Below are 54,071 nucleotides of genomic sequence, written 5' to 3' on the forward strand. Positions count from 1 at the left end.
AACTGCTGGTGCAGAAAATGCAGCAAAAAATCACCGACGACGTGAAGGTGACTCCGCGCGAAGTGAAGAAATTCTTCGAAAGCATTCCCAAAGATAGCCTTCCGTACATGCCCGCCGAAGTTGAAATTGGGCAAATCGTGCGGTTCGCCAAAGCCACCCGGGAACAGAAAGATGTACTGCGTCAGCGCCTGTTAGACATCAAGAAACGCGTGCAGGCCGGTGAAGATTTTGCGGCTCTGGCGAAAGAGTTTTCGGAAGACGTAGGCTCGGCCGAGAAAGGCGGAGACCTGGGTTTTGCCAAACGCGGCATGATGGTGGCCCCATTTGAAGGAGCCGCCCTGAAACTGAAACCCAACGAACTATCGGACATTGTGGAGTCAGAGTTCGGTTTTCACCTCATTCAGCTAATCGAGACTCGCGGGGCCGAGTACCACGCCCGCCATATTCTGCTCCGCCCCGATTACAACCGTCTGGATGTAAACGAGCCGACCCGGTTTCTGGATAGTCTGCGGACCCTGATTGTGGCCGATACGCTCAAATTCGCGAAGGCTGCCAAAGATTTCTCAGAAGACAAAGGTACAGCCGATGCGGGCGGTCTCCTGCGCGACCCCCAATCGGGTAGCTCGCGGCTTTCAATGGACGGCACCATGGAATACGCTTTGTATTCGATGCTCGACACTATGCAGGTCGGTTCCGTGTCGAAGCCCCTGCCTTACCGGACAGAAGATGGCAAAAGCGCTATGCGGATCTTGTACTTCAAGACCAAAAACCCACCGCATACGGCTAATTACACGCTCGATTTTGAGAAACTACAGAACATTGTGACGGCCAATAAAAAGAACCGCGCCATTGATGAGTGGTTCCGAAAATCGGTCAGTGAGGTCTTTATCACTGTCGATCCGGAATTTAACGAATGTCGGGTTTTTGGTACCTCCCAAAACAGTGCGTCGGCCACAGGAGGAAATTAACGTAAAATCGAGTTGACAGTTTACAGTTTTCGGTTTTCAGTTGTTTCTTAGCAGAAGCAAGGCGAAAAACCTTACGAACTGTAAACTGCAAACTGTAAACTATTCAACCGTGCCCTATACATCTGATGTCGCGGCTGCCGAAGCCCTCAATGATTCCTACAAAAAACTCAAAGCCGAAATCTCTAAAGTGGTCATTGGGCAGGACGATACCGTTCGGCTGCTGTTGACCGCCATCTTCTGTCAGGGGCACTGTCTGCTGGTGGGGGTTCCGGGCCTGGCCAAAACCCTGCTGATTCAAACCATTGCCAGCGCGCTGGACCTTGATTTTAACCGGATTCAGTTTACACCCGACCTCATGCCGTCTGACATCCTGGGCTCCGAAACCCTCGATCAGGAGCGCAACTTCAAGTTTATCAAAGGACCGGTGTTCGCCAACATTATTCTGGCCGACGAAATCAACCGGACTCCGCCCAAAACCCAGTCGGCCCTGCTCGAAGCCATGCAGGAATACGCCGTCACGATTGCGGGGCAGAAGTACAACCTGAGTCGGCCATTTTTCGTACTGGCTACGCAAAACCCCATTGAGCAGGAAGGTACCTACCCCCTGCCCGAAGCCCAGCTCGACCGGTTTATGTTCAATATCTGGCTCGACTACCCCTCGTACCAGTCGGAGCTTGATATTGTAAAAAACACCACCACCGACACCCGGCCGGTGGTTCAGAAAGTCATTTCGGGCGAACAGATCACCGAATTCCAGCATCTGGTACGCCGGGTTCCCGTGGTCGACAATGTGATTGAGTACGCCGTAAAGCTGGTCCACAAAACCCGACCGAATACTGAGTTAGCCTCACCCGACGCCAATAACTACCTCGAGTGGGGTGCAGGTCCGCGGGCATCGCAGGCTCTTATTCTGGCGGCCAAGTGCAATGCCCTGCTTAACGGCAAATACTCGCCTGATATTGAAGACGTACGGGCGGTAGCTCTCCCGATTCTACGGCACCGGGTTGTTCGGAACTTCAAAGCCGAAGCCGAAAATATCTCCGTTGATGAGCTTGTAAAGCGCCTTTTATAAGGTTATTCGGACTTCTTATCCTGTGACAAAACAAAACGGGCCTCGTCAGTAGTTGATGCTGACGAGGCCCGTTTATACGTTTGCTACGGGCCACTTGCATTCGGGTCGTAGGTTTACCATCATTCAATTTTGTTTATTATGCAGTCTATTCTCACACGCGCTCTTATTGCCGGCTTCCTTCTGGGTGGGCTGGCCTGTTCGCGCAACCCCGTCACGGGCAAGCGTGAAGTTATCCTGATGTCGAAAGAGCAGGAAATTGCCATTGGTCAGCAATCACACCCCTCTGTTGTGGCCAGCATGGGTCTTTATGAAGACAAGAAACTTCAGGATTTCATCAACGAAAAGGGCAAAGCTATGGCCGCTATTTCGCACCGGCCCGACCTGCCTTATCAATTCTACATCGTCGATTCGCCAGTTGTCAATGCGTTTGCCGTACCGGGTGGCTATGTGTATTTCACGCGTGGCATCATGGCTCACTTCAACAACGAAGCTGAGTTTGCGGGGGTATTAGGGCACGAGATTGGGCACATTACCGCCCGGCACTCAGCCCGCCAGCAAACCAGCCAATTGCTCGGTACACTCGGCGCTATTGGGGTTGCCATTGCTGTTCCACAATTAGGTGAATCGGTCATGCAAGGCGCGCAGGTTTTGTTTTTGAAGTACAGCCGCGACCACGAGTCGGAGTCTGACAAAATTGGGGTAGAGTACTCCAGTAAAATTGGCTACAATGCCGTTGAAATGGCCAATTTCTTTGGTACGATCAAGCGCATTCAGGATAATGCTGGCCAAGCCGTACCCACCTTTTTGTCGACACACCCTGATCCCGGCAACCGTTTGACCCGTGTGCAGGGTCTGGCCAAAGAGTTTCAGGCCGCCAACCCGCGCCAGTATGCGGTTGAGCGCGACCGGTATCTACGCATGATCGACGGGATTGTATACGGCGAAGACCCCAAGCAGGGTTTTGTGGAGAATAATATGTTTTACCATCCAGTACTGAAGTTCCAGTTTCCGGTGCCACAGGGCTGGAAACACCAGAACTCGCCTGAGCAGTTTCAGATGGGGGCAGCCGACGGTAAATCGGCCATGATTCTGATGCTGGCCAAAGGCAACTCCCTCGATGAGGCCGCCCAGACGATGGTGAAAGAACTGAACCTGAAAGTGCTCGAAAACGGCCGGACAACCATTAATGGCAATCCGGCTCTCGTGATAATCTCGCAGCAGCAGCCGCAGCAACAACAACAGGGGCAACCGCAACAGCAGCAGTCGGCGCAAAACACCCTGCAACTGGCAACTTGGCTTATTCAGTACAATGGAGGCATTTACGCCCTGCACGGTCTTTCGTCGGCAGCTGATTTCAACAGCCGCCTGAACTCGTTCCGTAGTGTGGCCGAAAACTTCCGCGCCCTCACCGACCGCGAGAAGCTGAACCGTCAGCCCGAACGTGTACAGGTGGTGCAAGCCCCGCGCGATGGCTCCTTCCGGGATGTAATGTCGGCCCTGAATATGCCTTCAAACCGACTGGAAGAGCTGGGCACCCTCAACAGTATGCGCGCCGACGACCGCGTCAATCGGGGCATGCTGGTAAAGGTTATTCAGCGATAGAACCTCGATTATCTACATATCTTGTGGTTGATAGAACTCCTAAACAGGATGTTCTGTCAACCACAAGTATTTTAAGGTGAGTTATGAAAAATGGCTGGCCGGCGCGGCAAATACCTGTCAAATAGGTATTGGTGTAAGCTTAGTCCATGATTTATAGTACTGAATCAAGCAATTGAATTAGCCAATTGAACGCGGATGACGCAGATCGGGCAGATGCACGCAGATTCCCTGTCTCAATCCGCGAAAATGGGCGCAATCGGTGTTATCCGCGTGCCAATTTCTTAGTCCTGAGCAAATGTCCAGTACTTAATCATAATTCGCATTATGTTGAGCCTTTTCCGACCTAGTCCGATTTCCGGCCGTAGAATCGCTCCAGATCCTGCGGGGAATCCAGGTCAATCAGGCCCTGTTCAAACGGCACTTCGGCACAGTCGTCGCGGTGTTTGACGATAATCCAGCGCGCGCCTTTATCACCAGTCAGGCCCAGCAACTCGTCAATATATTTGGTGGCAAATAAAGCCGGTACACCCAGCGGCCCCTCTTCGCCGTACCTGGAGGCCACAATGCCTTTCTCACCGTCGGCAAACATCTCGACCAAACGTACCAGCAGCCCGAGTGATACATGGGGCTGATCGGTCAATAATACGAGTACCCCGTCGAGCTTCTTCTGGGTCATGTAGAGCCCGGCGAGGCCCATTTTCAATGACGAGGAAAGCCCCTCTGCATGCCGGGGGTTATCGATAAGCGTAACCGGAAGCCCCTCCAGTTCATCGGCAATAGCGTGCCGATTGGCCCCCAGGACCACCGTTACTGGGCCTTTGTCGAGGGCCAGGGCCATCTCCGTGATCCGGCGGACCAGCGTTTTCCCTTCGTGAACAAGTAATTGCTTCGGCTGCCCCAACCGCGACGAGGAGCCAGCCGCCAGAATAACAGTTCCTATTGTCATGATGTATGGTTTCTGATTATAGGTTTTTGTGGTGAGTGGGTTGATGAACTCATTCTGATTGCATTTGCACAACCATAAACCCTGCGCTAGACAATTCCTTCGGGATACCCAACCTCGTACAAAAACAACCCACTGGCCGGAGCGGCCCGCCCGGCAGCCCGGCGGTCGCGCGCGAGAATGATCTGTTCAAACTCTTCCGTAGTCATGCGCCCCTGCCCTACCTCAAGTAAGGTGCCCACAATGGCCCGTACCATGCCCCACAAAAACCGGTTGGCCCGGATATGAAACGTCAGGTCATCGCCTGTTTCGGGAAGCCACTCTGCCCGGTCGATGGTACAGTGAAAATGTTTCACAGCCGCCTTAGCCCGGCTAAAACTTTGATAATCGGTATGTTGTAACAGCACGCAGGCCGCCTGATTCATGGCTTCCATATCGAGCGGATACCGGAAATAGTACGACTGCATGTGCCGAAAGGCATCCTTCTGGCGGGTAATCCGGTACTGATAATACCGCGAAATAGCCGAGAAACGGGCATGGTCGTCGGGTTGTACCGGAAAAATCCGACGAATCGCAATGTCGGGCGGCAGCATGGCATTGAGCGAGTACGTAATCTGCTCAAGATCATCTAACGGTTCGGGCAGATCGAAATGGGCGTACTGCTCATGAGCGTGTACACCGGCATCCGTACGACCGCTCCCCAAAATACTCACCGGTTGCCGTAACCGTCGACTCAAGGCCCCTTCAATTTCAGATTGTACACTGTGGCCATTGGCCTGAATCTGCCAACCGTGGTATTGGGTTCCACAATAGGCAAGTTCCATGAAATAACGCTGGCTCATTTACGTCTCATAAAAGCATGTCCGCTACAGTAACCTGTAGCGGACGTTTTAATGGTAGTGATACGTATTAGTTATCGAAAGCACCCAACACGTACCACACAATATCAAGGCAGGCTCTTTACGCTACGCCATAATAGTACCCAGCGCGTTGTCGTACAGAGCCTTGGCATCCGCTACAGACATGAGCGTCTGATCGTCGATCACAAACGCGCCCTCCGTTACAGCCCCGATCTGTACACAGGGAACCCCGCTATCAGCCACGGCCGATTCGAAAGCCTCTTTCTGAGCGGCTGACACCGACACGACAACCCGGCCCTGTGCTTCGCCAAACAGAACCGCATCGAGCCGGAATGCCTCCGAACCGCCCACGGTAGCCGTCTGAATATCAAACCCAAGGTTACCCGCCATTGCCGATTCCGCCAGGGCCACGAACAAACCACCGTCTGACAAATCGTGTGCCGACTGCACCAGTTTTTGGCGAATCAGTTTGTTCAGCGCCTGCTGCATAGCCAGTTCGGCTTCCATATCAAAGGCTGGCGCTGGCGAGGCCTTCACACCCCGGTACGAATACAGATATTCCGACGAAGCAATGTCGTTGCTCGACTGACCAAAGAGGTAAATAGCATCGCCCGGTTGCCGGAAATTGAGCGTCATGCGGTTGTTCGTGTCTTCCATCAGACCGAGCATGCCGATGGTTGGCGTTGGGAACACCGGCCCATCGTCTGACGATTGGTTGTAGAAACTCACGTTACCACCCGTCACCGGCGTACTGAACTGGCGGCAGGCTTCGCCCATGCCTTTCACAGCCTCCACAAAGTGCCAATACACCTCAGGCACGTACGGATTACCAAAGTTGAGGTTATTAGTGACCGCCAGTGGCTCACCTCCCGAGCATACAATGTTGCGGGCAGCCTCGGCCACGGCAATTTGCGCGCCCACATACGGGTTCGCATTTACGTAGCGGCTGTTGCAGTCCACCGTGATCACAATCGACTTATCGGTCGATTTACCGTCGGGTGTTTTCACCCGCACCACGGCTGCGTCGGAGGGGGCGTTGGTACCCCGGTTGGCCGTGCCCACCATCGAGTCGTACTGCTCATAAATCCACCGACGCGAGCACACATTGGGGTGCGTCAGCAGGTGCTTGGCCACTGCCCCGATTTCGGTCGGCGTCACATCAGCCACCGTAGCGGCATCAAACTTGGCAAACTCCTGAATGTAGGCTGGTTCGCGATATTCGCGGTGATACTGCGGAGCCCCACCACCCAGCACGAGGTCATGCGCGGGTACATCGGCAACAAGCTGACCATTCCGGTAGAAATGCAGCCGCTGCGTGTCGGTTACTTCGCCGATCTGCGCACAGTGGAGGTCCCACTTCTCAAAAATCCCGTTGATAATATCTTCTTTGCCCTTCTCAACCACCACGAGCATCCGCTCCTGCGACTCCGACAGCAGAATCTCGAACGGCTCCATGTTAGCCTGCCGGGTTGGTACTTTGTCGAGGTCGATAATCATGCCATGTTCGCCTTTAGCACTCATCTCCGACGTCGAGCAGATAATACCGGCCGCGCCCATGTCCTGAATCCCGATTACATACCCCGACGCAATGATTTCGAGGGTCGCTTCGAGCAGGAGTTTTTCCATGAACGGGTCGCCTACCTGCACTGCGGGCAGTTTTTCGGTCGAAGCCGCGCTGATGTCTTCTGATGCAAACGTGGCTCCGTGAATCCCATCTTTACCCGTTGCCGAGCCGACAATGAACACAGGGTTACCCACGCCATACGAGGTGGCTTTGGCTACCTTTCCCACCTCGACAATCCCCGCCGAGAAAGCATTTACGAGCGGGTTAGTGTTGTAGCACTCATCAAAATATACCTCACCCCCAACCGTCGGAATCCCGAAAGCGTTGCCGTAATCGCCAATCCCTTTGACAACACCGCGCAATAGCCGCCGGGTCTTGGGCAGGTTGAGATCGCCGAAACGAAGCGAGTTGAGCTGAGCAATGGGGCGGGCACCCATCGTAAAGATGTCACGGTTGATACCACCTACACCGGTGGCTGCTCCCTGATACGGCTCCAGAGCCGAAGGGTGGTTATGCGATTCAATTTTGAACGAACACGCCAGGCCGTCGCCAATGTCCACCAGACCGGCATTTTCTTCGCCTGCCTTGGCCAGCATCCGCTCTGAGTCACGGGGGAGCGTCTTAAGCCAGACAATTGAGTTTTTGTACGAGCAGTGCTCCGACCACATGACGGAGAAGATGCTCAGCTCCGTAAAATTGGGTTGGCGACCCAGAATACTCTGGATACGCTCAAACTCTTCAGGGAGCAAACCCAGCTTGCGGGCGGTTTCAACAGTGGGCAATGCAGCAGCGGAGGCTTGTTCAGCAGGATTCTGATCGATGATTTCCACGAAGAAAAGAAAATTTTGCCGGTAGGCGAACGAACGTTTACCCGTTAAAAACGAAGCATTTACCTCTTTTTAAGGGCTTACAACAGGGCAAAAATACGCTTTTTTACGGGGAAACGTCCCGTTTTTTTCTGGCCTACCTCTTGACAAACCTTAAAAATCGCTATACCTTTGCACCATCAAACCACTTAGAGAGATGGCAGAGTGGTCGATTGCGACGGTCTTGAAAACCGTTGACTGTAACAGGTCCGGGGGTTCGAATCCCTCTCTCTCTACGAAAGCTTCTGACGCTTACCAAGCCTGCTCCCCAAAAGCAGGCTTTTTTTATGTTCTAGCGGCATATTTGCCTCAAGCATAAGGCTTCCTGTTACGCTCCAAAAGGTGGGGTTTGAGGTGGCACCAAATCGCTCACGGTGGCACCAAAAAAAACCTTGAAAGTATTCTTTCATGCGTTCTTTTGTTCACCTGTTCATCCCGTATAATTGCGCCCCGTTTCCCTGATTACACCGTCAGGGAATTGATACCCACAATTATACGTGCAATGCTTAATCGCAGAATGGAAAAGCTTTTCTGGGCTCATGCGTCCAAAAAGAATCCGGATTACATCACCTTGTACTTTAGAATTACCTTGGACGGCTCCCGCGCAGAGTTGGGTTCCACAGGTATCAAAATCCACCACAAACATTGGAATGCCGAAGCACAGCGGGTTACCGCCCGATCGGCCGAAGCCCAGCAGTATAACCACACGCTGGACATCTGGAGGGAAAAAGCCCAGGCCATTTACAATGAGCTACTGCTGAAAAAAGTCCCGTTTACAGCAAACAACATCAAAACCTTGTTTAGGCAGCAAGGTCGTGGCTTCACCTTTCTCTATTGCTTTGAGTTGTATCTGAAACAACTCTCCAGAGATCCCGATATCACGTTTGGCACGTGGAAAACGTATGACGTAGTTCGAAAGAAGATCGAAGCCTATCTGAAGGAAACCAACCAGCTGGAGCTACCGATCGAAAACTTCACTAAAGGCATCTTGGAGAAATACCGCACGTGGATGCGGATCGACCAGCAGCGTGCTCCCAACACCATCCGAAAGCATACAGCCACGATCAAGCAGGTTCACACCTGGGCTTATCTCAATGATTACTCTATGAAGGATTGTTTACAAGGTTATCGAGTGCCCAGCGTCAAAGCAGGAACGCCTATTTCACTGAATACCGAGGAGCTACTCACCCTGCTCACTCATGACTTCAGCAACTTTCCTGTGCTGGGAGAGGTGCGTGATCAGTTCCTTATCTCGTGCTTTTCAGGCCTGGCTTACGCTGACCTGAAAACACTACGGTCTGAACACCTTGTAATCCGGAGCGTGCAAACTCACGAAGATGAAGTGCCATCCAACCTGACCTGGCTGCTGAAGGATCGCATCAAAACCGACATCACGGCCAGACAGCCACTCCATCCTGTGGTTCGAATGATACTCGACAAGTACGAGGGTAGACCTGAGGAAATGCACGTCAGGCCCAACCAAAAGACCAACCTGTACCTGAAATTGATCGCGATGCACTGCGGCATCAATAAGCCGCTTACCACCCATGTAGGGCGTAAAACATTCGCCAACTTGTGCCTAAATGGAGGGCTGTATTCAGATGCCTTTGCGGTTGTTTGTCCAGCTGTCGGCCAATTCAAGAACACTAAATTTTCTACCGAGTCGACTATAGCGATGATGGGTAGAACTTCGGCCAAAGGATTGGAGGTTTACGCAACTCCAGGCGAACAAAGCATTATGCTTGAGCTAAAAACACGCCAGGCTTAATCCGCCTTCAATCCAAGTGCCTTACCAACCGCTTCGACATTCCGTTCAACCAGACACATCTCCCGAAGCGCGCTCAGCTCCGCTCTTGACCAGTTCGGCTTCTCGTCGATCTGGTCAAGAAAGCAGAGAACAGAAGCATGTAAGCCTTGTGCCGACATCCGAATCTCTTGCTGCTGCAGAGCCAGGTTCTCGAGCTGATTGATGATTTCGTTCATATCCATAATTTCCTAAAATTGACTATCAAATTAAAGCCTATCTGTATAGGGTTCAAAAAAATGCTCAGGTTTGTAGAAGTAATTTCGGCTCTATTTTACTGATAATCACATTATTTTAACCTCACTAAAAAAAGTTGCACCCTTTTTCGTTACATATCCCCAATAAAACCCTACAAAACAGACAATTACAAAACGATACACTGCTTTTTTTCGCATTTTTCAGTGAGTTAACCCCGCCCTTTGGCATTTTGGAAATTTCCAAAAATGAAAATACCGAATAGATGAAAGGCAGGGAACTCCCCTGCCTTTTCCAACACCAACCTATTTAAAAATCCCAGCACCTGTTACCTACTCGCCCCAGTCAATCTCGAAGTCGTCATTGGCCCTAGCCATGCCAGTACGCAATCGACGAATGATGTAGTAGTCGACCGTATCAGAAAGGTGGGTCGCCCGCTCCTGATCCACGTCTTCCTTCTCGCTGCCCTTATCCTTCTCATAGTTGGTTTCGATGGGGCTATTCTCGATCGAGATGACGGTTGCCTTGGCCTTAACCCCATCTACCCTTAGCTTGAACATCCCTTCGTCCTTCTCCCCTAACACCCTGTTGATGTCTAAGTGCTTGTCCTTGTGTGGTGGGTTGAAGTTGAGTGGAGCGGTCACTACATCCCAGCCCTCCTTCTCCAGTACGTCAGCTACCTGCTCATACATGCTCTTGTCAGAGCCTGCGCTTTTGTTCTTACCGTTACGGTCACCCGTTAAAATGATGCGCTTTTTACGATGCCCCGAAAAACGGTCGACTATAGCAAAGCCCAGCGATTCCGCCATGGTGTCGCCTTTTTCGGCCTCCTTCACATAGACGTTATCCACCAGCCGTGCCCAGGTATCATCTTCCTGGAACATGGTCGCAGAGGTGAAGTGAGCATTGAAGTCACAGCTGGCTACCAGGTAGTGATTAGGGTTATAGAATGGCTCCCCATACAGCTGCAGGATCTCGTCATCGTCGTGGTCTTCCAGTACGTGCAGCTCCCTGCTCCAGGCTGGGTAGAACGTCTTCGGTAATTTGGAGATCCGCTTTCCATCGACTTCCACCTCGAACTCCATTTTGGTGAGCACTTTTTTGAGGCCGTCGATATAATCGAGTGGTAAAAACGCCTGGTTATCCCGAGTCCGCACTTCCATGTAGAAGTAGTTTTTCGGGTCTTTCCGGGAAAGCTCCTCGATTTCATACATCCACTGACCGTCCGGTGTCCAGGGAGGTGACGAAAAAACGGCGAACGTGTGATGTAACGCAGAATCGAACTTGCCCACGTTGGCACGAAGTGTGGGTAAAACGATCTTTAGCCAGGCCTTCTTAAAATTCAGCCCTTCGTCGACCACATACAAATCGTAGTTCGAGCCCCGGTTTTCATCCGAGGCCAACTTGAACGATTCGAACTCGATGCAGAAGCCATTTGGAAAGGTGATACAGTTCTCCCAGTTGTCAGGAGCCTCGTAAGGACGGTCGAAGTGATCTGGCGGTTCCCGCCACAAAACGTAGTCGCCCTGGCAGGTAGTCCAGTTGTACTCATTGCATTGCCACCTGCGCCACCCGGCCTTCAGACCCGATGTCAGCTTCGACTTCGCCTTTTTGATGGTCTTTACCCCAAAGCCGCACTTGGCTCTGGGCAGCTCCTCGCTGGCAATCTTCAGGAAGTCGGCCAGGGTAATCGACTTCCCGCTACCACGACCGCCCACCATGCCCACCATCTTGAAATGTTGGGAGGTAACTGCTTCCAGAAAAATGCCCTGTTTTTCATTGACGAGCAACTCCAGCTCGTCTTCGCTATTGGACGACTTCATGCCCTATTTCCTGAATTGATCGTTGTTCTGCATTGCCCTGAAGGTTCAGGTTTTTCACTTTGATGACCACTTTCTGCGGCTTCTTCGCATGCTCAGAATCGACCACCTTCTGATTGTCGTAGGCACCATCGATTTTTGCTGCTTTGTCGAGCAGCTTCTCAAAAGCTCCGTAATCCCCGCCTGCTTTCGCTTCATAAGCCGCTTTACGGAACGCTTCGGCATACATGTACTTTATGCCGTCTTTGTCACGAGCGGCCCGTAATTCGGCAAAAACGGCGTAAGCCATGGCCAGAATCTCTCGGCCGCGCCGATCTTGAATGTGTCGACCGTTTTTGAGCATCGAGAGCACGTCGCTGTCCGAATAGCCATCGCGTAGCCAGGCACGCACAGCGTCGATTTTCTCATAGGTCTCATGCTGGGTTGGCGTCAGCTCCACCGAGTCGTCGAGCAGGTAACGCTGGTACACACTCAGCTCCTCGGTGATCTTAGCCAGGTACTTGTTGTGCTGTCTCATTCCCGTAAAAGTGTCGATTTTTAGGACTCTTCATTTTTACCGGCCTGGGTGTAGCGCCGGTCGGCCAATTCGGCCTCGTAGGCTTCCCGGAGGCCGATCAACCTATCCAATTCGCTCTGCCATTCGTCCGACTTTTTATGGTCGGGCCGCTCGGCGAGCTTATCGGTGTACTTGCTGATGTTTGTCCGGATGCGCTGCAGCTCCACCTTGATCTCGGCATCGCTCAGGCCTCCAGTGATGTTCGTGGGCTTCGGCTCAGGCATCTTCCGGCGCTGCTGGCCGGTCTCGATCTCGTAGCGCACATCCTTCCACTCCTCCCGGATCGCCAGGATCTCGTCGACGGCTCGTTTCCGGCCCACTACGTCATCGTCGTCGAAATCAGCCAGCGCATTCGACAAAAGAGCGGCCTTACGATGCAGCTCATCAGCCCGCATCATAAGCCGCTCCTTCACAGCCCCTGTTGGGTTGTTTACTACTCGCTTTTTTTTTCAGCCCCTTCGTCGGTAACCTGAGCAGCTTCAGCCGTCGTAGTTTCCTCCGACTTTACGTCCTGATCAGTCTTCACTTCAGGCTTTTCTTCTGCTTCTGCCGCTTTTGCCGGTTGCTTAGGCGCTTCGGCCACTTTCGCCGGTTTCTTGGGCGCTTCGGCGGTTTTCGCTTTAGCGGCTTTCAGAGCCTCCAGGCGCGCTTCAGCTGCGGCAATCTCGTCGTCATCGTCAGATTCAGGAGCTGCCGCGACTGGCGGGTTCATTGCATCATCATAATCACGCTGGGCCTTTTCCAGTGCCGCTTTCGTGTCGTCATTCTGGAATGAGTTGTGATTGAGTTGGGCCAGATCAAGCGCCCCTTTGAGTCGGATGATATCCATAGTAAGTTTGGAAATGCGGCCGGCACTCGGCCTTGGTTTCAGAATTATGTTCGGTAATTACTCAGCTTTGGGCTTTGATACCGGCTTTTCGACCGGCTTCTCCTCGATCACCTGCACGTAAAGGCCAGGGTATTGCGATTCGATCTCTTCAGCCTGCTCAATCGTCAGGTCGGTCGCCCGGATCGTTGTGGTGCCGGTCGAGAAGATCATCGTCGGATCACACAGTAACTTGATTCGCTTTGACATCGTGGTAAAAGAAAGGCTCCCGCCCCATGGGAGCAGGAGCCTGGTTAATCAATCAGTACTCGCAATGCTTAGGCAGCACCGCCCGGAATACCGGCAATGATCACGTTTGCCGCCAGTGGCAGGTAACCGTGCATGTAGCCGTCCTGCTTACTCTTCAGCGTCCACTCCCGGCGATCCGAACCCTTCGCGCCAGTCGTGTGCATTACTTCGAACTGCTGACCGATCGCCACCGTGCCTACTACCACCCGCGTGCCGTCTGCCTGAATCACAACTGCCACAACCTCCTGGTTGAGCAGCTTCTCCACGGCCGCAACCTGTTCTTTGGTGTAACCCGCAATTTTCACCTCAATACTCTGCTCCCAGCTTTGGTAGCCCACAGACCCTTTCATCGACTGGTCGAGCTTGAGCGAGTTGTCGCTTACGTCGACTTCAACGAATGCACCGGCCGGAACAGCAGGTGGGCCAACCTGAGCAGCAGCTAATGTAGGCGGAGCAGTAATCTCGCCGTCCACAACCTGACTCTCCAGTGGCCAGTCGGCAGTAATCTGATCAACCCCGATGAGGAACAATCTACGCCCCCCCCCTGGGTTGGCTACACCCTGCTTCGGGCGCTTGATCGGGCTCAGGGCACCGAAGGCCAATCCCCCTTCGGCCGAAAACAACGAATACCCGGTAACGTACTGTAAGCCGTATGAAACGGCCGGAATCGTGGCAATACCTGCCAGCTCGTTGCCGGTTGCCATGGCAACCAGTGCGCCCATCAATACCAGGGCTAAAGCGGCACTAATTCGAAAGAAACTCTTCATGGTAGCTGTCTGAAAAAAACCTGTTGACTGAACTGATTAAAAGCCCTCCCCATCCGAGGAGGGTGTTGATAGTGCCGCTTAGACCTTATCGTTTAGGAACACCAGATCCGGCGATGCGTAGTCGAAACCGATCGCCACCCGGATACTCAATTCCCAATGCTTCACCTGCTTCACGATGTTGATCGAGTACACGCCAGGCGCTTCGTTCGCAATGAACTTCAGGTTCTCCTTCGGCGTGATCACCATCGTATCCTTACCCACCAGACCCGGATCGATCACAAACGTGATGTTCGATTGCTCGTCGAGCGTCGTCGGCCGGTCGCCAGGCCCAACGTGCTGCGGGTATGCCGTCCGTCGTCCCTTGCAGTAGCGGTCGTAGTTGCGCTGGCTCAGGTAGAAATTGAGCGGCACGTTCAGCATGTCTTCACGAGCCGTAACCAGTGTATCGGCCAGGCCGAGCACCTGATCGTAGCAGTTGGCGTCGGTGATCGTGGCCGCAGCCGTAAACACGTTGGCAGCTTTGATATCGCCACCTACAGCCCGACCAGTCGTGAGCTTCTTAATAAAGCCATCCGCAATGTTCTGGGCACCCACCGGCGTAGTGTTGTACACCCCTTTCCACGCCGTTTTGGTGCGGGCAAACTGGAAGTGAGCCGCAATGATCCGGCGCACAAAGAACAGTTCGAACGGATTCTCGCGCACTTCAGCCTCCGTGCGGGTTGGCTCCATCACCCAGCCCAGGTACGTGCGGTAGGCCTTCTTGATGTCGTCGAAGGTGATCTTTAGATCGATATCACCCTCGGTAAACTCGGCCTTCCGCGAGCGTACCTCCATCGCCTTGCGGCCGTCAAACGTGTCGCTGGCTGCTTTGAACGCATCGACGAACTCGGCCGATACCAGCAGACCCTTGTCTCGGATGATCTCGGTCGAGAAGTCATTCCGCAGAGCGGCCACACCATCCATCACTGAGTTGATGATCACGATGTTGCCACCCATGTCTTCAACCGTCCGCATCAGGTCGGTACCGAAGTTTGAGAAATCAATTGTTTCCACTTGTAAGAAAATTTAGCTGTCTGAAATTTTGAATTTGGGGCAAGCCTGGTCGGTAGCTTAGTCGTAGCCTGGTCGCGACTTAGTCGCTTAGGCCCGGCGCTTGCGGAACTGCTCGAGCGCAGAGCTCGTCGCGGCCGACAAGGCTGGCTCGTCGCCAGCTGCCGTGTTGCGGGTTGTTGCGTCCGCTGCAGGCAGTTTGGTGCCCGCTTTGGCCTGCTTATCGTACCAGGCTTTGTACTGGTCGCGCTCGCTCTGCAGGGTCTTCACCTGATTCTCCAGGGCCGTCACCTTTTGCTCGGCCGTCGTGGCCCGCGTCGTCATAGCTGCCAGATCGGTTGCGCCAGGAGCCTCCGTGCCCTCCGGTGCTACTACAGCGGCCACAGAGCCGACAGTCGTTGTTTCGGCGGCTGTTACCGTCTCGGTCGTTTCGCCCAGGGTGTTCAGCTGCTGGTGAATCACGGCCGCTTCCTGCTCCGCCTTGTTCACCTCGTCCTGGCTGGCGTTCTCCAGAAAATGCTTTGCCATCGTCGGGAACATCCTGGCCAGGAAGCTGCCCGTCACTGTGTTTTTTGCCATTGTGTATTATGAAAGTTGAATTACTCGCTTGTAAGCCGCGTTCATGTCGCCCACTCGGTCGACCATGCCCAGGCGCTTGGCTTTGTCGTAGCCGTACAGCTTGCCCGTATAGATCTCGTCGGAGGTGAGCTTGGCACCCCGGCCGGTACGTACTGCGGCCTTAAACTGCTTGTTGCAGGCATCGAGCAACGCCTGCACTTCGGCCTCGGTCTCGGCATCGAGCGGCTCCAGGCCGTTCATCTTCGCCTTATCCACGCTGCCGGTCGAGCGGAAGATCTTCCAGTCGATGCCCGCTTCCTCGTACATCCGGGCATAGTTGTAGTAGAAGCTAATCGTCCCGATCGAGCCGACTGCTGCCACCGGCCCCTGCCGCATGATGATCTCGTTGCACTGGCTGGCGATGTAGTAGCCCGCACTGGCGCAGAAGTTGGCCAGGGCCACAATGGGCTTCTTGGTCTGAAACTGCTGCACTGCTGCCGCAAACTCGTCGAGGCTGTCCACGGTGCCCCCGCCTGTGTTGAAGTCGAAGATCACGCCCTTTTTGGCTGGATTCTCGGCGATCGAGGCCAGCAGCGACATCATAAAGGTGTTGCTGAAGTAGTTATCCCACGTCCAGCCCCGCGCCATGGTACCAACCACCGGGATCACCACCACATCCTTATCCGGCCCAATACTCAGCAGGTCGGCATAATACGCTTCATAGCTGAAGCCCGAAGCCGCCTGTACCTGGTCTGATACGGGTGGGCAACCCTGCAAAACCGGCTTCATACCACCCGCCCGCAGCGCCTGCAGTATAGCGTTTTGGTACTGTGGCGAAATGGCCCATAAACCGTGAAAATCCGAAAACATGGTCTGTCTGAGTAGTTGACGCTACGAAAATCAGCCCACATCTCAGCCCCTAAAAGGACTACAAAAAAACCCGGCTTCAATTCGGAGCCGGGTTTCGTACCCACCATAACTTAACTTGTATCGCACCGCAGCTGCGGATAGTCGGCGAACCGCTTAACCTAATCTCTCCACCACCGCCCACCGAACAACCGGCAGGCCGCATACATACACCAATTGCGGAACCACTTCTTCGGCTCTACCGCCTGCAGCCGTTCATAAAACTCCCGATCGGCAAAGTACCGGGCTCGCGTTTCGCCCAGCTCGGCCTCGAACAGCCGATGGTCGTACCAATAGTCGTGCAGCATGCAGGCCCGGTTGTGCCGCCCAATCGGCGGAAAAAATGACCAGGTAACTTCGGGCGCACTGGCAAAATCAGTCACGTATCCGGCCGGAACCTGAATCGGCCCCACGATCGTGAAGTAGTTTATAGGTTTCACCAACCGCCAGCGGTCGCCCTTGGGGTCGTCTTCCAGGTATTGAACAACAATTGGCTCCATGTTACCACCGGTTACAATTGTCCGCGAGCGTCCATGGTCGCGATCTCACTCGCCAGCAGCGCGTACAGGATCTGCGCGAATGGCGTGTTATCATCGATCACCATCCGCTGCCGCAGCTGACCTATCGTAATCGCCTGGAAGTAGTCCACCTGCGAGATTGCACCCTCCGTGCCTTTGGGCACAATCTGGCCCGTAGCCGGAATGATGTAGGCATCGCGGGTTTCGCGAGTTACGATCCGGTCTCGGTACCGATCCTGAAGGGCTCCCCGCTGCTCGGCCCCGATCGTCGCATCGGCCGCAATCAACTCCAGCATCGGCACACCGGCCTCGTTGACATAGCTGATGCACACCTGCTGCACCATGTTGAGGTCTTTCATGACCACGAAGTTTTCCAAACGAGCGGCACGCTTGAAGCCCGTAAACGGCTCTGGCGAGATAGCAATCTGAATAGGGTTTTCCATTATGGAATGGTTTAAGTAGCAGATAATAAGATAGACTTGCGTGTGCCGCCATCATTGGCCCATAGCCTTAGCTCGCCCGATGAGGAGTCCTTATAGATAACCGCTTTATTAAGGCCGATCTCGGCCGATGTAGGCCAGCCAGCCTTGGTGCGCCAGCCTTGGGAGATAGATCCCTCTACCTGCAGGCGGTCAGTATTGTTGTTGGTACTGGTACCCATCAGGATAGCTCCAGTACCGACGATCCGCATCAATTCAGCCGAGGTGGCTGGTGAGGAGCCGCACATGAACACGTGCGCGTCCACCGTGGTCGGCACCTGATACACCATCTGGCTGCTGATCATACCTATTCCGAAGAACTGGTGGTCGTTGTCCGCAGCCTGGTAAAACACGAGTTTACGCTTGGCCTGCGTGCCTATCGTCCGAATCACGGCCGTCAGGCCATTCACGTGCACGTCGCCAACGTAGGTAGTCACGTAGTCTCGAAACTTCAGCTTATTGTCGGTATCAACGCCCAGGTACTGGATCACCTGCCCCGGCCGGTGAAACGCCATGTAGGTCGGCCCGCCATTACTGCCATTGATCAGGAGTCCCTCATAAGCAGCTGGATCGAGCGCACTCATGGCATTACCGTTCGGGGTAAATGTGTTGGCAATGGTGCGCCCCCACGAGTTCAGCGCCCCACGAATACTGGCTCCTCCTTCAGCCTGGAGCTTCGCGCCAGTACCATCGTCGGTAGCCCGCCCGAAAATCGTAGTGCCAGTTCGGTAGGCTGCGTCGGTGTTGGCCCCGGCCACGCCCCCGCCCACCTTGAACCAGGTGCCGAGGTTAGTATTCACGGCCAGCGTTACCCAATCCACCACGAGCTTCAGCAGTGTGCGCACCACACCGGCTTTATTGTCACGTTGGGTATTGTCAGGCAGGTTAGAGTCGATTAGCCCCTTTATTTCGGTAGGATCTGCGGCCATGTCTATGAGTCGAATGAAAGATCGAATGAATAATCAAATGCAGCGTCGGGGAAGAGCGCAGCCGGGTCGGCTGTCTCAAGTGGCAAAAACGGCAGGTCGTTTCGCCCCGCCAGGGAGAGTCGTAACGTCGAGGTCGAGGTCGTCAGCCCCATCCGCAGGCCATTGCCCGGCACACCGGCCAGCCAGGCCTGCGCATTGTAGTCACGGAAGATCACCAGCCACCGCTCGTGCCGCTGCTCATACAGATACCGTAGCAGCGGCTCGCCTGGTTTGGGTAGTGTGAGCTCAATACGTGATTCGTACACCACCCCGGCCCGGTTGCCGGTCGTGGCCGATACCTCGGCCGTTGCCGATCGGGTTGGTGGTACCAGGTGCGTCAGCAGTGCCCCCACGTTTACCACCAATGCCGATGATGGTACCGTGAGTGGTATGCCGGGTGTCGGCTTCATGAGCAGCTCCAGCACGTCACGTTCACGCAGTAGCCACAGCTCCCGCACAAAGCCAGAGTTGGCATCACCTGCCCGAAACCGATACTGCTGCTGCGTCACCGTCATACGTCAAAAGTAGGCCGCTTGGCCCCCGCGCAAAAGGACGTAAATACGGCCCCTACAAACACAGAAAACCGCGCCAGCCGAACGCCAACGCGGTTTTTAGAGCCAAACAGCCCGGACTTTTTACGCACAGCCCGGACATTTCGGGTAAAAGCCGGACTTTTTACGCAAAAGCCGGACTTTTTACGCAGATATTTTTTTCGTTTTCCCGCCCATTTCGGGCCAGGTAGTCGCGGTAGATTTTCCGGATCGTCTCGAAATCCACATCCACATCCGGCTCGATGCCGTACCGCTCCAGAAACTGCCGGATGTACGGCCCGTAGTTGCCGCCCGCCATCTCATGCACCTTGCGCACTTCGCAGATCAACGAGCGCCGGAAGATCTCCTCCAGCTGGTTGCCCAGTGCGTGCATTTTGTCGGGTGGTACCTCGAAGGATTTCTCCCTACAGTAGTAGCTTATCGAGATCGTGTTGCCGCCCGCCCGAACCGGTGCGATCGGGAACGGATACGACCGGCTCACCAGGTGTATCAGTTTTCCCAGCTCGCTCCACTTCTCCACGTGTATCTCGCCATTTTGCCCCTTAAACTCCCCTTCCAAAAACTTCTTCAAATACTTCGGCACTTGCAGCGTCAGCCGTTTTTTCATGTGTAGTAGAATGTTTTTTCATGTCACGATTAGGGCGAAGAATCAGGGAAGTGCCGCTCCGGTCTATACGGAGCGGCTTGTGCCCGAAGGTAACGAAAAGTGTAAAGATGCACAATCGTTATTTCGTCGAACCGAACGTCGAGATGCCCGCAATCAGTGCATCCAACCGCCCGGCCTGGTTGGTGCCGTACACGGCTCCTTCCACACCCTGCACCGCACCCCGTACCTGATACACGGCCCCTTCCACGGCATTGATGCTGCCCTTCAGCGCCCGCACCTCACCGGCCATAGCATCTACGCTCCGGGTGGTGCGCGTTGCCGAGTCGTCGAGAGCACGCTCGGTGCGGTCGCGCAGATCCACCAGCATGTTACTCGTGTCGCGGTTCAGCAGGTCGAGGGCTTGCGTCACATCGATACTCAGCGAGTCGAGTGCTTTGCTCGTGTCGCGGTTGAGTGTCTTCAGCTCCTTCACCACATCGTCGCTCAAGGCATCGAGCGACTTGGTCGTCGCCTTCGACAGATCGTCCAGGCTCTTCGATGTCATCTTGCCCAGAGCCTCCATGCCGCGCAGGCTGTTGGTGCTCGCTTTCTGCACCGCCAGCTCCAGCTGGTCGGCCAATGCCTGGTCGCTCGTCTCGATCCGGTTGCCCAGCCGATCCAGCTCCCGCAGGCTGTCGGTACCCATCCGGTCAAAGCCCTCCACCAGTTTCAGCGTCAGGTTCGTCACGGCGAGCGCATTGGTCAGCCTGGCCGAGTTCACGGCCGACGAGGTTTTTGTCGCATTGGCCTCCAGTGCCCTCGTCAGCTCATCGCTGATCTTCGTCGCACTGGCCCGGATCTCCTCCACCAGTTTCTCCGAGTCGCTGCCCTGCTGGTTGGTGCTCCGCATGAGCGCCAGTGCCAACGATCGCGCCAGCCCGGTCATCGAGTCGGTGATGGTCTGGTCGAGTTTCGCCAGCCCGGTGCTCGTGGTGTCTTCCACCTGCTCCAGTGCCCGCGCCGTGTTCAGCGCCATCAGGGCAATTGCCTGCCGCTGCGACATAAAGCCATCGTTCAGCGCCCGCAGCAAACTCGACTCCAGATTGGCGATCGCCATGCCCGTGTCTGACTGCTTAATGGCGTCGCGGATCTCGCCGAGCAGCTTGAGCTGCTCTTGCCCCTGCTTCTTGGCCTCCTCCCCGGCCGCTTTAGCGTCGGCCATGCCCTCCACGTCGCCCTCACCGCCTGCGCTATAATCGCCCGCACCGCTGGCGTCAAAGCTGGCCGCTTCCTGCTCGGCCGCTGCTTGAGCCGCTTCCTCTTCCGCTTTCTTAGCCGCTTTTTTCGCTTTGGAGCCAAACAAATACATCTGCCCGTAAGCGAGTGGCTCCAGCAGTCCGCCTGCCTGAAATGCTCGTCGGCCGGCCGCGTCCCGGTAAACCGGCTGACGGCTGCGGCCTGGCGTCCGGGCGTTGGAAAACATCCGGCTGATGATGGGCCAGTTGGCCTGCGTCTGCTCCTTGCTGATGATGGCCTCGTCGCCCTCCATCTCGCCCACTTCCTGCCCGCTGTCGCGCCGGATCAGGGCAATGCCCCCTTTCCCGTAGCTGCTGCCGTGCGCTGGCCCTTGCGCCAGAAAACCGCCCTGTTTGAAGGCCGGTGCTGGCTGGCGTTTAATCATCGCTACCTGCACCCCGGTCATGACGGCCGTTGCCGCAGCAAACACGATGTTGAGCGGAAACGGCCCCGAGGCCAGCGCCTTCAGCGTAGCCAGGGCACCGGCAATAAGTGCGCTGGCGATATCGGCCTTCTTCTGGGCTTCCCACGCTTTCCGCTTGGCATCCGCTTCCTTCTGCTTGGCTTTCGCATTCTCCGATTCGATCGACCGGTTCAGCTCCTTCTGGTTCTGGATACGAGCCTGCTTCTCGGCTTCTACCTTCTTCAGCTTTTCGCGCTTCTCGCGCTCGGCTTCGTCGATCTTCTTTTCGGCCTCTTCCTTCGCCAGCCGGATCTTCTCCTGAGCATCCTTTTTGGCATTGGCGAGTATCTCCTTAGCCGCTTTCTCGTCGCCTTTCTGGATCGCTTCGATCGCCTTCAGTTCGGCTTCCTGCTGGTCTTTCGCCAGCTCGATCTTTGTCTTCGCGGTATCCTTAGCCAGGTCGGTTTGAGCCTTGGCGGTATCCTTCGCCTGGTCGATCTTGAGTTGAGCCTCATCCTGGGCCATCTTCTTCTCCTTCTCGAACCGATCCTGCGCTTCGGCCAGCATCTTCTTACGGGTTTCGGAGTCGACGTCCGTCCGCTTCTTGATGGCCTCAATCTCAGCATCGCGAGCCGCTTCGGCCGCATCAATCTTGCCGTCTTTCTCGTTCTGAGCGGCTTTGATAGCGGCTTTTTCCGCTTTCTGAGCCGCTTCTATGCTTTGCTTGGCTTCCAGCTCGGCCGCGTCGATCGCTTCCTGAGCGGCCTGTTTGGCGGCTTCCTTCTTACCCTCGGCGTTCTCCTTATAGCCAGCAAGCTGCTCGTTCAGCTTCGCTTTCTCTTCCGAGCTGCTCAGTTGCCGGTACTGCTGCTCCAGGCTGGAGATGTTCGATTCCGCTGCCGACTTGATCGCCTGGATCTTGTCGTTGCTTTCCTGCGTCACCCGTTGCTTCTCGGCTTCGGCCGCATCCTGAGCGGCTTTCTCGGCCGCGAGCCGATCGTTCAGCAGCGCCACTTTCTCGTCGCGCTCTTTGCGGGCTGCGGCAATGGCCCGCTCGGCTTTCTGCTGCTCCAGCTGGTTGAGGAACTGCACCGCTGCGGTCGCCATTTGGGCCACGGCCGCGTACTTCTCCTGGTTCTCGCCGAGTCGCTTTTGCCAGGCCTGCTGCTCACCCTGCACAATCTTGCTCGCATACTCCGTAAAGGCACTCAGGTCGCCCTTCAGCAACGCCGAGAACGCATTGCCCGCATTGCTCCAGGCAGCTTTCTTCTTTTCCTGCAGATCCCGGTTGATCTTATCAACCTCGTCGGCATGCTTCTTCTCCTGCACCAGCCGCTCATTATGGTACCGCGCTTCGATGGCCGTTATGGCCCGGTCGAGCTGTTCCTGGTCGGCAATCTCCCGTCTGGCCTTCGCTACCTCCGCAGCCTCCTCCGCCTTTAGCCGGGAGAGGGTCAGCTCGTACTGTTTGTCCGACCGCTCCTTGTGTACCTGGGCGAGCTTGGTCGCGTTGTTTTTGGCCATCATTTCGCGCCAGTCGAACAGGGCGTTCTCGGCCTGCTGCTCCTGGGCAATGATGTTCTTTTCAACCTCCAGCCGTTTCTGGGCTACCTCCTCATCCTTCTTCTTTTTCTTCTCGGCAAACTCGGCATGAACCCTGGCAATGTCCTCCTGTAGCTTCTTATCGAGGTTGGCAATTTGCTGGTCTTTGATCTTCTGATCCTGAATGCCGCGCCCGATCTCCTCGGCATCGAGGTCGCGCTTGGCCATGAGTTTGGCAAACTCACGCTGCATCTCGTCTTTGATGCTGGCGATGTGGGCATCGGCTTCGAGTTTAGCAAGATCCTCCAGCGCCTTCTGGTTGGCTTTCTGTACCTCGTCGAGGTGCTTTTGGTGGTCTTTTTCCTCCTTCTTCCGCTGCTTCTCGGCCTCTTTGGCGCGTTTGTCGGCGGCTTTCTTCTGCTCCTCGGTCATGCCCTCCTGCCGCTTTTTCTCGGTGTCCTTGGCGGCAAAGACAGCCTCAACGGCGGTCTTGTTCGGCGTGTCGACCATGGCTTCCTGCCATCCCTTTTTCATCTTATCGAAGTTAGCCTTGGCGGCATCGCCCACGCTACCAAACGCTTTCTTCGACTGTTCAAAGCTGCTTACAGCTCCCCCAAAATCACCCGCCAGAACCTTCACCAGTGCCTTACCGGCGTAGATCACCCCGGTCATGATCTGGTAAAACTCCATCATGGCCGAAATGCCTATCTGGATTGGTACCAGCAATGCACGCAGTACCAACCCGATACCCTTCATGGCCAGCCCCAGCGCATTGCTCCCCGATATCGTCTGCGGGAACACCGACCGGATCATGCTCAAGAATGAACTCACCAGGCCGCCAACGGCATCAAACAGATCGTCGAACACGGCAATCACCGGATCGGAGGCCTCTACGATCTTGCCCAGCCACTGGGTTGCCATGCCAAACACACTCAGGGTGCCCACAAATACCGGCCGCAGTTTGTCGCCCACAGCCACTTTCAGGCTGTCAAATGAATCGCCCACGTTGCTAAGTTGCCCCTCCAGCGTCTTCATCATTTCGGCGTTCTGCCCGGCCACGCCCTTCATCTCGCCAAACTTCGTCAGTGCGCCCTGGATAGCCTCCGGTGTGTTCTTTACCACCTGGTTCATGCCCTTAAACGAAAGGGTTACCTGGTCGCCTGATTTGCTGGCTCTGATACCGAACTCCTTCAGTCGTTCAAACTCGCCGGTCTGCGCATCGAGCGCAGCCTCCACCAGCTCGTCGAACTTCTTGCCCTGACTCGCAGCCAGGTCGGCCATGGCCATCATCTCCTTCTGGCTCGGCTTCATCCCTCGGTTGACGAGCTTGACGTAACCATCCGTCAGCTCATCCACGGAGAAGGCAGTACTTGCAGCCATTTTCTTGATGGCCTCCATGCTTTGCTTGGCGGCTTTCTCGCTGCCCAGCGCATTGGTCAAGACCTTCTCGTACCGCTCAAATTTGCCAGTGGTCTCGAAAATAGCCCGCCCGATCCCGATGATGTAGCCCACGATCTCCAGGGCGAAGAATGCGGCAAACGCCTTCGACATAATGCCGATCCCGTTGCCGATCCGCTGCCATCGCGTTGGTTCGCCCATGGCCGTGCTCTCTTTGTTGATGGCCTTCACCTGCTTATCAACATCCGACAGCCGCGCCTTTGCCTCGTTGAGTCGATTGGTCGCTTTTACGAAATCTTCCGTGCCTGGTACCAAACCCTTCAGGTCGCGGTTGAGCTGCTTCACCAGCGTGCTCAACTGGCCATAGGTCAGCTTCGAGAGGTCAACCTCCTTGCGGGTTTTGCCCAGCTCGGTATTCACACCGGCCAGCTCGGCCTTGTACTTTTTCCACTCCTCCGACCCCTTGCCGGTACCAGTCGTTTCGATTTCCTTCAGGGTCTGCTTTAGCGACTTCGCTTTGGTCTCCAGCTGGGTGATTTCGTTGCTGAAGTCGCGGGTGTTGCCCTTTAGGGTGAGGGTGGCTTCTTCATTAAGATTGATAGCCATTAGCTTTCAGAAAAAAGGAGTTTAAAGCCTCGTACAGCCGTCAGGTTGGCGGCATCGAATAAGTCGCGGAAGAGGTACGGCAATACGTCCTGCAGCAGCGGGTCAGAGTAAATACCCCGGTAGCCCCGCTTCACGTTGGGGTTGCGCGCCCGGTTCATCTTAATACCCCAGGCAATGCGCTCGATCGTGGCCGTTTCGCTCGCAGGCCGAATCAGGTTCTTCGTTGGGTAGCCTGGCACGATCGGGAACTTGTTCACGCCGGTCAGCTCCACAAAGCGTTCCATTGCTGCCAGTGGTGGGGTTCGCGGGTAGTTCAGATCCCGCATGTCGGAAATCCGTACCAGCGCCGACATGCGCAGCCTGGCCTGCACAAAACCGTCGCCCTCCTCGGCCGCGAAGGTTCGAAACGAACTGAGCATTTCGGAGGTCAGTACCAGCCCGGCCTCGGCAATGCGGGACTTGAAGAGTTCTTCTGCCTTGAGTATGTAGCCGTCGAGCACCTTAGCGGCATCGCGGTTGGTCGAGAGCCAGATCGCCCGCGCATCGCCCCGAACGCCCCCGCTGTAGCTACTGTTAGTTTTTGCCATGCTACGAACCTAACAGGCCGATTCAGGGCAAGGAAGGACTTCTATACTTCATAATTTCTCTATCCCGCAAAAGAAAAGTAACAAAAACGCAACCTTTTTCTTTTATAATTGGTAACATATTTGTTACCTTTGGATCATAATTAATATTTTTCACCCCATGAAATATGAATGCTGCCGAAGTAATACGGTTGCTGGAAGACAAGGGATGGTCAGAAGTCCGACAAAAAGGAAGCCATCGAATTTTCAAGCACCCTGAAAAACAAAGCATTATCTCAGTCCCAATACATGGGAGTAAGGATATTGCCACCGGAACATTGAAAAGTATCCTGAAGACGGCGGGGTTAAAATAACCCCGCCCGCTTCAGGCGGGTGTGAAATATTAACCAAGAGTCCATTTTACCTCTTATTCAAACTTTCTAATTCCTTTCTGAAATGGCGGATCACAAACACACGTTAACCATCGTGTTCGAGCGAGATGATGGAGAACTGTGGGGTCGCGTTGAAACCCCTGAATTTCTTCACACAACCGTAGGCACCTCCGTCGAGGAGGTAGCGCAGAATTTGCGTGATTTGGTCGAAGATTTTTTAGAGAACGAAGGCAAAGACGCACCTGAATGGTCAGGTGTGAAGATCGAAGATATCAGCTTCAATTATGAGTATGACTTAACAGCTCTCTTTGAGGTTTTTAGCTCGGTCAAAATTGGCTCTATTGCCGATGCTGCAGGCATTAATCAATCATTAATGCGGCAGTATGCCAGTGGTAAAAAGAATCCATCTGAACGCCAAGCCAAGAAAATTGAAGAAGCTGTTCGCCAATTAGGCCAACGTCTGACGCAAGTTGTCATAGCCTAGCAATGTTTCGGTTGACTCTAAGTTCAAAACTAACCTTGGGATACAATTTAGTCCCTATCGGCCTTGGCTACTGACAATCAAGTCAGAATGGCTGTCCTTGTTACCATTTCGAAAATTTATGACTCTGTCGATCATGGGCAAGAGTCTAATAATGGACAAGTGGAACTTAGAGTATCTAGCAGAACAGTGTGATTTTTTAGTTCACAATCTTAAACAGCAGAAAATTTGGCATAACCCCTCAATATCTTCAGAAGGCACCTAACTAAGGCTGTCTCTTCAAAAAATGAGTGCCCCTATTTTCATGTCACTCATATTCCCCGACCATAGGGTTATGGTCGGGGATTTTTTTTAATAATTCCATGTCAGGCACTCGACCTTGGTGCGAGCCTCCTTGCGTCGGCCGTCAACGGCGAGTGTTTTTTCAATATCCTCACTCTTCCAGCCATACCGCTCGCGGTACTCCAGCAGCTGCGGCTCCGGGTAGCTGCTCAGTAGAAACTTACCCTGCATATTGGCGCAGGCATCCAGGAGCCGGGTAAAGTCTTCGGCTGTGTAGCCCTTGTACATGCCCTGGTCAGAACTCACATACGGTGGATCGAGGTAGAAGAATGTATCCGGGCCATCGTAGGCTTTCATCACCTTCAGCACGTCGTAACTCTCAATCGTTACGAACTTCAGCCGCTGTTGGTACGCATCCCGCAGCAGCTGCTTTTTGTTGAAGAGCTTGAGCGCACACTTGCCAAACCGATCGTAGCCGAAACCCCCACCGATCACGCTCGAAAAACTCATGTTCGACTGCACCCACACCGCCCAGGCCATGCGTAGAACATCGTTGATTTCTTCCGCTCCAGACTCGTACTCGGTATCGGTTTCGGTGTGCTGTGCCCGGCTGTGGAAGGTCTCGTCGATAAGCGACTGCAGCTGCTCCAGATCGTACTTCAGCACCTTGTAAAAGGTAATCAGCCGGTTGTTGATGTCGTTTACCACCTCGGCCTTTGAGGGTGGTTTGCCCCAGAATACGGCACCGCCCCCAAAGAAAGGTTCGACGTAGGTATGGTGCTCGGGGAGTTTTGGCAGGATGTGTTTCAACATCATCTGCTTACCCCCATAGTACGTTATGGGGGTTTTAAGAAGGGGAATAACTTTCATTGTCGTTGAGTAATCAGAAAACCAATTAGTCAAATCTCCCCTACGTTGCTCCCCCCTAAAAGGACAATTATTTGTACCCCCCTTTGTATCTTGCGGCTATTCTCCGCAGCAGCCAGCGGTCAAAAAACGGCTTAGTTCTTATGGAAGCATCTCGTTTCAACGAAGGTATGGCCCTCGGTCAGGCTCTATTTGTGCAGCTTGATCGTCGAGGCTCCAAGTATCGCAGCCGCTTTGTTCCGGCCTACATACGCCAACATCTCTGGCTCCCCTGGTACCTAACCAGGGTGGGCGATGAGATGCAGTTGTACATCATTCAGCCGCCCAACGAGCAACACGCCAAAGTGCACTTTGTGCGGTGGTTGCCGCCCGACTCATGAGAGAACACTTTATTGTTGAAAATAAAGAAGCCGCTTCGCCCTCCGAAGCGGCTTTTATTTTGGAGCCTAAATCCGGCCTGAGAGCCGAAGTGCTGCGCTTTCGGTCGTTGCGTCAGATGGATGAATACCAGCCAGACGGCTCAGTAGCTCAGGTTCGAAACTTGCCCATTTTGCTTGTGTCGAACACGCCAGGCATTACTGAGTCCAAACGTTTAGGTATTCTCAAACGAATGGCCAGCTGGTACTATTACACTCAACTTATGCCGAAACCAACAGACACCCAGCCGCCTTCCGAATCGGCAGGCTGACATCGATCTGCACCACGAAATAGTTCATGCCGTTGATGTGTACTTTCTGGCCCCAATCGAGCAAGGCCAAATCCGTCTCGGTCAGCATAATGGGCACCTTGGCGTAAAACTGCTCGTCGAGCATCGCTTCCCTGCCGCGCCAGTGGTGGTACCAAAGTCCGTCGTTTACCCCATCGCCATTCCAGTACAACGAGTGCCCGCCCATGGATGGCCCCGCTATCGGTACCCCACCGGCCACGCCCTGCCAGAACAACAGTCGCGGGCTCCACCCATTAGCACCCTGCCCAAATTGCGCCGTATTTCCCGGCTGTGCCGCTTTCGGTAGGCCGGTGGCGGTATCGGTCAATAGCGTCGATATTTTGCTTTTAAGGGCCGCAATACTGCCGGTGCCGGGCGTAAGGTAGTCGGCCAGTAACGGCGGTTTGTCTTTCATCAGGGCATCGCCCCCATCCAGATCGTAGCCCAGCTGCAAACGTCGGTTCTGCTCCGGCGTCTTGATCAGCCGCCCTGCCACCTTCTTGCTCCAGTCGATCACGGGTGCCTGACGAATGTTGTCGTCGAAGAATCCGAGCGTCATTTTCCGATACACCGAGTCCAGCTCCAGCCGAATGTTGAACAACTTTCGCAGCTCCAGCACCAGCTCCACCGGCGTCAGATCTGGCACGTGCCGGTTCACCACCACCGAGCTGGCTCCGTCGAGTGCCCGCGTGTTGTAGAGCACCAGATTGCTGTACACCGGGTGTTCCAGAAAGTCGCCAGCAATGATCGTGTTGGTAGCCTGCGCGATTTTCTTCAGCAACCACTTCAGCGTTACCATGGGCACCAATGGCCGGGCTGGCGTGTTCACCGCTCCAGAGAAGTCGTTAACCCAGCCAGTGTAGCTCACGGCCCCACCGTTGGTGGTGTAATAGTCCGGATTCATTACGGTCGGAAACACCACAGCCTTCATGCCGTCCTGGTCGATACCTGCGGCCGGCACTACGCCCGGTACCTCTATCGTGCCCAGGTCAACCTTCGAGAGCAGCTCACTCTGCCAGTCGCCAAAGAACTCACCGAGCGTTTCCACGATCACCCCGGCGTAACCAGCCGGACTGGCTTCGGTCAGTACGTACTGAGCCTCTCTGATCAGGTGCCCGTTTGAGTACTGCTCCAGTCGGTGCCGCCCCAAAATGCCCCCTGCCTGCGGTTGCTCCCAGAATCCAAACAGATACTGGTTTCGTCGAGTGAGCGGAAAGTTGGGCAGGCTGGCGGTCAGGCCTACCAGCTTGCTGTAATCAAAGTGCGGATTCTGCAGGGCTAAATCGAGGGTTGCGTTTGCGGCCAGGTCGGCCGTCCGCCCATCGATGCGAATATCTAAACTCATTATCGGTCTTCGTATTTGATGAATGTTCGATCTCCAGAGGCCATCGGGTAGGTAGTGGCCTCACCAACGAGCAACGCCAGCAGCTCAAACCCGTCGCGGTTGATGGTAATATCCCGACTCCAGAGCAATGCCCCGTTGCGGTAAAACTTCACCCGCTTCAGAGCACCCGGATCGCCAAATACGTACACCAGCCAGTTCAGGTCGCCCACCGGGAAGTTTAGATCGTTCGACTTAGCTGGGTAGATAAACGCACCCGCCGTGCCCTGCAACGATTCGGTATTGCCCATGTCGGCAGGCCCGCCCAGGCCATCATTATGAAAAATGGCCATCTGCAGCGGATGGCTAAACCGCACGTGCCACTGGCCCGCTGGTACCGTCCAGGCGTAGTTCTCAGAAAACGAGCAGCTGCCATGCTCATTGGCGTAAGCCTGGGTGTCCGTTGCCCGGTACTCGGCTTCGGCCAGGGCGTTGGCATCCCCTGCATTCTCACCCCCATAGCGCCCTGCCGGTATCAGGATCGTGGCCGCTCCGCCCTCCATGCCCCCGGTGCAGTTCGATCGACGATAGGTGCCCAGCCTGCTGATCTCGGCCGACGCAAACGGCGTAGTTCCGGGCACGGTACCCGGTATCGGCGTTGGGCTGATGTAGTGCTCATCCCCTGCTACGTTGGGTTTCTCGGTTATGGGCTTCACATCTTCGTTCGTGTCGGTGTAGTACTGCCGCAGCCGGATCGGTGCGCCCAGACCTGTGCGAAACCCGAAACCATCGAGCACGTGCCGGAAGCCCATACCGCGCCAGGCTGTCGGCCGCGCAGGTTCAACAGGAGCCGGGCCGAGTGCGCTATAATTCTGGTCGGTTTTGGTGCGGGTAAACACGAGCGTGCGCGACAGCAGATCCGCATCGTCGTCGTGCACGACCAGTTCATTCGTTGCCAGCTGGAGCGGCACGTGGCCCTTATTTGTAATCAGGAAGATGCCCTTGGCGTAGAGCAGCTCATTCAGGTACCGAGTCCAGACCACGCCCTGACGGGAAAACCAGCCGGTCGAGACCGTCAGGGTCTGGTCGCCCTGCACATCCACCACCCGCAGTCCGGCAAAATCAATAGCGGTGGCCCCGTACTCGTCGCGCTCGGCCACGGTGCGTTTGGCGGTCGCTGTCTCCTCCGATTGCCCCAGCAACCGCATGGTATCCCAGCCGCCGAGCGAGTTGCTCAGGAGCAAATAACGCTCCCATGGGCGCTCGTTCGGGTCGACCTCAAAGATGCGCACCTCGCTCAGCCGGAAGTTGCTTTCGTTAGCCAGCCAGATCCGGTAATCGAGCAGATCCGGCTCGCTCCCCAATCCCAGCTGTACAAACCCCACCGGGCAGCACACCACCGAGTTGAGGCCCGGCCGGTCGAGCGTCAACAGCGTGCGTGTTTCGCTGGTACCATCCGCCCGGTTCAGTTGCGCCCGGAGCCGCAGCTGGGTAGGCAGCGGTGTGAAGTTGAGCAGAAAGTACAGATACTCCTCGTCGACGTCCGACCGGCCCACCTGCTTCCGGTTTGGTTGCCAGGTCAGAAACTGGCGTGTGTCGCGCAGATGCCGGTCAAAGAAACGCTCCCCCCACCCCGCGAAATCTTCGTGGCTCAAACCGCCCTTAAACACCCACTCCTTCGGCCGGGTCAGGTTGATGTCCACGGCCGGTTCGCCACCCGTTACGGTTTCCTGCAGGCAGTAGGGCATCGTCAGGCTCGGCAGCAGGCTTAACCGGCTCTGGCGAGCAGCGGGCTTGGTAGCTTCGAGGAATCCGTCGAGCACCTCGTCGATCCGAAACTGCGCGCCATCGTAGCGGGTGCTGCCTCCAATCGTAACAGGTGGTCGCTCACGCCCTACCAGCGTAGTCAGCTCCTCAAATTCGGTGCTCTGGGCAAAGGTTGGTACCAGTATCTTCAGCGCATAGCGCAGGTCGGCCCGGCTCGTGAGCGATGTGTCGGCCGCGTCGATGGTTACCTCCAGTCGGTTTCGCGAAAACCGCAGCGGCTGGTGTACCAGATTGGTGGCAAGTGCGTCAATCATTATCGAAAACAGTGTTTAGTAGCTGTGAGAGCATGTTGGAGCTTGCGGCCGTAGTTCGGATCACTACTGAAGCGCCGGATCAGGTGCCTGCGAAACCGCTCGGCCGAGGTGAGTGTGTACTTCCGGATCACCTGCTGCTCGTACTGGCCATAGTCGGCCAGGCAGGCCGAGTCGCTCTCAAAAACCACGTAGCCGCTCGGCCGCACCGCGATGTAATTCTTGCGGCTGTTGCGCTTGAAAGCAAAGAGATTGTGTGCCCGAACAATGCCCACCTTGGGATTCCAGTATCCGGTCTCCACGGCCGAGATGGCCGCAGCCAGATGGGGATACTGGTAGCCCTGTTGGGCAATTAGATGGGTATAATGCGCAATCCGGTCGGTGCGCTGTGCTAGGCTAAGGTGAGCCAGCAGCAGGAAAACTAAAAGCCGCATATCCGTTTTTAGGCGAATCTGCGGCTAAGTGTATTGTTAAAAAAGGACAGTTACCCTCACAGAGCAACCTTGATTAATGCTTCAATGATTCACGGTCAAAATATGCTTCACTAATTACAGAAAGTATAATTAAGCCAATAAAATAGGCGCATTGTCTATTAATCAGACTAAAAAAATGGTCAGAGTCTACTATATCGGTACTTTTCATATTAACGTCTTGAGAGTTTTTCAAATGAAAGAACCTATTCCTCACCGTAATGATGAAACTTGAAAATTGTGGAAATTTGACAACGAGCTTCGATCCATCAATACAGCTTTGTTCATCGAATATCGATTTATCACATATTTTCTTAATTGTTTCATATATCTTACTGGCATTATATTCATTGTTCGCTGTTATGTTTATATCAATCGTTAAACTGTTGTAGTCTTTTTCTGAAGCTAAGACATGAGCAATGAAAGTGTTAAAAACTTTTAATTCACCTTGATCTTTATCTCCTGCAAATAGTTTCTTGAGCTCGTTAAAAGATTTTGCAAAATCCTTAGTCCTAGAAGCATATATAACAGGAAATGAATAAGATACATATTCTAAAACACGATATAAATGTAAAAAGGCTAGAGTGTGGTTGTCCTTGTGAAAATGGTAATAAAAATTACACAGTTCATTATTGAGCGACTCGAAGAAGTCTTTGTTCCTTCGAATCAGTCTTTTGTTCTCTAGGACACGCGACAAGTCTTCCATAGTAAGTCCATCTGACAAATAATCCAATATATTATGTATATCAGATTTACATTTTGTTCTTACTATCCTTATCACATCTAGAATCCCACTTTTTAAGTCTTCTGAAACCTCGTTGCTTGAAATCAAACCTTCTGCCTGATAAGACGACTGAGACTCAAGCTTCAAAAAGTCGACCCCTTGCACAAAAGTTACCTTTCTATATGTCTGGGTGAGTTTCAGGGTTCCGGTTATACCTCTAAGAATCAAATAAAAAGCTGGACTATTCTGAATTTTCAGCCCGGGGAATTGTAAATATATTCTCTCATCTTCAGAATGCTCAAAAAATTCAAATGGCGGCTGCATTAATCATCGGTGCTAGTTAGTTCAAAAAAGATTTCTTCAACATCAGTTACATCCAAATCTCTATATCTTTTCAAATTGTACACAAACTCCTTTGAAAGCTCTCTCCGAAACTTTCCCAAATTGATTTTTGAAGGGTTTAAGGCTCTAAATGCAAGCTCAAACTTCTGTAGTTGAGCCTCTAATTCTCCAGAAGAGAATCCACGTAATATGTCATATGAGTTATTGAATCCTACACAAAAACCAATGAAGTTATTGACAGTTTGAAACCACTTTAAGCAAATTGAGCTGTCTGCATGTCTGTCAACAAATTGAATAATGTCGTAAAATTCAATCTGATTTTTTGAAATGTCATTCTCTAATATTCTTCCCACAAGAATCTCATCCATCTTTTCCTCGATGATCTTAGAGTTCTCATTATTCACATTGTTGGTTAGAAAGGCCATATACCCTTTGGCAATATCACCATAGCTGAAAGACTCTTTGAGCGGAGTGGCAGCCTTATCTTTTTCTGTCTGAACTTTTATGGAAAGACCACTAAAGTAAAATAGCTCTTTCGTCAATATCTCTATCTGATGTCTTGGAGTCATACCCTTTTGACCATTGTTGAGGGTAATCATCCTATAGAGCAATTTATCTTTGTTTCCAGCAATAATGATATTGAAAAAAATCTTTTTCGTGTAATCAAATTCTGGACTTTCAGATGCTCTTTTGAGCGTGTTGAGCCTTTGTATACCATCCAAAATAAAACCGTTGTCAATATTTTCATTTACATATCTGCTCAGTTGACCAATATCTCGAATCTCTCCCTCCTTCTTAACAAAAGCAAGCGTCAGTGGGGGCATTAGACAACCAGAGAGAATATCTTTTTCAAGTCTTTTGTAAAATTTTGTATTCAAAAGCTTTCTCTGTTCATCAAGCTTATTAATCAATGGATATATACGCTCAAGCGTATACGCATAATCGGTTTGCCCCAAACCAACTATACTAGAGATCACATTATCAAATTCGAGATTATAGATTTCCATTCCTTTCTCAGTCGACATACTCATTATCAAATTCCATTAAGCTAAGTACAGTTCATTAGAACTTTACTTTCGAAAACAAAAGCATGGAATTTACACCATGTAGTCATTTGAATTCTAAAGGCAGTAAGTTTGTCCACTATCTTTGAACAAGCCCAATTCTCAATCATTCTGAGCTCAATGTTAAGAAAAAATCTCGTTCGCAATGAGCGAGATCTTGCACTTTACCTCGTAGCCCATTGCCGTGTCGAGCGTCATCATCTGAATGGGCTCCAGCATGGCACTCGAATAGTCGAAGTCGACAAAGGCCGTTTCGCGGTGGTCTTGCCGAAATTGGCGCAGGATCGAGAGTGCCAGCTCCTCAGCCTGGTCAAAGGCCGCATCCACGTTTTCCTCGCTATCGTTCACAGCCTGGCACAGTACGTAGAAGATCACGTTGAACTCCGCCACCTGATTGTCGGCCCCGTTGTCGATCGGCCGGTACCGAGGCCGCATCAGAAACACGGCCGGGTATATTTCCTCCGTCATCGACTCGGTAACCAGGCGCTCCATCTTGGCCGCGTCCGACTGGCCCACGTACACCACCCCATCCAGCCCCTCGGCAATTGGCCGGAAATACTCCCAAAGTAAAGTCGTTGCGATCATTAGCTGTCTGTTTTTTCGGAATCCTGCCGCGCCAGCTGGTCGGCCCGGTGCTCTTCCAGAAAGAGTAATACCTCATGCAGGTTGGCGTCCTGCGTCTGCTTTAGGTTGCCGAAGATGTGCTTTTCGGCCAGCAGGTGCGCGTTCTTGATGAAGCCCTGCCCGGCGTACCGCTCGCCCTCCTCGACGGGTTCCGCCGTCGCGTCCGGATCAAACAGTTCATACCCACTCAGTACGTTTTTGATGTTGCTGGCCACGTACAACAGCACGGCCGAGCGGGTACTGAAGTCGAGCTTGGCAACCTCCGCCACCCGCTCCCGCACCACAAACTCGTTGTAGGGCTCGCGGTGGTCGCCGTTCCAGTCGGGCCGCAGCGTATAACCGCGCCCACGTCGCGGTCGGCAGGCAGTTGCCACCAGGTAGTTCAGCCGCTCGTAGCCTGGTACTGTTTGTTGGATAAAGGCCTGCATGTGGATGTACAGGTCGGTCAGCTCCCCGAAGTTCATGGTCTTGAAGCCCTCTTCGGGTAGCAACCACGCTTTGCCGTTCACCTGAATGCTCGGGAACGGTTGCCGGTGCATAGGCTTCAGCCACAGCCACTGCAGCTGGGCAACAATGGTCTGCAGCACCTCGGCATTCTTCCAGCGCACAGACTCGGGTAGGTTGGGCGAAAAGTGCTTCTGGTGCAGTTTGCGCCAGGCTTTGGGTCGAATGTTCAGGGCCAGTTGTATTAGGGCATGATACATCTTGCCCGACTCGGGTGTGAGGTAAACCAGATTGATCAGTCGGGCGATCTGATCCGGCCCCACCTCGTCCCACGCTTCGGGCAAGTTGTACGACACCCCATCCAGTTCGATCTGCTGCATTACTTCAGTGCGTTCTGGGCACGGTATGCTTTCAGGTCAACGGTCAGCTGGCTAATCAGGGTTGCCACCAGGCCAGCCACAAAGTAAGCCTTGTCGGCCAGTACGAGCACCAAATCGGGCAGGTATACCCCTTGCTTATCGATCGCTGCTACTGCACCGGCCAGAGCCGCCAGCACAATGCCTGCGTTGCGTATCCAGCCGAACAGCCTGGGTGTAGGAGCTGCCAGCCGCTCAGGCAGGCTCAACTCATCCTGAATGTTTTTCATGGTAATAAATGGTTCGTTTGACTTGGTTTTACAGGTTGCGAAGTAGCCAACAAAAAAGCCGCCCCGATAGGACGGCTTTGGTTAGAATGACAGCTTTTTGCCCAGGCTGCTCTGGTACGATTCCAGCCAGGGCGTGAGCCAATTGGCGATGGCCTTGATGTCGCGGGTGCGCCGTCGATTGATGTAGCAGCCGCCCCGCGTGCCTCGGCCTCCAGTGGTATTAAACCCAATCAGCAGCACCTCCTCGTCTTCGGCCGGATCGTAGCGATCCTGGGCGATGCCCTCAATGTGGCTGGCGAAGAGCGAGACCGCATCCATGCGCCGGATCTTCGCGCCCAGCCGGGTGTTGCCCCGCTGCCCTTTGCGCCAGACAATCTTCGTCGGGTCGCGGAAGTAGGCATTCACCCGCCCAATCGAAACCGGCGCAATCGGTAGCCGGACTCCGTTCTGAGCGTGCACGTAGTAGAAGGCGCTGGCGCAGTACATGGCCCGGTCGGGCAGCTTGTTGCTGCGGTTAATAGCCTTGATCCAATCGGCATCGTTCTGGTTGGTGCGCTCCACCTTGCCCACAAACAGTGCCGCCGTGTCGAAGATCGCCTGACGGAGTACAGCCTCGTCGAGCGAGACCGGCCGCGTCGGCCGTTTTAGAGTTTGACCAGGTGCGCCAGACAGGCCAGCAACAAGAAGCCCAATACAAAGCAGGTAGCAAGTACGCATCGTTGATATGGAGTTAGTTCGTGTTTGAACTCATACCAAAAGTCCGGCTTTGTTCGTATCAACGGAAGGACATAGAAGCCCACTGGCGGCATTACCAGCAACAGCAGCAGCAGCGCCACCGGCAGGTCGGTAAACTGTACCATCTTCTCAAACGCCAGCTTCTGGAAGCTCGTGATGTCATACGGTTGCATCTGTTGCTCAGGCGGTAGCAGCTTGTTTCGCTCAATAATGATCTCGCGAGCCAGGTTGAAATATTCGCCTGCGATGTAGATCAAAGCCCCCACCAGCAGGATTACCCCCACCGACACCAGCTGCCGGTGTCGCTCCAGAAACGACGGCTTTTCTACAGCCTCCGCAGCGGCCTGCGGTGCCTCCTCCACTTCACCCTCGATCACGATCAAGCGTGCCTGGCGTTCGCAATCCATCGCCCAGCCAATCAGCTCGTCGGCCTTGGGCCGCTCGGTCTGCTCAACGGCCAGTTCGCGGTAATACTTAGCCATACTGAGCAGGTCGGCCTTTTGCTGGCGATTGGCCTGCTTCACGTTGTCGCGGGCTTTGGCTTCCTGCTCGGCCAGTTCGTCGAGTTCACGGAGCCGCTCGGCCTCGGCCTGACGGATGGCTTCTTTGCGGCTTTCGATCGCCTTCAGCTGGGCGCTGTAATCGGGTTGTACTTCTGGTTTCACGACTTTTAGGGGTTTTACTTCAGCTTCGGTACTGACCGTTGCGGCCTGTCGATTTCTCATAGAATCACGTGCGGTTTATCGGTAAAATCGTCGGCCTCGTAGCGGCTATCTCCACCGGCCAGGTACTTCAAATAATAGCTACTGAACAAGCTGCTGCTGGCGTTCTCGTCGAGAAACTCAATCACCCCACTCAGGCGCTTTTGGGCGTCAGTATAGAGCTGCTGTTTCAGGGCTCCGCGCAGGTTCGAGTCGGGCGCTACCTCCTCCATGGTACCATCCTTGCTGCGCGTTTCGGATATGCCGGTTTCGTGAATGGTGAGTGGCAGGTATGACCAGGCCTCCAGTACTGAGAAGTAAGCCACTGCCCGGCGCACCAGCGAAATCAGCCGCTCCTCCTGATAGCTCAACGAGGCATTGGGTTGTTGCCACTTCTGCTTCAGCTCGTCGAACACGCCCGCCGTCATCGCCTTCCGCAGGTGCTCATCTTCCACGTACTCGATGTGGGGAATGAGCTTTTGGAAAAATCGGTAGTTGCGCCCCGCAATCGGCAGCAGGTCGCCCAGCTCGGCCGCGCTACGCACAAAGCAGCGGTTGCGTTTAGCGTAGGCACTCGACCCGGTAAATGCGGCCGGTTTCACCAGCTCGACCTCCTTCCAGAAATACTCCAGTGAGAGATCGAGCATCGAGAGGTTGGCGTCCCGGCTGTCGATGTACTCCCATTTCGTCACAGCGATGGACTTCTCCGGGTTGTTTTTCAGGATACCCAAATCGGTAACCTTGTACTTCAGGTGCGGAAACGCCAGCGAGTAGGCATACCACGCCAGGCATGAGTGCGCCAGCCGCAGCAGCTCCTTCGATTCGGCCTCGGTACCGTTCAGCGTCTTTAGCCAGGCAAACATCTCCGTCCCCACCTCGTCGCGAAACCAGCGCTCGGCATGCCCCAGAAACCCCGCCGAGATGTCGGCCTTCATGTTGGCCGCAATCATGCCCAACTGGGCTTTCATAATGTCGAGTGTGAGCATCTTAGTTGTGGTTTACGACCGCCTGCGCGCCAGTCGGGTTGGTGTCGAGTGTTGTGATCTGTACGCCTGAGAAGCTTGGTATTACATCGTTGTAGCCCATAGTACGGAGTGCGTACTGAATGGGCTCCAGCAGGATCTGGTGGTGTACCGGCGTGCGGAAGTGCTGCTGAAACTCGGCCATCACCCGGATCTGCGAGCCTGAGTCATTGCCCTTGCCCGGATTCACACCCGCCAGCGTTGGCAGGATACCGGCCGCGTTGGCAATGCTCACGTTGGCCATCTCCCAAACCTTGCTGTAGGCATCGTCGCTCATCTCGTTTTTGAGCGGTACCACATCGATGTTGTCGAGCGGCTTATTGTCATCTCCCCGTAGGTACTTCAGAATAAGGCTCTTGTTTACGTTCTTGGTACCAGCCAGCCACTTGCTCAGGTTGTCCGAAAACTCCGACCATTTGGCCCGGATCTTCTCCACCGGCAGCGTCTTGCCACCTTCCTGGTCGAAGTAGTCTTTCGGTACCTTTACCAGGTACTTGATGTTGTAGCCGTTGGTGATGCCCGACTTGTGGAAGATCGGGATCAGGTTCGCCAGCTCGATCCACTCCTGGGCTCCCCACCAGCTTGGGTACGCATAGTGCGGGTTGCCCGACAGTGGCTCCCGGCTGTGAAACACACTGGTCACGTTGGCCGCTGGCTCCACGAAGTTGAAGCCCGGTATCACCTCGCTCTCGGTCGGCCGGAAGTACGAGTAATCCCCGAAGTACGGGTTGTACAGAAACTGCCCAGCGGCACGGCCGTCAGGCCTGCCCTTGCGGGTGGCAAAGCAGTCGAGGTGCGTCAGGATCGGCGTACCATCGAGCTCGAAGGTGAACTTGGTAAAGTGGTTGCCGTTGGTGAGCCGCTCGTTGATGGCGCCAATGATGTAGTGGGCCAGTCGGCTCCTGAACATCCACTCCTCCAGTCGGCTGTCGGTGTAGGGTTCCAGGCGCCTGCTTGTCTTGCCGTCGACGGTATCAAACACCCGCTTGTTAAACGAGATGCCGGTACCGTAGATCATGTCCCGGTTCGACTCCAGCAGCGGCCGTACCTGGTTGTTTTTCTGGATGAGCTGACCCATCACATTGGGCTGGTTATCGCCTGCTCCCCACGATACGTGATCGCGCCCATCGCCCCCGAAAACTTGAGTGGAGCCATAGGCGTGATCCCGGCCGCTGCCGGTTTGCTGCAGTATGGCGGCATTGCCGTTGCGGCTGGTAATAAGGGCTACGTTTTCGTTTATCCACTCCATTATGAATTGTGATTGACCCGCATACGGTTGTAGTGGGTAATGAGATCGATGAGCACTTCGAACGGCTTGCCGGTTTCGAGGTTGGTGAGCAGCAATACGTGGTTATTGTTCACGTTGCCCCGGTAGCCCCGCTCCCCGGGGCAACGTTTGGTGCTTTTGCAGCAGCGTCCCTTTTCGCCCAGCGTGCCGTCCTTTTTCACGTAAGCCAGGCTGAAAACATGCAGTTGCCCGCCCTCGCGGGTGTCCTGATGGATTTCGGCGAACATCGCCCGACGATTGATTGTCTTACTCATAAAGTCGCTTGTAGGCTGTTTCAGCCGATACTTGGGCTACGTACTCTGTTCCGGTGATAGTCCGAATGGTGCATCGGCTGGGATTTCGAGTCGACTGCACAATTGACTCCACTTGATCCGGATGGATGTAGGCATCTGTGCTCGTCGAGCCGCCACTATCAATTAAGAATTTCACTGGCTTTCCCATGGTCAAAGATTGCCCTGCTCACGGAGGGCAGGAAGGACAGATTTGTTTGTAGATGAAGTAACCCGCAGCCAATCGCCATAGCCAGTTTTCCACCTTACTCCAGCGCCGTTGCTGCCGGTACTGGTAGGCCAGTGCCAGCGCATTGGCCCGTTCCAGCTCGGCCCTGGCCATGTCTCGACTCGTGGACACCAGTGCCCGACCTACCGAGTCGCGCCCGCTCTCGGCTTTCTTCAGGCGCACACCCAGCTTAGTAATACTGAGCCGGGCATAGTGCAGGGCCGTGAGGCTATCGAGCACGGCCTTGGCGTTTCTGACGTATTGCCGCACAGCCTCGACGCTATCGATGCCCGCCCCGGTTCTGGCCCGTACTGGCACGCCGGTTCGATTCGATTGCGCCATTGATCCGGATGATAGCATCCAGATCAGACAGGCCAGCGTTGGCCCGCATAGAGTCTTTTTCATGGAGATCCTGAATTACCTGAGTGAGTGAATCCACCTTGCGCTGCACCTGCCACAGCCGCAGCTGCCCCTCGATCGAGTCGGCCTTATGCTGTGCCGCCATCGACGACTTCAGCAAGTCGCCCACCTGCGCCACCGGCGAGGGTTCGCTTGGCGTGAGCAGCTGCACCAGCACGGCTACGGCCACAGCCGTGAGCACCGATACCGACACCTCCCTGATCAGGTTGGCGCTGGTACCAAACTTGGTGTAGGCTCCCTTCAGGAAGCCGCCTATTGTCTGGAGTACCGTCATCTTGGCTTTGGTGGTGAGTGTGGTGGTGCGGCCGGTCGGCGAGGAGGTGTCGTGCGCGTTGCCGGAATTGGCTGCGGCACCCGGCTTTCCCAGTCGGTCAGCTCGAAGTGCGGCCGGTCGCGGAGCTGCTTGAATGTGCCACCCCAGGTGATGTTGGGCAGCTCCAGCATGAGCTGGGCAAAGTAGTTGAACCACTTCTCCGACCAGTCCAGCGATCCGTCCAGTCGTCGGAAGCCCACGTCGAGCGCGAGTGCTGGCCGATAGTTGTGTGGAGACTGGCCCGCCCTGGCGTTGGTTACGAACTCGTCGGCCTCGTCGATCCGGCCATCGCCGTCATTGTCTCGGCCGTCGCGAGGTTGCTCGAAAAGGGCATTTTGACGGGCGTCGCTGCGAAATGTTTGGGTAAGAAACGGTGTAGGGGCACCGGGATAAAGAGCCGCCCACCGGCCGCACGACAGGCCAAACGCGTAGGCCAGTTGCGGGTGCAGGTCGTCGATCGATCGTGAATCCATACGTGCTTTTTTAGGCAAGCTGCATCCCACCGATCCGACCCGAAAGGACAATAAAAAAGCCCGACCGCAGAGCAGCCGGGCTTTCGCACTAACAGATAATTAAAAGCGTTATTCGACTTTTTTCAGCCATCCCTGCTCCTCCAGGTCGGCAATGAAATTGTCGGGGCTGTCGGTTCGCGGTGCCCGACCGCCGTAGAATTCCGTAAACCGAACCGCAAACTCATCCATGTACTCCTGAATCGTTTGCTCGGCCGTAAACCGACCGCCGTCCTTTAGTTGGTTTATCAACTCGGCGGGAGTGGCCGCTTCGACCACCCCGCTCCCATCTTCGAGTAAGTATTTCATTAGGCTGCCAGTTCGCTCTGGCGGTTATGATAAAAGGTGAAAATCTCGGGTTGTTGAATCTGCTCGAGGCTGGCCATCGTGGCCGTTTCAACCCGGCTGGTGCGGCTGTATTCAACCAGATTGTGTAAAAATAGCACCCAGTTCGAAATCTTTTCAAATTCGATCGTGCCGCTGTGCTGGCGGAATTCGATCGTTTTATAGCGGTTATAGCTTTGCAGGTTTACCTTCTGGTAGCGGTTGTTCATAACCGAGTTGACCAGCTGGTTCATGCTGGTGGCCGCGTCGATCTGCGCGACCCGGTGGGTCAGGCTCCCGCAGTAGGTGTTGGTCGATCCGCGTCGGCTGGCTGGCATGAAGCTGTCGATGATCCCCTCGTAGCGGGCGTAATTAACGAGCAGGTTCTTGGTTTGGGCGAGGCCGAAGTTGGCCGCGTCGAAATGTACGTGGAGGCCGCAGCTGCGGTTAATGTAGGCCCGCTGTTGCTTCAATACCCGGCATACGGTTTTGAGTTCGTCGAGGCCCGCTTGCCCTTCCAGAATCGGGCTTACCAATTCGAAGCTGTTATGGCCGCTCAAGCTGCCGTCCGTTACTACTTTCCAATGCCGCCGGGTGGTGTGGTTGTAGCTTTCAACTTCAACCGCGACCCCAGCCGCCCGGAGTGCGTTGGCCAGTTCGCTGCGGCTTACGTTGTAGGCTTCGATCTCCACCCCGAAGCGCCGGTTAAAAGGCAGGAAGCGGAAAACATCGTCGGCCGCTGCCTGCATCCGGCTCCGTACCTGATCGGGCCAGTACCGGGCGAAAACGTTCTGCACAAATCCGTAGTTGCCGCCGGTCAGGTCGGCTACTTGCCGCCGGGTCAGGCCGAGGGCGAGCAGCTGGCGAATTTTTTCAGTTTTGGTGAGGCTGGCGTTGTTTAAAATTGCTTGCGTTTCCATCTAATTATCTGTGCGTTAGTGCGTTTTGATGATGCAACACACGCACTATCTTCCGGCACACGCAAGTTCCTGCCGTAGTGTCTCGTGAAGTTCCATGCGGAGTCCCGCAGGTCACTGGAACAGTGCAATCGAGCACGAAAAAAGCCCGACCAATTGGCCGGGCTGTGGGGTAGTTCGCCACCCAACATAACGAGGGCGCTAGGCACCGGCGTTGGTGGCATTGAGTCGCCTACTACCTATTACCTTCGGCAAGCAACAAACCCTTGGATTTTGATAATAAGTTGTTTGGTACGTGTGACCAGTTCGAAACCTTTATCAAACAGAAAATAATAATCCCGACAAGGCCAATGAGTAACATTGCCCGATTTCCTTCGTCAATAGAGTGTAAAGTACCTCCTGCTGATAGCTAGGCTATGAATTAACAAAGAAGAAATTCTCTCAACCGAATATATTCCAGGGGCGAGTTTGTATTCAAATCCCCGAAGTGGTATTTATTGATACGTTGTAAAAAAAACTTAAATCAACCAGTACATAATTATATAAATTTGACGCCAAAGGATGCTAATACAGGTTAAACTACTTACAAAGTAAAATAGTCAAGTTCACCCCAATCCTAAGTCATCATGTGCGAATTGGCCACCCTATCCATCAACCGTGCAATAATGCACCAGATTTTTCAAAAGGAAAATCAACGATCCCACTCAACAGTAAGGGAGTCAGATGAAGTGATAACGCTTTCCAGCGAGGTAAGCGATATAATTAATAACCGGCTTGTCAATTCACTTGGAAAAAGTTCAAAGGCATTCCATTTGGATATACAAGATATGAGAGAGGAAAGCTTTTACGGTTATTGTACGAAAATTGAGCCTAATGATGAGGAAAGCTTTGTTAATGCATCCAAGCAGATAGCACATAAACTGTCTAAATCACAAACTAAAGCTAGAATCCCAGGTGGATATGTAATTGTACTAGATTGTACTCATACAGTCAAAAACCTTCCTTGCACAATTGTAATTAAAGCAGAACCCCATGAAGCAATAAGGCAAAATAAAAGTGGAGAGAAAGCTATACTAGAAGTACTGAATGATGTTATACTTTCGCCTTCACAAAAGCTCTTTAAAATAGGAGTATTGTTTGAAAGACTCACCCCTATGTTCAAAAACGAACTTGGAGATATAGTGTTGCCACCAAACGACACACACGGGTGCATGATTTTCGATGATAACTTTAAAAGAGCGACCAAACCAGCAGAGTATTTTTACAGCGACTTTTTGGGGTTTTCAGTTGGAAGGAACTCATTAATTCAAACAAAGAATTTTTTCGATTTCACTTATGACTTTATAAAACAGAATGTTACAAATTACAAGAGTAAAGAGGACGCAATTATTGCCTTAAAATCATACTTAAAAAGCAATAATGACCCACTACTAAATGTAAGTAAGTATGCTGACGACTTTCTCCCTGTAGAAGTTAAATCAGCTTATAAAGGTGAGGCTTTACAGCATCTTCCTTCGGCGTTTATAAAGGAAACATCCTTGATACAAAAGGATTTAGAAACAAAGAAAATAAACTTTCCCAATAAAGTTACTATCTCTCTCCCTGAAGCAAAGTACGGCGAGTCTGTGAAAGTAATCACCCCAGATGATATCAACATAGACGAAGTAATGAGTGGCAATTGTACTTACATACGAATACAAGGAAAGCCATATGAATCAAGCCGAGAAGTATGAACAAGCACTACGGCAAAACTTCCGAGATCTTATTCCACATTTGAAGGACTGGGGCAAAAAGGTAGACCAGACAATTGCCGATTTAGTGAAGGATTTGGTAATGGAAAAAAGGGTTCAAATGAGTCCTGACTTCAGGATCAAACAGGAAGATAGTTTTATCAAGAAAGTCACCGTAACCAAGAAATACAACAACCCGATAACTGATACTTCTGATAAGGTTGCAACAAGAATTGTTCTTTTGACAACTAATGATGTTAAGGAGGTTTCCGAAAGACTCAAGGCGTATGCTTCTTGGAATATTTCACATGATAAAGACTGGGAAAAGGAAATCGAAAAAGCTCCTAATTCCTTTGGCTATCAGTCTGCTCATTTTGTAGTTTGGCCAATAGAAAAAGCTAGCGATGAGCTTGATGTTCTCGCTTTAAAATGCGAAATTCAGGTCAGAACACTACTTCAACACGCCTATGCAGAAGTAAGCCATGACCATGTTTATAAAGGCCCCTATAAGAGCGACAAGGCCATACTTCGGAAGTTGGCCCGATCAATGGCGCTTATGGAATCTACGGACGAGTATTTTGGAGAAATATTCGAAATGATTCGTGAACCGGAGAACCCAGAAAATGAATTGATGAAAGTGCTTAAAGAACTGTATAAAGATTTAGCGCCTAGCGTGCATGTTTACGAGGATCAGGATATGTCAGATTTGTTTCTGCCCCTTTATACAGATAAGCCGTTTCCAGTTGAAAAGCTTAAAAATTTTGTTAGAAGAAGCCCTGAGCTAGTTAACTGGATACAACGAAGTAAATTACTTTTATTTACGCATCCGATCGTTTTGATGCTCGCCTACCTATTGAACACAGACCCTGACTACCTGAAAGATAATTGGCCCTCTAGCCATCAGCAGTTGGAAGCGTTACACATAGGTTTAGGACACAGTTTTGCAGATTACTAAGTCAAAAGAGGCTGTAATGATACAGCCTCTTTTGTTTTTTGTATTGGGAAGATTACAAATCTACTATGCGCGTTCCTTCTTCGCAGTAACTATCTGTTTGCAGAGACCAGTCAAAGAGAAATGTTCTGGCGATGGCTGGTAGCCAAACGCAACGGTGAATAGCGTCATGCCTTCCTGATGGGTCAAGCTGCAGAGTTGGCGCTCGGTTGTGGTGTCTGAATTAATGTTTGCTTCCATTGGTGTTTTTTCGGTTCCAACGCAGAACCGGTTTTGCGTTTCCTGCTTCCACTTCACGGTAGGCTTTTGCGCCTGGCTCCTGCGGCTCGCGCTCGTCGAGTAGTGCACTGATTAGGGCGATCCGGTTGGTGATCCACTCGGTCGGCTCCCCGCCGTCGTGCGCCCGATCGAATCGAAACTCGAAGCCCACCCGCACGCGTCGCAGCGTGCGGGTGTCGAAGCGTTGATAAAACTCCCGGCTCATTTTGCCATCGGGATGGTGAGCGAATCGCTAACCTCTTCCACGTCGAGTAAGCGGTAGGTCAGCTCCAGCCCGAAGATGGTCAGCTTCCGGGCGATCTTGCTGATCTCGTCGTTGTGGGCATTGGCCCGCGACAGGATCAGCTCGGCAAATGCCCCCACCAGTTGTGTGAGCTGGATGTACGATGTGGCCGGGTCGCCCAAATTGAACTCGTACTTGAGGAATGTCCGGTCGAGCAGCTCCTCGGCCGAACACGGCCAGCCATGAAGCTCACTCAGCCACTCGCACATCTGCACCACCACGGCTGTGACCTGCACAGCTTCCTCGCGCTGGTGCCGGGCTGCTTCCGGATCGTCGTCGAGCATGGCTCTGGCTACTTCACCCATCTCCTCCTGCAGTACGAGTAGCCAGCCAGTCAGCGACAGCTGCTGTTTACCCCATTTCTCTGTTTGGCGTACCCGCTCCTCAATGATCAGTTTCTTCAGCGTTTCCATTAGACCCTGCCCTCCATGTTTTCGCCTAACAATTCCACCTGCGCAGCTGGCCACGCTGTACCATTCACCCGCTCGACGTCGATCCGAACATGGGAGTACTCGCAGAGCTGCAGCCGCTCAATGGCTTCCTCTGGCGAATCGCCAAGGCTATGGCCAACAAGTGCATACTGTTCACCCTCGGACATCACGCTGAAGTCGATCCGGTATATCTTGTCCCGGCTCCAGTTATCGGGCAGTACCTTCAAGCTGATCAGCGTCTGCTCCACCTCGTACCAGCTCACGAAGGCTCGGCCACCACTTACCTCGATGAGCGGGCAACCCAGCGCAGCGTCATCGATGTAGAGGTGCGCATACTGCTTGTTGGAGCTGCTCCAGCTCTGCGCGTAATTCTCGTTCCACCACATGTCGATACCCTGCTGTTCCAGGTATTCCTGCGCCGTTTCGAACGCAGCACCATCACGCATTGTCCAGAGCATGAGCTGATGTCCAGCTTCCTGCAGCCGCTTCATGACCTTGATGGCGTGCGGTACCGGAGGCCCGATTGCCGGGAACTCCTTGCCTGGGTGCTGGCAGATGGTGCCGTCGAAGTCGATGGCAATAATGAGGTTTTCGGGAGTCGGCCCACCGACGATGGGTTCAATCAACTTGTGGCGCTTCATGAGGACGATATAGGTTATGTACGATGTAAATGATTTCGCGCAGTTCGCTCTCAGCGAGCGTCAGGTTGTGCTCCTGATCCATGTGCCTGGCCAGCCGCTCTATGGTTTGGGCGTCGGCTGGCTCCTGCACCACGAATACCCCACCTTTGCCCAGCTGCTCAATGTAGTCATAGGTGCGGCCGAGCTGTTGGCGGTCGGTGCAGGCAGCGAGGGTTCGGGCCAGCTGCACCATGATGTCGCGGGTCTTCAGAAATGCACCCTTCGTGGTCGGATCGAGCGATGCAAGCAACCGGCCCCGGTACACCTCGCCCTGCTTCTTAACGGCTGATTTGTTCGGCGATTCGGCCATGAGCAGGTAGGCCAGATGGTTGAGGATCGACGAGACCAGCAGCTTCTCGCTGGCGCTGTCAGAGTTTGTCGTAGTCATAAAACTTTGGGGTTTGAGCACTCAGAAAAATGTCGAGGACGGGAGCCAGAATGGCCGTGAGTAGGATTGCCAGGGCAACAGTGATGGCTACCACCAGCGCAGCAAGCAGCGCCAGCGGGATTGTGAACAAGAGTTTCATGGTGATTATTGAGGTTGAAATTCGATGATGGTTGGCGTCAGGCTCAGCCGTTCAATGGCATGATGCAGCTTGTCGAGTAGCGACAGGCCATCGGCTGTCACGATGCTGCCCTGAAGCGAGGAATGCAGAGCCTGGGCGAGCGACACCGGCAGGCTGTAGGAGTACGTTTTGGTTTTATCCCGATAGGCCCACGTCGACGAGGCTCGGCGAACTTTCATGTGGGCTTCGGCCAGTACCAGGGTGTCGAGGGTTGCCCACTTCCGCATCGATACCTCCTGGAGCGTCAGCCAGGCCTCTTCAGTACGCCAGTGGATGTAGGCATATTCGTTGAGGCTAATTCTGATCCGGATCGGCTGCATTATCGGTTCGAGCTATACTTGTTGTGGAGTCCCTGAATCGTGCGCTGGGCTGCGGCTGCGGCCTGCTGGTTGTACACATCCGGCTGCGGAGCCGGTGCAGTGGCCGAGGTCAGAGCCTGCGTGTAATTGATTTTGCAGGCCTCGTACCAGGCTTCTACTCGTGGCCTGGCGTACTTCTTGAGCATCACGTTGACGCAGTACGTGTGGAGGTCTCCTTGCGTCGGGAAGCGGGCTTTCGAATAGGCGAAGTCTATTTTCTCCTGCTCGCGGTTGCTCACTCGGGGAGGCAGCAGCTCTTTAAAATTCTTGCCCTGGCCGGTGCGTCGGGCGTCGTAGATGCGGTCGAGGAAGTTGCAGGTTGACAGGTCGAGCTCCAGCGATGCGTGTGGCTTACAACCGTGTGGGTACATCTCCAGAATAAGCTGATCCTGGCTGCGATGGCTGTCGCCCCGCTCGTAGAAAAACATCTGGTAGCATTTGTCGAGGTAGCCATTGTTGAGGAGCCGGGCGATGCAGTCCTGCAGGAGCGCCTGCTTGTCTTTCTTCTCGTCCATCCCCTTGGCTTTCGAGTAGCCGTCGAAGATCTTGCCGTTGGTCAGGTACAGTTCCCAGCGATAGGTGGCATTCAGTGGATCGCCGATGAATTTGGGTTTGGTTGGGTTTGATGGGGTCATGGGAGTGGGTCGTTTTAGGCGTTCTGAGCGATTGTGGGCTGTTGCTCTTGTTTAAGCAGGACGAAAAAACGATCGTGGCCGAGGTGGGCTGAAATGGACATTGTGGTTTGGTTTGAAATTTTGGGGTTCATTTTGGGTCTGCTTTTGCCCAGGTGCTGTTCGGTGCGCCTTTGCCCGCTTTTCGGCCGAAACCCCCTTCCAGTTATTCAGTTCGGGAGAGAGAACTGGAAAGGTGAGTTGTCAAACGTTATTCAGAGTTGACAATAAGTTGTCTTTTAGTACTCAATGTTGACAACAGGAGTTGACAACAGCGTTGACAACTGGAAAACCGGCTGAAAAAACCTGACGATCTGTCAGGGCAAAGAGGTACCGTTCAGCCCATAAGGCTGTTTTTTTGAGGTGCCGCCCAAAAACTGCTGCAGGCATGCGTACAGCTGGTTTGGTCGGCTCGAAACACAAAACGTATGTGCCTATACGCTGTGCTTCTGACTGAGATCGCTGTGCACGTCGACTCAGCCAAACCCTGGTGGGCCACTCCTGGTCTCGACTAAGTTGCCGGTTGACGTGAGCCAACCGGCAATCCCATTCTTGACCCTGATCAGGCCCACCCTGATCGCGCCAGGGAACGGATTCGAACCGCCCATGATGTAGGCCGAGGCCATACAATCCCTTACCCGCTGTCTGGCAGCGGCCTGGCATTCCGTTGAGGCTGTTAGTGGGGGTGAAACATCTGCCGACCAGAAACCCGATCGGCAGATTGCGCCTAATCCTAATCCACTAAACCGGCCTTCCTTCCGGGACTTTGGCCCAGTGGGCCATGCTCCAGAGCCGGATTCGAACCAGCCTAAGAGGGCACTACTCCCCTTACCCGTCAACCGGACGGTCTGGCCTTGGCAGTTCGCACTATTCATTGGTTGGCGTTCAACTCAACCTCATGCCGGGCTGCAAACCCCCTCTGTTTCATTGCCCACTGGGCGTATCTTCAGTGGCCTTAGACCCGCCATGCTTTAGAAACACGTCGAGCGTTTGGCTCATTATTTTGCCTAATTCGTCGATCTCCCTGATCAGTACTGGATCGGCTAACTTCTGCTGCATCACGATCGCCTGTCGCTCGTCGCGCATAGACCGGGCTTTACGGTAGAGTTCGCCAAAGGTGCTCATGCCGCCTGCTTCAGAATAGGACGAGAATTAAAGGGTTCAACTCGCCCCCGGCAGCGGGCTTCGCCATGGCCGTTGAGGGCTGTCTGGCTCCGGAACTCCCGGCCACACTTGCGGCAGCTGATAGGAGCCGGTGCCGCAGCGGGAATTGGTGCCGGCACGGGCACTGCAGCAGCGGTACCGGCCGTTTCAGTACCGGCCAGTACGTTCTTCAGCCAATCCATCACGGCGATGTTAGCCAGAGAGGCTTCGCGCCCGATTCGGTCGAGAGCCATGCGCTGGGCGCGCACATCGCCGGGATTATTGAGGGCGTCGGTCAGGTGACCACGCATAACGGCCTCACGCGTTTTCACTCGTGGCGTATTCATTAGGCTCGTCGTCAAAGGGGAAAATTTCCAGAATGGGCGTGCGATCGATCGCGTGTACTTCGTAAGGCATCAGGATCGGCCGCAGGCTTTCCTCTAAGCGTTCGAAGGCCTCCTTCACGTTGTCGGCGTTAACGAGCATCGTGTTCTTGATCTTCTTCTCCCGGCCTTTATCGTCTTCGGTCAGGAATACGACCTTGCACTTAAACCAGATACCGCCCAGGTCGTGCGAGAAGATATCGCTGATAGGTTGCTTCGAAATCGAGTCAACCTGAAAGTCCGGTGTGTTGTCCGGTACGCATTTGTAAATGCGGGCTTCAGCGTCGGTGTACGAAACGGCATCGTACAAATAGGTCTGCTTGATCGTCTTCAGACGCACCTGATCACCCTGGCGGTCTGTTACGATTTCTTCCTTCTGGTACTTGATCGTACCTTGAAACCACAGTGGCATAATGGTAAGGGTTAAGCGGTTGCTGTACAACCGATCTGGATTTTTTGAAAATGCGGATTGAAGGTGTTCCAGATCTGCAGGCGCTTCAGGCGCAGCTGGCGTACTTCCTCATTCAACGAGCGGCAATCGAGGCCGTTCTGGCGGAGCACCTGTTGGCACTTCTGGAGATAGTCGGTCTGCTGGTCGAGCTTGTCGATCAACGACCAGCGTTGCTGTTTGGTCAGCAGCTCAGGGCTGGTGATGGTCAGCAGTTCGGAAATGGAAAGTGGCGTGTTCATGGGTATAGGCATTATTTGAGCAGCTTCTCAGCCCGTCGCGCATCGCGATGGTTCACGTAACAAACCAGTGCTACTGCGAGCAGCTCGGCCAGCAGTAGGAGGCCCACCATAATCCACAGCGGTTGCAGTGGATAGCAGGCAGCAAAGACCTTGTTAGGGATCATGATATTGGTTGAAAAGGAGCGTTAAGCGTCCGGGATAGTATTCGATCGGATGTCGGCAAGAGAGAAGCCCAGGAAGGTCACCAGCGCATCAGCGATCGCAAACGGAAGGGTGCGCAGATCTACACCACCGGCGCGCTCCTTCCGGAGCACGGTGCGTTCAAAATACATGAGGCAATTGCTGTCGGCATTGATGGATTGCCGGGCCAGCGTCGCGTTCATCTCGTTCCATCTGTCCAGGTCAGTATGCCGCAACCGCTTGTAATGTTCCTGTATCGTTTTCATGCTACCATCAACCACTCACACATTTTTTGAAGGTCGTTTGCTCTTTGTTGCAAACTTTGTTGTTATCATTGTGTGAATGATGAGAGCAATATTAGACATATATTTCTAATAATTGCAAGTATTTGCCATATTTATTTTATGGTATATACTTAATTTATTGATTATGAATGGTTTGTTTCTGAAAAAAACTTTAAACACTGTTTTTGGGTATCTGCTGGTTGGCCCTGTTTTAGTCGGTTGCGGTAGCGATCGGTGCGAAAAATTAATGGCCAGCAAGAAACACGATGAGCTGACGGCCGCATTCAGAAAGCAGCATGCGGCCGATGGAAGCGTAATGCTGCCAGAGCCTTACAACAAGCCAATTCTCTCAGGATCAGAGCGCCCCATTCAAAACGGAGACACAATCTACCTGAAGGCATCGGATCGAGATATTGTTGAATTCCGCCTGGAGGGCGATAGCCTCACTCAGATAACCGGCGTTCAGTTAAAGTTCAAAGACGACGGCCGATGGCAGACCGACGATCCACATATCGATCGCCGGAATAAAGGGCTTTACCTAAACGGCAAAGATGCACTGTTCATCTTTAACCCCTGGGTGCACGTGGAGGAGGAGGATAATGTTATGTACTCTATTGTCTCTTACAGCTATGATAACTGTGACTGCGATAAAGCCTATCCCATTAAGGTTTTGACCGACACACAGTATTCAACATTTATTTCTAATCGGCAACCTACCACCATATCCAAGAAGATGGAGAAGGTTAGAAATAAATATCAAAGTCGGCTTTCAACGTGCTGGAAAACCAAGGCTGTTGGCAGCGGAAGGTCTCGCAAATTGTTTGATCAATTCAACGTAGATAAGTTTTTCGGAGGATTGAAGTACAGTGAAAGCAAATACTCGAATGAGTACGTTGCTAATGATGGAACGTTTAAAATCACTTTAACCGTCGACGATAGCCCCAGTGTTATAGTCGAGCCAATTAAACAATCCCTATGAATACTTCTGGTCAGCGTACTATGCTCCTGATTGAATCGCTGGGGCTAACAAAAAACGGGTTTGCTCAGCAGATCGGCGTTTCATCGACCGTAATCAACGGCATCGTTAAAGACGAACATAAGCCAGGGCCAAAGGTGCTGGAGGGAATTAAGGCCCGGTATCCGCAGGTCAGTACAGACTGGCTCCTTAGCGGTACCGGCGATATGCTTACCAAGAATGGAGACAGCGCAAGTTTCGGTGACCAGGTCATCGAGCGGTTCGAGGTTGAAATGAAGAACCTGCGCGAAATGTTCACTCAGCAACTCTCAGCCAAAGACAATCAAATTGCTGGGTTACAGCGTACCATCGACGCCTTGTTAACTAGTCGGGAGCGGTCTTTTCATAAGCCTGCTACCGTACCTGCAGGTGTCCCCATGATGTCGAAAAATTTAGCCGTATCAGGTACGGCCTAATTTTTTGCCCAGTCGGTGGCACTTGAGGTGGCAGGCCATTACCTCCAAGAGGTAATCAGGTAAGCTACAGAGCTTTAGTTCAGGAGAGTTCGAATCCCTCTCTCTCTACGGAAGTTTAACAAAAAAGCCTGCTCCACCGAGCAGGCTTTTTTGTTGTTCTGGAATGACTATTTGCCTTAAGCACAAGGTCTCTGGCCGCGCGCCCAAAGATCAAGTGTGGCTATCTCGGGCGACTATGCCATCGTAAAGGCCATCAAAAACGCCAATAACATCTATAAAGGCTCAGTCTGTAGGTTCAAGCACTCGGGTTTATCTTGGTTGCCCACAACGTGGAGCGTATTGGTCAAACAAAAAACCCGGACCTCGATTGAGAGCCGGGTTTCCGGAATACCAAAACACTTAAATTATTAGCGTTTCCACCAATAAACTCCAAACATACGGCAAGCTGCATACATGCACCAATTCCCAGGCTACAACTATTGTACTTGCCACCGTGTAGTAGGTCAGCCGCTCCACCAAGTGCCACCGATCGGTTTTGCGCCCGTATCGTGTGTTGGGGCTTGCTTTCTGTACCCCAGCTCCAGCTGGTCGGCCAGTCGCTGCTAAGGCCCCAATCTGAAACAAAAAATAGTTTATTCAGTCAGCCGCATCACTAAGCAAAAACACTCATAAAATACTCATTAGATGAAAACTACATTAAATAGGACTTCCTCATTTTAATCAAATCTTCATCTAAATCCCTCCTAACCAGTTGTCAAGGTATCGCCCGAAAAACTGTAACTTCGAAGCGACAAAAACCCATATGACAAATTTCACCCAATGATTAACCTTCATTTTGCACCCGGCGATATCGTTCAGTTTCGATCCGGTGGCCTCCGAATGACGGTCCGAGCCGTTTTCGGAGATACCGTTTCCTGCGAGTGGTTGGGTAACTCCCAACAGTACCACATTTCATACTTCCCCTATATTGCGCTCGTTAAAGATTCCGACGGGCCGGTAAACCAAAAAACAGAGAAGAAAGAGCCAACCCGGCTGTGGGCTGAGTATTTTCTATAATGCTTTTTTCTCGATTCGTCATTCTCATATAAGCAACGCCCGGCGTTGCTTATTTTTTTGTGGGCTAACCGGAGTTGCCCCTCCGGGCGTTTACCTTTGTACAGGCTCATGCCTTCTGGCAGATTCGTTGCGGATCAATCCGGAAAACTCATCAACCACAAATTATCAACTCGCAGCATGTGGCAGGAACAGGACAATAAGCTCGTTCGCGATTTCAAGTTCACCGACTT

The 54,071-nt window shown here is 53.5% G+C and carries 65 protein-coding genes and 1 tRNA gene (2 of these 66 only partly in view); 15 read left to right on the top strand and 51 right to left on the bottom strand.

Annotation, left to right across the window (positions count from 1 at the left end):
• The 3 genes from F5984_RS19750 to F5984_RS19760 form a co-directional block, all read left to right on the top strand.
• A protein-coding gene (locus F5984_RS19750; protein ID WP_152125941.1) for a peptidylprolyl isomerase crosses the window boundary here: on the top strand, positions 1-968 show its 3' portion. Its footprint begins 406 nt before the window's first position; 968 of the gene's 1,374 nt are visible here — the last part of the coding sequence; its start codon lies off the left edge, out of view; its stop codon occupies positions 966-968.
• A gap of 109 nt (positions 969-1,077) precedes the next feature.
• Positions 1,078-2,040, top strand: coding sequence for an AAA family ATPase (locus tag F5984_RS19755; protein ID WP_152125942.1), 963 nt, complete (start codon positions 1,078-1,080; stop codon positions 2,038-2,040).
• 138 nt (positions 2,041-2,178) lie between these two features.
• Positions 2,179-3,642 (top strand): M48 family metalloprotease, encoded by a 1,464-nt coding sequence (locus tag F5984_RS19760; RefSeq protein WP_152125943.1) that lies wholly within the window; start codon positions 2,179-2,181, stop codon positions 3,640-3,642.
• 343 nt (positions 3,643-3,985) lie between these two features.
• Here the strand turns inward: F5984_RS19760 and F5984_RS19765 are convergent, their stop codons facing one another.
• From F5984_RS19765 to purL, 3 genes are all read right to left on the bottom strand, one after another.
• Entirely contained in the window at positions 3,986-4,588 is a 603-nt protein-coding gene (locus F5984_RS19765) for a nucleotidyltransferase family protein (RefSeq protein WP_152125944.1), read from the bottom strand.
• An 86-nt stretch (positions 4,589-4,674) separates the two neighbouring features.
• The gene (truA, locus tag F5984_RS19770) at positions 4,675-5,409 is read right to left on the bottom strand and encodes a tRNA pseudouridine(38-40) synthase TruA (RefSeq protein WP_152125945.1); all 735 of its coding nucleotides are present in this window, start codon (positions 5,407-5,409) and stop codon (positions 4,675-4,677) included.
• A 141-nt stretch (positions 5,410-5,550) separates the two neighbouring features.
• Positions 5,551-7,839 carry a phosphoribosylformylglycinamidine synthase subunit PurL gene (purL, locus tag F5984_RS19775; protein ID WP_152125946.1) on the bottom strand — a complete coding sequence of 763 codons (2,289 nt, stop codon included), beginning with the start codon at positions 7,837-7,839 and terminating at the stop codon, positions 5,551-5,553.
• Positions 7,840-8,026: 187 nt separating this feature from the next.
• Between purL and F5984_RS19780 the strand changes: the two genes are divergently transcribed.
• Together F5984_RS19780 and F5984_RS19785 are read left to right on the top strand one after the other, a co-directional pair.
• A tRNA-Ser gene (locus F5984_RS19780) sits at positions 8,027-8,111 on the top strand.
• A 281-nt stretch (positions 8,112-8,392) separates the two neighbouring features.
• On the top strand, positions 8,393-9,643 hold the full coding sequence (locus F5984_RS19785; protein ID WP_185155583.1) for a site-specific integrase: 1,251 nt from the start codon (positions 8,393-8,395) through the stop codon (positions 9,641-9,643).
• Here F5984_RS19785 and F5984_RS19790 read toward each other — a convergent pair.
• The 17 genes from F5984_RS19790 to F5984_RS19870 all read right to left on the bottom strand — a co-directional run bounded on the left by F5984_RS19790 (position 9,640) and on the right by F5984_RS19870 (position 25,579).
• Positions 9,640-9,858: a hypothetical protein gene (locus F5984_RS19790; RefSeq protein ID WP_152125948.1), complete on the bottom strand. Its 219-nt coding sequence runs from the start codon at positions 9,856-9,858 to the stop codon at positions 9,640-9,642. The two genes, F5984_RS19785 and F5984_RS19790, sit on opposite strands and share 4 nt — an antisense overlap.
• Positions 9,859-10,206: 348 nt before the next feature.
• Positions 10,207-11,697, bottom strand: coding sequence for a hypothetical protein (locus F5984_RS19795; RefSeq protein WP_152125949.1), 1,491 nt, complete (start codon positions 11,695-11,697; stop codon positions 10,207-10,209).
• Positions 11,681-12,211 (bottom strand): hypothetical protein, encoded by a 531-nt coding sequence (locus F5984_RS19800; protein WP_152125950.1) that lies wholly within the window; start codon positions 12,209-12,211, stop codon positions 11,681-11,683. Before F5984_RS19800 ends, F5984_RS19795 begins: the two co-directional genes overlap by 17 nt.
• Before the next feature lie 20 nt (positions 12,212-12,231).
• Positions 12,232-12,663, bottom strand: a complete 432-nt coding sequence (locus tag F5984_RS19805; RefSeq protein WP_152125951.1) for a hypothetical protein — start codon at positions 12,661-12,663, stop codon at positions 12,232-12,234.
• 20 nt (positions 12,664-12,683) lie between these two features.
• Positions 12,684-13,079 (bottom strand): hypothetical protein, encoded by a 396-nt coding sequence (locus tag F5984_RS19810; RefSeq protein WP_152125952.1) that lies wholly within the window; start codon positions 13,077-13,079, stop codon positions 12,684-12,686.
• A 57-nt stretch (positions 13,080-13,136) separates the two neighbouring features.
• Entirely contained in the window at positions 13,137-13,325 is a 189-nt protein-coding gene (locus F5984_RS19815) for a hypothetical protein (RefSeq protein WP_152125953.1), read from the bottom strand.
• Positions 13,326-13,393: 68 nt separating this feature from the next.
• Positions 13,394-14,131 (bottom strand): hypothetical protein, encoded by a 738-nt coding sequence (locus tag F5984_RS19820; RefSeq protein ID WP_152125954.1) that lies wholly within the window; start codon positions 14,129-14,131, stop codon positions 13,394-13,396.
• A gap of 78 nt (positions 14,132-14,209) precedes the next feature.
• Positions 14,210-15,184, bottom strand: a complete 975-nt coding sequence (locus tag F5984_RS19825; protein WP_152125955.1) for a hypothetical protein — start codon at positions 15,182-15,184, stop codon at positions 14,210-14,212.
• Between the two features lie 87 nt (positions 15,185-15,271).
• Entirely contained in the window at positions 15,272-15,760 is a 489-nt protein-coding gene (locus F5984_RS19830) for a hypothetical protein (RefSeq protein WP_152125956.1), read from the bottom strand.
• 6 nt (positions 15,761-15,766) lie between these two features.
• Positions 15,767-16,609: a S49 family peptidase gene (locus F5984_RS19835; RefSeq protein WP_152125957.1), complete on the bottom strand. Its 843-nt coding sequence runs from the start codon at positions 16,607-16,609 to the stop codon at positions 15,767-15,769.
• 158 nt (positions 16,610-16,767) lie between these two features.
• Positions 16,768-17,145, bottom strand: coding sequence for a DUF1353 domain-containing protein (locus tag F5984_RS19840; RefSeq protein ID WP_152125958.1), 378 nt, complete (start codon positions 17,143-17,145; stop codon positions 16,768-16,770).
• 11 nt (positions 17,146-17,156) lie between these two features.
• On the bottom strand, positions 17,157-17,606 hold the full coding sequence (locus F5984_RS19845; RefSeq protein WP_152125959.1) for a hypothetical protein: 450 nt from the start codon (positions 17,604-17,606) through the stop codon (positions 17,157-17,159).
• An 11-nt stretch (positions 17,607-17,617) separates the two neighbouring features.
• Positions 17,618-18,571, bottom strand: coding sequence for a hypothetical protein (locus F5984_RS19850; RefSeq protein WP_152125960.1), 954 nt, complete (start codon positions 18,569-18,571; stop codon positions 17,618-17,620).
• 2 nt (positions 18,572-18,573) lie between these two features.
• Positions 18,574-19,125 (bottom strand): hypothetical protein, encoded by a 552-nt coding sequence (locus tag F5984_RS19855; RefSeq protein ID WP_152125961.1) that lies wholly within the window; start codon positions 19,123-19,125, stop codon positions 18,574-18,576.
• A gap of 160 nt (positions 19,126-19,285) precedes the next feature.
• Positions 19,286-19,768: a hypothetical protein gene (locus tag F5984_RS19860; protein WP_152125962.1), complete on the bottom strand. Its 483-nt coding sequence runs from the start codon at positions 19,766-19,768 to the stop codon at positions 19,286-19,288.
• Between the two features lie 118 nt (positions 19,769-19,886).
• Positions 19,887-24,992: a hypothetical protein gene (locus F5984_RS19865; protein ID WP_152125963.1), complete on the bottom strand. Its 5,106-nt coding sequence runs from the start codon at positions 24,990-24,992 to the stop codon at positions 19,887-19,889.
• The gene (locus tag F5984_RS19870; protein WP_152125964.1) at positions 24,992-25,579 is read right to left on the bottom strand and encodes a hypothetical protein; all 588 of its coding nucleotides are present in this window, start codon (positions 25,577-25,579) and stop codon (positions 24,992-24,994) included. The genes F5984_RS19865 and F5984_RS19870 overlap by 1 nt, the downstream gene beginning before the upstream one ends.
• A 164-nt stretch (positions 25,580-25,743) precedes the next feature.
• Here F5984_RS19870 and F5984_RS19875 point away from each other — a divergent pair, with 164 nt between their 5' ends.
• A complete protein-coding gene (locus tag F5984_RS19875; protein WP_152125965.1) occupies positions 25,744-25,929 on the top strand; it encodes a type II toxin-antitoxin system HicA family toxin in 186 nt (61 codons plus the stop codon).
• Between the two features lie 82 nt (positions 25,930-26,011).
• On the top strand, positions 26,012-26,431 hold the full coding sequence (locus tag F5984_RS19880; RefSeq protein WP_152125966.1) for a type II toxin-antitoxin system HicB family antitoxin: 420 nt from the start codon (positions 26,012-26,014) through the stop codon (positions 26,429-26,431).
• Positions 26,432-26,779: 348 nt separating this feature from the next.
• Here F5984_RS19880 and F5984_RS19885 read toward each other — a convergent pair whose 3' ends face one another.
• On the bottom strand, positions 26,780-27,580 hold the full coding sequence (locus tag F5984_RS19885; protein WP_152125967.1) for a DNA adenine methylase: 801 nt from the start codon (positions 27,578-27,580) through the stop codon (positions 26,780-26,782).
• Positions 27,581-27,720: 140 nt separating this feature from the next.
• Here F5984_RS19885 and F5984_RS19890 point away from each other — a divergent pair, with 140 nt between their 5' ends.
• Both F5984_RS19890 and F5984_RS19895 read left to right on the top strand, forming a co-directional pair.
• Positions 27,721-27,957, top strand: coding sequence for a hypothetical protein (locus F5984_RS19890; protein WP_152125968.1), 237 nt, complete (start codon positions 27,721-27,723; stop codon positions 27,955-27,957).
• Positions 27,954-28,265, top strand: a complete 312-nt coding sequence (locus tag F5984_RS19895; protein ID WP_152125969.1) for a hypothetical protein — start codon at positions 27,954-27,956, stop codon at positions 28,263-28,265. The genes F5984_RS19890 and F5984_RS19895 overlap by 4 nt, the downstream gene beginning before the upstream one ends.
• Here the strand turns inward: F5984_RS19895 and F5984_RS19900 are convergent.
• The 18 genes from F5984_RS19900 to F5984_RS19985 all read right to left on the bottom strand — a co-directional run bounded on the left by F5984_RS19900 (position 28,216) and on the right by F5984_RS19985 (position 42,726).
• Positions 28,216-29,628 (bottom strand): hypothetical protein, encoded by a 1,413-nt coding sequence (locus F5984_RS19900; protein WP_152125970.1) that lies wholly within the window; start codon positions 29,626-29,628, stop codon positions 28,216-28,218. The two genes, F5984_RS19895 and F5984_RS19900, sit on opposite strands and share 50 nt — an antisense overlap.
• Positions 29,628-31,685, bottom strand: a complete 2,058-nt coding sequence (locus F5984_RS19905) for a DUF5977 domain-containing protein (RefSeq protein WP_152125971.1) — start codon at positions 31,683-31,685, stop codon at positions 29,628-29,630. The genes F5984_RS19900 and F5984_RS19905 overlap by 1 nt, the downstream gene beginning before the upstream one ends.
• Positions 31,685-32,116, bottom strand: a complete 432-nt coding sequence (locus tag F5984_RS19910) for a glucosaminidase domain-containing protein (protein ID WP_152125972.1) — start codon at positions 32,114-32,116, stop codon at positions 31,685-31,687. The genes F5984_RS19905 and F5984_RS19910 overlap by 1 nt, the downstream gene beginning before the upstream one ends.
• Positions 32,117-32,189: 73 nt before the next feature.
• Positions 32,190-33,200: a hypothetical protein gene (locus tag F5984_RS19915; RefSeq protein ID WP_152125973.1), complete on the bottom strand. Its 1,011-nt coding sequence runs from the start codon at positions 33,198-33,200 to the stop codon at positions 32,190-32,192.
• The gene (locus F5984_RS19920; RefSeq protein WP_152126137.1) at positions 33,200-34,225 is read right to left on the bottom strand and encodes a hypothetical protein; all 1,026 of its coding nucleotides are present in this window, start codon (positions 34,223-34,225) and stop codon (positions 33,200-33,202) included. Before F5984_RS19920 ends, F5984_RS19915 begins: the two co-directional genes overlap by 1 nt.
• A 180-nt stretch (positions 34,226-34,405) precedes the next feature.
• Entirely contained in the window at positions 34,406-34,867 is a 462-nt protein-coding gene (locus F5984_RS19925) for a hypothetical protein (protein WP_152125974.1), read from the bottom strand.
• Positions 34,867-35,730 (bottom strand): hypothetical protein, encoded by an 864-nt coding sequence (locus F5984_RS19930; RefSeq protein ID WP_152125975.1) that lies wholly within the window; start codon positions 35,728-35,730, stop codon positions 34,867-34,869. Before F5984_RS19930 ends, F5984_RS19925 begins: the two co-directional genes overlap by 1 nt.
• Positions 35,730-35,996: a hypothetical protein gene (locus F5984_RS19935; RefSeq protein WP_221412971.1), complete on the bottom strand. Its 267-nt coding sequence runs from the start codon at positions 35,994-35,996 to the stop codon at positions 35,730-35,732. Before F5984_RS19935 ends, F5984_RS19930 begins: the two co-directional genes overlap by 1 nt.
• Positions 35,997-36,077: 81 nt before the next feature.
• Positions 36,078-36,713 (bottom strand): hypothetical protein, encoded by a 636-nt coding sequence (locus tag F5984_RS19940; protein WP_152125976.1) that lies wholly within the window; start codon positions 36,711-36,713, stop codon positions 36,078-36,080.
• Complete coding sequence (locus tag F5984_RS19945) at positions 36,641-37,456, bottom strand: hypothetical protein (RefSeq protein WP_152125977.1); 816 nt, start codon at positions 37,454-37,456, stop codon at positions 36,641-36,643. The genes F5984_RS19940 and F5984_RS19945 overlap by 73 nt, the downstream gene beginning before the upstream one ends.
• Positions 37,453-38,418 carry a DUF6712 family protein gene (locus tag F5984_RS19950; protein WP_152125978.1) on the bottom strand — a complete coding sequence of 322 codons (966 nt, stop codon included), beginning with the start codon at positions 38,416-38,418 and terminating at the stop codon, positions 37,453-37,455. The genes F5984_RS19945 and F5984_RS19950 overlap by 4 nt, the downstream gene beginning before the upstream one ends.
• Before the next feature lies 1 nt (position 38,419).
• Positions 38,420-39,703, bottom strand: coding sequence for a hypothetical protein (locus F5984_RS19955; protein ID WP_152125979.1), 1,284 nt, complete (start codon positions 39,701-39,703; stop codon positions 38,420-38,422).
• Positions 39,703-39,996 carry a hypothetical protein gene (locus F5984_RS19960; RefSeq protein ID WP_152125980.1) on the bottom strand — a complete coding sequence of 98 codons (294 nt, stop codon included), beginning with the start codon at positions 39,994-39,996 and terminating at the stop codon, positions 39,703-39,705. The genes F5984_RS19955 and F5984_RS19960 overlap by 1 nt, the downstream gene beginning before the upstream one ends.
• A gap of 205 nt (positions 39,997-40,201) precedes the next feature.
• On the bottom strand, positions 40,202-40,582 hold the full coding sequence (locus F5984_RS19965) for a hypothetical protein (protein WP_152125981.1): 381 nt from the start codon (positions 40,580-40,582) through the stop codon (positions 40,202-40,204).
• A complete protein-coding gene (locus F5984_RS19970; RefSeq protein WP_152125982.1) occupies positions 40,521-40,934 on the bottom strand; it encodes a hypothetical protein in 414 nt (137 codons plus the stop codon). Before F5984_RS19970 ends, F5984_RS19965 begins: the two co-directional genes overlap by 62 nt.
• Positions 40,931-41,446, bottom strand: coding sequence for a M15 family metallopeptidase (locus tag F5984_RS19975; protein WP_152125983.1), 516 nt, complete (start codon positions 41,444-41,446; stop codon positions 40,931-40,933). Before F5984_RS19975 ends, F5984_RS19970 begins: the two co-directional genes overlap by 4 nt.
• Positions 41,447-41,554: 108 nt before the next feature.
• Positions 41,555-41,791 (bottom strand): hypothetical protein, encoded by a 237-nt coding sequence (locus F5984_RS19980; protein WP_152125984.1) that lies wholly within the window; start codon positions 41,789-41,791, stop codon positions 41,555-41,557.
• Positions 41,791-42,726, bottom strand: a complete 936-nt coding sequence (locus F5984_RS19985) for an amidoligase family protein (protein WP_152125985.1) — start codon at positions 42,724-42,726, stop codon at positions 41,791-41,793. The genes F5984_RS19980 and F5984_RS19985 overlap by 1 nt, the downstream gene beginning before the upstream one ends.
• Before the next feature lie 662 nt (positions 42,727-43,388).
• Between F5984_RS19985 and F5984_RS19990 the strand changes: the two genes are divergently transcribed.
• Positions 43,389-44,456, top strand: coding sequence for a nucleoid-associated protein (locus F5984_RS19990; protein WP_185155584.1), 1,068 nt, complete (start codon positions 43,389-43,391; stop codon positions 44,454-44,456).
• The gene (locus F5984_RS19995) at positions 44,434-45,408 is read left to right on the top strand and encodes a GTP pyrophosphokinase (protein WP_152125987.1); all 975 of its coding nucleotides are present in this window, start codon (positions 44,434-44,436) and stop codon (positions 45,406-45,408) included. The genes F5984_RS19990 and F5984_RS19995 overlap by 23 nt, the downstream gene beginning before the upstream one ends.
• Before the next feature lie 220 nt (positions 45,409-45,628).
• On the opposite strand, the gene F5984_RS20000 is transcribed toward F5984_RS19995, so the two are convergent.
• The 12 genes from F5984_RS20000 to F5984_RS20050 all read right to left on the bottom strand — a co-directional run bounded on the left by F5984_RS20000 (position 45,629) and on the right by F5984_RS20050 (position 51,336).
• A complete protein-coding gene (locus F5984_RS20000; RefSeq protein ID WP_152125988.1) occupies positions 45,629-45,889 on the bottom strand; it encodes a hypothetical protein in 261 nt (86 codons plus the stop codon).
• Entirely contained in the window at positions 45,886-46,380 is a 495-nt protein-coding gene (locus F5984_RS20005; protein WP_152125989.1) for a hypothetical protein, read from the bottom strand. The genes F5984_RS20000 and F5984_RS20005 overlap by 4 nt, the downstream gene beginning before the upstream one ends.
• A complete protein-coding gene (locus F5984_RS26585) occupies positions 46,380-47,039 on the bottom strand; it encodes an HAD family hydrolase (RefSeq protein ID WP_185155585.1) in 660 nt (219 codons plus the stop codon). Before F5984_RS26585 ends, F5984_RS20005 begins: the two co-directional genes overlap by 1 nt.
• Positions 47,017-47,466 (bottom strand): hypothetical protein, encoded by a 450-nt coding sequence (locus F5984_RS20015; RefSeq protein ID WP_152125990.1) that lies wholly within the window; start codon positions 47,464-47,466, stop codon positions 47,017-47,019. Before F5984_RS20015 ends, F5984_RS26585 begins: the two co-directional genes overlap by 23 nt.
• Positions 47,447-47,605: a hypothetical protein gene (locus F5984_RS26590; RefSeq protein WP_185155586.1), complete on the bottom strand. Its 159-nt coding sequence runs from the start codon at positions 47,603-47,605 to the stop codon at positions 47,447-47,449. The genes F5984_RS20015 and F5984_RS26590 overlap by 20 nt, the downstream gene beginning before the upstream one ends.
• Positions 47,606-47,610: 5 nt before the next feature.
• Positions 47,611-47,964, bottom strand: coding sequence for a hypothetical protein (locus tag F5984_RS20020; protein ID WP_152125991.1), 354 nt, complete (start codon positions 47,962-47,964; stop codon positions 47,611-47,613).
• A complete protein-coding gene (locus tag F5984_RS20025) occupies positions 47,964-48,638 on the bottom strand; it encodes a hypothetical protein (RefSeq protein ID WP_152125992.1) in 675 nt (224 codons plus the stop codon). Before F5984_RS20025 ends, F5984_RS20020 begins: the two co-directional genes overlap by 1 nt.
• Before the next feature lie 960 nt (positions 48,639-49,598).
• The gene (locus F5984_RS20030; RefSeq protein ID WP_152125993.1) at positions 49,599-49,799 is read right to left on the bottom strand and encodes a hypothetical protein; all 201 of its coding nucleotides are present in this window, start codon (positions 49,797-49,799) and stop codon (positions 49,599-49,601) included.
• The gene (locus F5984_RS20035; protein ID WP_152125994.1) at positions 49,796-50,164 is read right to left on the bottom strand and encodes a hypothetical protein; all 369 of its coding nucleotides are present in this window, start codon (positions 50,162-50,164) and stop codon (positions 49,796-49,798) included. Before F5984_RS20035 ends, F5984_RS20030 begins: the two co-directional genes overlap by 4 nt.
• A complete protein-coding gene (locus F5984_RS20040; RefSeq protein ID WP_152125995.1) occupies positions 50,136-50,612 on the bottom strand; it encodes a DUF4494 domain-containing protein in 477 nt (158 codons plus the stop codon). Before F5984_RS20040 ends, F5984_RS20035 begins: the two co-directional genes overlap by 29 nt.
• A gap of 11 nt (positions 50,613-50,623) precedes the next feature.
• A complete protein-coding gene (locus tag F5984_RS20045; RefSeq protein ID WP_152125996.1) occupies positions 50,624-50,890 on the bottom strand; it encodes a hypothetical protein in 267 nt (88 codons plus the stop codon).
• A 185-nt stretch (positions 50,891-51,075) separates the two neighbouring features.
• Complete coding sequence (locus F5984_RS20050) at positions 51,076-51,336, bottom strand: hypothetical protein (RefSeq protein ID WP_152125997.1); 261 nt, start codon at positions 51,334-51,336, stop codon at positions 51,076-51,078.
• 163 nt (positions 51,337-51,499) lie between these two features.
• On the opposite strand from F5984_RS20050, the gene F5984_RS20055 reads away from it, so the two are divergent.
• From F5984_RS20055 to F5984_RS20070, 4 genes are all read left to right on the top strand, one after another.
• Positions 51,500-52,333, top strand: a complete 834-nt coding sequence (locus tag F5984_RS20055; RefSeq protein WP_152125998.1) for a hypothetical protein — start codon at positions 51,500-51,502, stop codon at positions 52,331-52,333.
• On the top strand, positions 52,330-52,785 hold the full coding sequence (locus F5984_RS20060) for a helix-turn-helix domain-containing protein (RefSeq protein ID WP_152125999.1): 456 nt from the start codon (positions 52,330-52,332) through the stop codon (positions 52,783-52,785). Before F5984_RS20055 ends, F5984_RS20060 begins: the two co-directional genes overlap by 4 nt.
• Positions 52,786-53,604: 819 nt before the next feature.
• Positions 53,605-53,841: a DUF2158 domain-containing protein gene (locus tag F5984_RS27030; protein ID WP_152126000.1), complete on the top strand. Its 237-nt coding sequence runs from the start codon at positions 53,605-53,607 to the stop codon at positions 53,839-53,841.
• Between the two features lie 108 nt (positions 53,842-53,949).
• Positions 53,950-54,071: the beginning of a 4a-hydroxytetrahydrobiopterin dehydratase gene (locus F5984_RS20070; RefSeq protein WP_152126001.1), read on the top strand. The gene runs 199 nt beyond the window's last position; only the first 122 of its 321 coding nucleotides appear in the window; it begins with the start codon at positions 53,950-53,952; its stop codon lies off the right edge, out of view.

Origin of the sequence: Rudanella paleaurantiibacter (genome assembly GCF_009184635.1) — a bacterium.
Classification (GTDB): Bacteria; Bacteroidota; Bacteroidia; order Cytophagales; family Spirosomataceae; genus Rudanella; species Rudanella paleaurantiibacter.

Excerpts from the sequence above, each read along its gene's own strand:
- F5984_RS19890 (WP_152125968.1), top strand. The coding sequence starts at position 27,721 with ATGGAAGCATCTCGTTTCAACGAAGGTATGGCCCTCGGTCAGGCTCTA.
- F5984_RS19925 (WP_152125974.1), bottom strand. The coding sequence starts at position 34,867 with ATGATCGCAACGACTTTACTTTGGGAGTATTTCCGGCCAATTGCCGAG.
- F5984_RS19995 (WP_152125987.1), top strand. The coding sequence starts at position 44,434 with ATGAATCAAGCCGAGAAGTATGAACAAGCACTACGGCAAAACTTCCGA.
- F5984_RS19760 (WP_152125943.1), top strand. The coding sequence starts at position 2,179 with ATGCAGTCTATTCTCACACGCGCTCTTATTGCCGGCTTCCTTCTGGGT.
- F5984_RS19920 (WP_152126137.1), bottom strand. The coding sequence starts at position 34,225 with ATGGAAATCTATAATCTCGAATTTGATAATGTGATCTCTAGTATAGTT.
- F5984_RS19940 (WP_152125976.1), bottom strand. The coding sequence starts at position 36,713 with ATGCGTACTTGCTACCTGCTTTGTATTGGGCTTCTTGTTGCTGGCCTG.
- F5984_RS26590 (WP_185155586.1), bottom strand. The coding sequence starts at position 47,605 with ATGAAACTCTTGTTCACAATCCCGCTGGCGCTGCTTGCTGCGCTGGTG.
- F5984_RS19895 (WP_152125969.1), top strand. The coding sequence starts at position 27,954 with ATGAGAGAACACTTTATTGTTGAAAATAAAGAAGCCGCTTCGCCCTCC.
- F5984_RS19835 (WP_152125957.1), bottom strand. The coding sequence starts at position 16,609 with ATGTTTTCGGATTTTCACGGTTTATGGGCCATTTCGCCACAGTACCAA.
- F5984_RS19945 (WP_152125977.1), bottom strand. The coding sequence starts at position 37,456 with ATGAGAAATCGACAGGCCGCAACGGTCAGTACCGAAGCTGAAGTAAAA.
- F5984_RS19960 (WP_152125980.1), bottom strand. The coding sequence starts at position 39,996 with ATGAGTAAGACAATCAATCGTCGGGCGATGTTCGCCGAAATCCATCAG.
- F5984_RS19855 (WP_152125961.1), bottom strand. The coding sequence starts at position 19,125 with ATGACGGTGACGCAGCAGCAGTATCGGTTTCGGGCAGGTGATGCCAAC.
- F5984_RS19900 (WP_152125970.1), bottom strand. The coding sequence starts at position 29,628 with ATGAGTTTAGATATTCGCATCGATGGGCGGACGGCCGACCTGGCCGCA.
- F5984_RS19845 (WP_152125959.1), bottom strand. The coding sequence starts at position 17,606 with ATGGAAAACCCTATTCAGATTGCTATCTCGCCAGAGCCGTTTACGGGC.
- F5984_RS19905 (WP_152125971.1), bottom strand. The coding sequence starts at position 31,685 with ATGATTGACGCACTTGCCACCAATCTGGTACACCAGCCGCTGCGGTTT.
- F5984_RS27030 (WP_152126000.1), top strand. The coding sequence starts at position 53,605 with ATGATTAACCTTCATTTTGCACCCGGCGATATCGTTCAGTTTCGATCC.
- F5984_RS19980 (WP_152125984.1), bottom strand. The coding sequence starts at position 41,791 with ATGAAATACTTACTCGAAGATGGGAGCGGGGTGGTCGAAGCGGCCACT.
- F5984_RS19880 (WP_152125966.1), top strand. The coding sequence starts at position 26,012 with ATGGCGGATCACAAACACACGTTAACCATCGTGTTCGAGCGAGATGAT.
- F5984_RS19800 (WP_152125950.1), bottom strand. The coding sequence starts at position 12,211 with ATGAGACAGCACAACAAGTACCTGGCTAAGATCACCGAGGAGCTGAGT.
- F5984_RS20050 (WP_152125997.1), bottom strand. The coding sequence starts at position 51,336 with ATGAAAACGATACAGGAACATTACAAGCGGTTGCGGCATACTGACCTG.
- truA (WP_152125945.1), bottom strand. The coding sequence starts at position 5,409 with ATGGAACTTGCCTATTGTGGAACCCAATACCACGGTTGGCAGATTCAG.
- F5984_RS19840 (WP_152125958.1), bottom strand. The coding sequence starts at position 17,145 with ATGGAGCCAATTGTTGTTCAATACCTGGAAGACGACCCCAAGGGCGAC.
- F5984_RS19885 (WP_152125967.1), bottom strand. The coding sequence starts at position 27,580 with ATGAAAGTTATTCCCCTTCTTAAAACCCCCATAACGTACTATGGGGGT.
- F5984_RS19990 (WP_185155584.1), top strand. The coding sequence starts at position 43,389 with ATGCACCAGATTTTTCAAAAGGAAAATCAACGATCCCACTCAACAGTA.
- F5984_RS19785 (WP_185155583.1), top strand. The coding sequence starts at position 8,393 with ATGGAAAAGCTTTTCTGGGCTCATGCGTCCAAAAAGAATCCGGATTAC.
- F5984_RS19830 (WP_152125956.1), bottom strand. The coding sequence starts at position 15,760 with ATGGCAAAAAACACAGTGACGGGCAGCTTCCTGGCCAGGATGTTCCCG.
- F5984_RS19860 (WP_152125962.1), bottom strand. The coding sequence starts at position 19,768 with ATGAAAAAACGGCTGACGCTGCAAGTGCCGAAGTATTTGAAGAAGTTT.
- F5984_RS19910 (WP_152125972.1), bottom strand. The coding sequence starts at position 32,116 with ATGCGGCTTTTAGTTTTCCTGCTGCTGGCTCACCTTAGCCTAGCACAG.
- F5984_RS19765 (WP_152125944.1), bottom strand. The coding sequence starts at position 4,588 with ATGACAATAGGAACTGTTATTCTGGCGGCTGGCTCCTCGTCGCGGTTG.
- F5984_RS19965 (WP_152125981.1), bottom strand. The coding sequence starts at position 40,582 with ATGGCGCAATCGAATCGAACCGGCGTGCCAGTACGGGCCAGAACCGGG.
- F5984_RS19950 (WP_152125978.1), bottom strand. The coding sequence starts at position 38,418 with ATGCTCACACTCGACATTATGAAAGCCCAGTTGGGCATGATTGCGGCC.
- F5984_RS20020 (WP_152125991.1), bottom strand. The coding sequence starts at position 47,964 with ATGCAGCCGATCCGGATCAGAATTAGCCTCAACGAATATGCCTACATC.
- F5984_RS19815 (WP_152125953.1), bottom strand. The coding sequence starts at position 13,325 with ATGTCAAAGCGAATCAAGTTACTGTGTGATCCGACGATGATCTTCTCG.
- F5984_RS26585 (WP_185155585.1), bottom strand. The coding sequence starts at position 47,039 with ATGAAGCGCCACAAGTTGATTGAACCCATCGTCGGTGGGCCGACTCCC.
- F5984_RS20045 (WP_152125996.1), bottom strand. The coding sequence starts at position 50,890 with ATGAACACGCCACTTTCCATTTCCGAACTGCTGACCATCACCAGCCCT.
- F5984_RS20030 (WP_152125993.1), bottom strand. The coding sequence starts at position 49,799 with ATGAGCACCTTTGGCGAACTCTACCGTAAAGCCCGGTCTATGCGCGAC.
- F5984_RS19870 (WP_152125964.1), bottom strand. The coding sequence starts at position 25,579 with ATGGCAAAAACTAACAGTAGCTACAGCGGGGGCGTTCGGGGCGATGCG.
- F5984_RS20060 (WP_152125999.1), top strand. The coding sequence starts at position 52,330 with ATGAATACTTCTGGTCAGCGTACTATGCTCCTGATTGAATCGCTGGGG.
- F5984_RS20005 (WP_152125989.1), bottom strand. The coding sequence starts at position 46,380 with ATGGAAACGCTGAAGAAACTGATCATTGAGGAGCGGGTACGCCAAACA.
- F5984_RS20015 (WP_152125990.1), bottom strand. The coding sequence starts at position 47,466 with ATGACTACGACAAACTCTGACAGCGCCAGCGAGAAGCTGCTGGTCTCG.
- F5984_RS19985 (WP_152125985.1), bottom strand. The coding sequence starts at position 42,726 with ATGGAAACGCAAGCAATTTTAAACAACGCCAGCCTCACCAAAACTGAA.
- F5984_RS20035 (WP_152125994.1), bottom strand. The coding sequence starts at position 50,164 with ATGAATACGCCACGAGTGAAAACGCGTGAGGCCGTTATGCGTGGTCAC.
- F5984_RS19865 (WP_152125963.1), bottom strand. The coding sequence starts at position 24,992 with ATGGCTATCAATCTTAATGAAGAAGCCACCCTCACCCTAAAGGGCAAC.
- F5984_RS19970 (WP_152125982.1), bottom strand. The coding sequence starts at position 40,934 with ATGACGGTACTCCAGACAATAGGCGGCTTCCTGAAGGGAGCCTACACC.
- F5984_RS20055 (WP_152125998.1), top strand. The coding sequence starts at position 51,500 with ATGAATGGTTTGTTTCTGAAAAAAACTTTAAACACTGTTTTTGGGTAT.
- F5984_RS19795 (WP_152125949.1), bottom strand. The coding sequence starts at position 11,697 with ATGAAGTCGTCCAATAGCGAAGACGAGCTGGAGTTGCTCGTCAATGAA.
- F5984_RS19955 (WP_152125979.1), bottom strand. The coding sequence starts at position 39,703 with ATGGAGTGGATAAACGAAAACGTAGCCCTTATTACCAGCCGCAACGGC.
- F5984_RS20000 (WP_152125988.1), bottom strand. The coding sequence starts at position 45,889 with ATGAGCCGGGAGTTTTATCAACGCTTCGACACCCGCACGCTGCGACGC.
- F5984_RS20040 (WP_152125995.1), bottom strand. The coding sequence starts at position 50,612 with ATGCCACTGTGGTTTCAAGGTACGATCAAGTACCAGAAGGAAGAAATC.
- F5984_RS19810 (WP_152125952.1), bottom strand. The coding sequence starts at position 13,079 with ATGGATATCATCCGACTCAAAGGGGCGCTTGATCTGGCCCAACTCAAT.
- F5984_RS19975 (WP_152125983.1), bottom strand. The coding sequence starts at position 41,446 with ATGGATTCACGATCGATCGACGACCTGCACCCGCAACTGGCCTACGCG.
- F5984_RS19915 (WP_152125973.1), bottom strand. The coding sequence starts at position 33,200 with ATGCAGCCGCCATTTGAATTTTTTGAGCATTCTGAAGATGAGAGAATA.
- F5984_RS19790 (WP_152125948.1), bottom strand. The coding sequence starts at position 9,858 with ATGAACGAAATCATCAATCAGCTCGAGAACCTGGCTCTGCAGCAGCAA.
- F5984_RS19875 (WP_152125965.1), top strand. The coding sequence starts at position 25,744 with ATGAATGCTGCCGAAGTAATACGGTTGCTGGAAGACAAGGGATGGTCA.
- F5984_RS19820 (WP_152125954.1), bottom strand. The coding sequence starts at position 14,131 with ATGAAGAGTTTCTTTCGAATTAGTGCCGCTTTAGCCCTGGTATTGATG.
- F5984_RS19930 (WP_152125975.1), bottom strand. The coding sequence starts at position 35,730 with ATGCAGCAGATCGAACTGGATGGGGTGTCGTACAACTTGCCCGAAGCG.
- F5984_RS20025 (WP_152125992.1), bottom strand. The coding sequence starts at position 48,638 with ATGACCCCATCAAACCCAACCAAACCCAAATTCATCGGCGATCCACTG.
- F5984_RS19935 (WP_221412971.1), bottom strand. The coding sequence starts at position 35,996 with ATGAAAAACATTCAGGATGAGTTGAGCCTGCCTGAGCGGCTGGCAGCT.
- F5984_RS19850 (WP_152125960.1), bottom strand. The coding sequence starts at position 18,571 with ATGGCCGCAGATCCTACCGAAATAAAGGGGCTAATCGACTCTAACCTG.